Raw genomic sequence first — 49,211 nt, 5'->3', positions numbered from 1 at the left:
GCCTGGGCCCCCAAAACCGACAAAACCCCCCCCCCCCACCCCAACACCCAAACAACCCCGAACCACACCCCCCCCCCCCCCACCAACCACCACCTACCCCCCCCCCCCCCCACCCCCCGAGCGCCTTGGGTCGGGGGGGCTGTTTTTTTTTAATACCACCCCCCACCCGGCACCGGGGGTTCCACCCCCCCCCCGGCCGCTTTCCGCATGCCTGCATGCCCGCCTGCCCGAGGGAAACCCCTCCCGCCCCTGGTCCGTGCCCCTCAGGCCTTCCGTGCCACCACCAGTCGGCAGTTCGGGCTGCCGTCGTCGCGGGTGCCGAAGGTGGCGAGGGGCTGGTGGGTGACCTGGAAGCCGGCCTCCTCCAGGCGGGTGCGGACGTCCGCGAGGCGGAAGGTCCGGTAGTACATGACGAACGGGGGGCGCCAGACGGCGTTGCGGACGCGCATCGCGGTGTCGAAGCCCCAGAGGGCCCAGTAGACGCGGGAGCCCACCGGGGGCGGGGCCGGCAGGGGGAAGGCGAGGACGCCGCCGGGGCGGAGGGCGGCGTGGACGCCGGCGAAGAGGGTGCGCTGGGCGTCCGGGAGGAAGTGACCGAAGGCGCCGAAACTGACCGCCAGGTCGAAGGAGGCGGTGAAGGGGAGGGCGAGGGCGTCGGCGCGGACCAGGGTCGCGGCGGGGTGGCGGCGGCGCGCCTCGGCCAGCATGTTCGCGCTGAGGTCGACGCCCGTGATCCGGCCCGCGCAGACCGAGCGGAGGACGGGGAGGCCGGCGCCGGTGCCGCAGCAGACGTCCAGGCCCGAGCCGAAGGGGCCCAGGTCGTCCAGGGCGCGGGCCACCGCCGTGAGGATCCGGTCCGGGGTGCGGAAGGGCGTCGCCTCGAACTTCGGGGCGAGCAGGTCGTAACCGCGCTCGACCGAGGAGAGCGCCTGGACGGTCAGTTCGCGGAGGGTCGGGCCCTGCGGGGTGAACATGGGGCCGACTCTACGCAGCCGCCGGCCCGGAACGTCACAGGGCGCTGCGCACCTGCGACGCCGGCCAGGCCGGGGCGATGCCGGTGAGCTGGCAGGCCAGCAGGTAGAGGGGGATCGGCGGGGTGTAGGGCGAGGTGCCGTCGGGGTGGTGGATCAGGCGCGGTCCGCGGTCGGGGATCTCGGCGCCGCGGGCGTAGCAGGCGGGCAGTGGCCAGACCAGGTCGAGGTCGGAGCCGGCCGGTACGAGCCACCACCACCAGTCGGTGTCGGCGTACACGCAGCCCTTGGCGGGGAGCCGGGAGAGGATCTTGAAGCCGAAGCGGGCCGGGACGCCGACGGCGTCGCAGCCGAGTCCGGTGCTGAGACCGGTGGGCACCGCGAGGCGGGTGGCGGGGACGGCGGGGGCGCGGCCGGGGCCGTTCTCCGGGGACCGGCGGGCGCGGGGGACGAGCAGGCCGGCCATCGACTTCAGCATGGCTCCCCCAGGGCGTGCGGGAGTTCCGCCCAGACGATCTGTGCCGTGCCGTGGCCGGTGCGCTCGGCGCCCCAGGCCTCGCAGAGCGCGTCCACGATGAGGAGTCCGCGGCCGCGTTCGTCCGCGCCGCAGTCGCGTATCCGGGGGCCGGCGGGGCCGCCCTCGTCCCGTACGGCTATGCGGACGCTGTCGGCGCCCTGGCGGAGTTCGCAGACGATCCGGCTGCTCGCGGTGTGCAGCACCGCGTTGGTGACCAGCTCCGAGACGACCAGGGCGGCCGTGTCGCGTATCTCGGTGCCGCGGCCCCAGAGCAGCAGTCGTTCCTCGGTGAGGTGGCGGGCGCGGCTCACGGACTCGGTGCGGGCGGGCAGCTCGAAGGCGAAGCGGTGGGCCGGATCGTGGTGGGTCTTGGGGCGCTGGGCCATGACTCTGGGGCTCATGAGACCTGAGGGCTGCGCGTTACCAGAAGCCACGACCGGTTCCTCACAACAGTGGGCAGGGCTGCCGTACGTCACTGTCGCCGGGGCCCTGGGGCACACCGGCGGCAGTCCGTACTGGTTCACCGGAACACTGTCCTCCTGACTCGGACACTTGGCAAGTGGCACTCTGAAAAATGCAGAGTGCCTTGTTCTCTCTGGCCGAGCTTCGTGGCACACTCGTCGAACACAGCGCGTCGGGGAGGTCTGAGAGTGAGCGAGCCGCGGTCCGCCCCCACGGTGGGACAGGTCGTCCTCGGTCGGCGTCTGCAGGATCTGCGCGAGCGCGCGGGTCTCAAGCGGGAGGAGGCCGCCAAGGTCCTCCACGTCGCCCCGGCGACCATCCGCCGCATGGAGACCGCCGAGGTCGCGCTGAAGATCCCGTACGTCCAGCTGCTGCTGCGCGCGTACGGCATCAACGACCCCGAGGCGGAGGCCTTCGTCGCCCTCGCCGAGGAGGCCAACCTGCCCGGCTGGTGGCAGCGCTTCCACGACGTGCTGCCCGGCTGGTTCTCCATGTACGTCAGCCTGGAGGGGGCCGCGAGCCTCATCCGGGCCTACGAACCCCAATTCGTCCCCGGTCTGCTGCAGACCGAGGGGTACGCCCGCGCCATCCTGCGCAGCGGAGCGGTCGGCGGCGGCGGTGACGCCGCGCGGGAAGAGGACATCGATCGGCATGTGGCCCTGCGGATGGAGCGCCAGTCCCTGCTGACCAGGGAGGACGCCCCGAAGCTCTGGGTGATCATGGACGAGACGGTCTTCCGCCGGCCGGTCGGTGACGGGCCCGAGGTGATGCGCGACCAGCTCGACCGGCTGCTCGAAGCGTCCGAGCTGCCGAACGTCACCCTGCAGATCGCGGAGTTCGCGTCCGGCCACCACCCCGGCACGTACGGTCCGTTCGTCCTCTTCCGCTTCGCCATGCCCGAACTCCCGGACATGGTCTACAGCGAGTACCTGACCGGCGCCGTCTACCTCGACGCGCGCCCCGAGGTGGCGTCCCACCTGGAGGTCATGGACCGTATGGCGGCGCAGGCCGCGACTGCACAACGCACGAAGGAGATCCTCCGGGACCTCCGCAAGGAGCTGTGAATGGATCGCATATACAACGGCATGCCCGCCGCGGAGCTCGGTGCCGAGGGATGGCACAAGCCCTGGAGCGGCGGGAACGGGGGCAACTGCGTGGAGGCCATGAAGCTGGCCGACGGCAGGGTCGCCGTGCGACAGTCCGCAGACCCTGAAGGACCCGCCCTCATCTACACCCACGGCGAGATCGCCGCGTTCATCGCGGGGGCCAAATCCGGTCAGGCTGACTTCCTGCTCACCTGACCCTTCCGAACCACCCCTACCGTCACGTAACTCTTGTAGCAGCGCCACCCGTTCGTCCCTATCAGGAGAGCCGACGATGACCCAGGACCCCGCATCCGTCCGTGAGATTCGGATCGACACCAGCAAGCCGCATCCCGCGCGGATGTACGACTGGTTCCTGGGCGGCAAGGACAACTACCCCGTCGACGAGGAGATGGCCCGCCAGCTCCTCACCGTCGACGCCCGCGGCCGTGACATGGCCCGGGTCAACCGCGCCTTCATGCACCGCGCCATCCGCTGGCTCAGCGCCCACGGCGTGCGCCAGTACCTGGACGTCGGCACCGGGATCCCGACCGAGCCCAACCTGCACCAGATCGCGCAGGAGGCCGCGCCGGAGTCCCGGATCGTCTACTGCGACAACGACCCGATCGTGCTCGCGCACGCGGCCGCCCTGCTGCGCTCGACCCCCGAGGGGGCCACCGAGTACATCCAGGCGGACGCCCGCGACCCCGAGACCATCCTCGAAAGGGCCGGAAAGGTCCTTGACTTCGACAAGCCGATCGCGCTGTCGATGCTGGCCCTGCTCCACTTCCTGGGGGACGAGGACGGCGCGCAGGACATCGTCGGCAAGCTCGTCGACCAGCTCGCGCCCGGCTCCTACCTCGTCCTCTCGCACGTCACCGGGGACTTCGACCCGGAGGGCGCGGCGCAGGCCGCCGCCATGTACAAGGCCCGCGGCCTGACCCTGCGGCCCCGCTCCCGCGACGAGCTCGCCGCCTTCTTCGACGGCCTGGAGTTCGTCGAGCCCGGCGTGGCCCTCACCGCCGAGTGGCACCCCGAGCTGGGCGAGCCCGTGCCGGTCCGGGGCGACGACCCGATCCCGGGCTGGGCCGCGGTGGCCCGCAAGCCCTGACCCGTACGAGAACGCCGGCGGGGAGAGGGCCTCCGGGCCCTCCCCCCCGCTTCACCGGCGCAGGTACGCCAGCCCCGGGTGTACCGCCGTGTAGCCGTCGAGCAGCCGCCGGGCCACTCCCACCGAGTCCACCAGCGGGTGGAGCGCGAAGGCCTTCACCGCGACCGCCCGCGCACCGCCCTCCGCCGCCGCCAGCACCTCCCGCTCCACCGCCTTCACCGCCGACACCAGCCCCCTCGCGTGGTCCGGCAGCGGGTCCACCGCCACCGGACGGGCGCCGTTGGCGTCCACCAGGCACGGCACCTCGACCACCGCGTCCGCGTCGAGGCCCGGCAGCGTCGTGCCGTTGCGCACGTTGAGGATCAGGGTGGCCCGCTCGCCGCGCGCGATCGCCCGCATCAGCGCGAGCGCCACCTTCTCGTAGCCGCCCGACTCCAGGTCCTCCTCCGCCCGGTCACCCGCCCCGGCCGCCTCCCGGTTGTGCGCCATGTACGTCGCCTCGCGGTCGGCCAGCGTGCGGTGCCAGGCGTCCAGGGCCCGCGTCCGCGGCTCGGCCGCCTCCGCGTAGAAACCGGCCTGCTGGTCGAGGAGGTAGGCGCCCCGGGTCTTCTCCGCGCCCCGGTAGGAGGCGACCGCCTCCCGGTTGAAGTAGTAGTAGTGCAGGTACTCGTTGGGGACCGCGCCCAGCGACCGCAGCCACTCGGTGCCGAAGAGCCGCCCCTCCTCGAAGGAGCCGAGCAGCGCCTCGTCCGCGAGGAGCCGCGGCAGCTCGTCCCGCCCGTCGACCCGCAGCCCGCGCAGCCAGCCCAGGTGGTTGAGGCCCGCGTAGTCGATCCACACCCGGTCCGGGTCCGCGCCGAGGACCCGCGCGACCCGGCGGCCGAGGCCCACGGGGGAGTCGCAGATGCCGACGACCCGGTCGCCCAGGACCCGGGACATCGCCTCCGTCACCAACCCGGCCGGGTTGGTGAAGTTGATGACCCAGGCGTCCGGGGCGAGCGCGGCGATCCGCCGGGCGATGCCGACCGCGACCGGCACGGTCCGCAGGCCGTACGCGATCCCGCCCGCGCCCACCGTCTCCTGCCCGAGCACCCCCTCGGCCAGCGCGACCCGCTCGTCGGCGGCCCGCCCCTCCAGGCCGCCCACCCGGATCGCGGAGAAGACGAAGTCCGCCCCGCGCAGCGCCTCGTCGAGATCGGTGGTGGCCGTGACGGCCGGCGCGTCCGGCACCCCCTCGGCCTGCTCGGCGAGGACCCGCGCGATGGCCGTCAGCCGGTCCCCGTCGAGATCGTGCAGGGTGACGTGGGTGATCCGCCCCTCGGCGTGGTCGCCGAGCAGCGCGCCGTACACCAGCGGCACCCGGAACCCGCCGCCTCCGAGAATCGTCAGTCGCATGTCCCGTACGCTACTCGGCCGCCCCCGCCGGCCGCCCCGGACAGGCGGGGGAGGGGTGCCGGGGGAGAATGACCGCATGTCACGACGGAAGACCCGCACCCGCCCCCGTACGTCCGCGCCCGCCCCGGCCGTCACCGCCGAGTCGCCCTGCCCCTGCGGGCTCGACGCCGCGTACGGCTCCTGCTGCGGCCGCTTCCACAGTGGTACGGGGGGCACCGCGCCCACCCCCGAACTGCTGATGCGCTCCCGCTACACCGCCTTCGTCGTCCAGGACCCGGCCTACCTGCTGCGCACCTGGGCCCCCGAGACCCGCCCCGGCACCCTCGACCTCGACCCCGGCATGCGCTGGACGGGTCTGGAGATCGAGGCCACCACCGAGGGCACCGCCTTCCACCAGCAGGGCACCGTCACCTTCACCGCACGCTACGTCCACGGCGGCGAGCCCGGCTCCCTCCACGAGCACAGCCGCTTCGCGCGCCACGACGGCGCCTGGGTCTACGTCGACGGCGACTTCCCCGAGGCCTGACCCGCCGCGCGAGGGCTCACCGCCCCGCCGCGACCGCGGCCCGGTCGTCCGGGCGGTGGGCGGGGATGCCCGAGGCGAGGTCCTCGGCGACGGCCTTCTTCGCGATGGCGTCGGCGGCGGCGCGGAGTTCGGGGCCGCTGGGGCGGCCGCGTTCCCGCTCCAGGCGGTCGGCGAGCCAGTCGCCCCAGGCGTGGGTGATGACCTCGGCCTCGCGCGCGCCGGCGGGGGTGTGGGAGAGGAGGTTGCCGTCCCGGGTGAGGAAGCCCTCGTCGACCATCCGGTCGAAGACCGGGAGGATGACCTCCGGCGGCAGCCGCCGGCTCGCCGCGACGAGGCCGAGACTCGCGTGCCCGACCGTCCGCGTGTACAGCTCCACCTGCATGACCGCCCAGGCCCCGGCCGTGTCGAGACGGGTGTCGGAGCTGGCGACGATCCGGCGGGCGGTGTCCGTGTCGACGCGGTTCAGCAGCCGGCCGACGGCGAGCTCCAGGAGCTTGGCGGAGTCGCCGCTGCCGGTGGGGGAGGCGAAGCCCTCGCCCATGTCGGGGGCGGCGGCCCGGGCCGAGTCCCGCAGCTCGACCTGCTTGAGGAAGAGGGCGACGACGAAGCCGACGACGGCGACCGGCACGGTCCACAGGAAGACCGTGTGGAGGGTGTCGGCGTAGGCCTGGACGATCGGCGCGGCGACCCCGTCGGGCAGCCCGTGGAGCCCCTGCGGACTCTGCGCGGCCTGCGGCACCGTCGACGGGTCGAGCCCGGCCTGCCCGGCCAGGGCTGACGCCTCGGCGACACCGGCGGTGAGGTTGGGCGTGAGGGCGTTGGTGTAGATCGTGCCGAAGACGGCGGTGCCGAAGGAGCTGCCCAGGGTGCGGAAGAAGGTGACGCCCGAGGTGGCGGTGCCGAGGTCGGCGTAGTCGACGGTGTTCTGCACGGCGATCGTCAGGACCTGCATGCACAGGCCGATGCCGACGCCGAGCACGAACATGTACAGCGACTCCAGCCACGTGCCGGTGTTCTCGTCCATCAGCGAGAGCAGATAGAGCCCGAGGCCCATCACCGCGCAGCCGACGACGGGGAAGATCCGGTAGTGACCGGTCTTGCTGACCACGTTGCCGCTGTAGATCGAGGCGATGAGCAGGCCGACGACCATCGGCAGGGTCCGGATGCCGGAGACGGTCGCCGAGTCCCCGTCCACGTACTGGAGGTACGTCGGCAGGAAGGTCATCGCGCCGAGCATCGCGAAGCCGACGACGAAGCTCAGCACGGAGCAGACGGTGAAGACCGGATTGCGGAACAGCCGCATGGGCAGCATGGGTTCGGCCGCCCGGGCCTCCGCCCAGCAGAAGAGCCCGAGGGCGACGAGACCGCCGGCGAAGAGCCCGATGATGACGCCGGAGCCCCACGCGTACTCGTTCCCGCCCCAACTGGTCGCCAGGATCAGGGCGCTGGAGCCGATCGCGACCAGCGCGATGCCCAGGTAGTCGATGACCGGCCGGCTCGCCGAGCGGACCGACGGGATCGTCCGGGCGGCGGCGATGACGACGAGGATCGCGATCGGCACGTTGACGTAGAAGGCCCAGCGCCAGCTGGCGTGGTCGGTGAACAGACCTCCGAGCAGCGGCCCGATGACGGTCGAGACGCCGAACACGGCGCCGATCGCACCCTGGTACTTGCCGCGTTCGCGCAGCGGGATCACGTCGGCGATCAGCGCCATCGAGGTGACCATGAGACCGCCGGCGCCGATGCCCTGGAGGCCGCGCCAGACGATCAGCAGCGTCATGTTGGTGGCGAGGCCGCAGAGGAAGGATCCGGTGATGAAGACGATCGCCGAGATCTGGAAGATCAGCTTGCGCCCGAAGAGGTCGCCGAACTTGCCGACCAGGACCGTCGCCACGGTCTCCGCGAGGAGGTAGGAGGTGACGACCCACGACATGTGGGCGGCGCCCCCGAGGTCCGCGACGATCGTCGGCAGGGCGGTGCCCACGATGGTCTGGTCGAGCGCGGCCAGCAGCACGCCGAGCATGATCGTGCCGAAGACGATGTTGCGGCGGCGGCCGTCGAGCACGGGTGGTGCGGGTGCGGCCGGGGCGGCGGGTGCTGCGTCGCTGGTCGTGGTCACCCTCGCAGCGTCACACCGGGCCGCCGCCGCTGCCCGTGGGGTGCGCCCGAACGGGCGAGGCCCTCAGGGCCGTACCGGCAGCGTCGGGTGGTGCTTGGCCAGGATCTTGTTGGCGCGGGCGAGCGCGGCCAGCGCGTGCTCGCGGTCGGCCCGGTCCTCCGCGCAGAGCGGCCCGCGGAAGCGGTAGACCTCGCGCGCCGCGCAGTCCGCCTCGATCTCCGCCTGGAGGACGTGCGCGGGCAGACAGGAGCCGATGAGGGCGGCCACGCGGTCGGGGATCGGGACGGGGACGAGGGGGGAGGGCGAGGCGATCACGGGACAGTCCTAGCGGGTCGTGGGGGCGGTCGGGAAGGGCTCTCACCTTCATACGTACCGGATGGCGGGAGCGGTTCCGGTACGGCTCCGGCGCCGGCGTGCGACGGGGGCGCCCGCCGTGCGCGGTGTGCGCGGGCGCATCCGTCCCGGACCCCGCGGTCCCGGTGATCGCCCGTTCCGACGTTCCCGCAGGTACGGGGCGTGGCGCCGGACCGGCTTTGCGCACGGTCCCTGCGTATCGCGGGCGCGGAGGGTCGTCCCGGGACCCCGCCGCGGGGCGCGCAAGCCCCGGGACGACACCGCCGGTGTGAAGGAAATCACGTGGCGCGCGGACGCCAGGACCGGGATGATCATCGGCTCGTATCGCGGCGAGGCGCTCCGGGACTCCGGTCCGCCGAGGGCTCCGGTCCGTCCGGCTCGGGTCCGTCGGGCTCGGGTCCGTCGGGCCTCGGTCCGTCCGGCTCCGGTCCGTCCGGCCTCGGTCGTCCGGCGCCGCCCCGTCCGGCGCCGCCCCGTCCGGCCTCGGTCCGTCCAGCCCCCGGCCGGCCGGTGCGGCCGTCAGCTCAGCACGTCCGACAGGTCGTACGAGACGGGCTCGTCGAGCTGCGCGTAGCCGCAGGACTCCGGGGTCCGGTCCGGGCGCCAGCGCTTGAACTGCGCGGTGTGCCGGAAGCGGTCGCCCTCCATGTGCTCGTAGCCGACCTCGCAGACCCGCTCCGGCCGCAGCGCCACCCACGACAGGTCCTTCCCGCCGGACCAGCGGCTGGGCGCGCCCGGCAGCCGGGCCTCCGCGTGGGCGGCCTCCTCGGCCCAGGCCGCCCACGGGTGCCCGTCGGGCGGGTCCATCCGCAGTGGTTCCAGTTCCTCGACCAGTTCGGCCCGGCGCCGGGCGGTGAAGGCGGCGCAGACGCCGACGTGCTGGAGGGCGCCCCGGTCGTCGTGGAGGCCGAGGAGGAGCGAGCCGACGACGGGGCCGCTCTTGTGGAAGCGGTATCCGGCCACGACGACATCGGCGGTCCGCCCGTGCTTGATCTTGTACATCAGGCGGGCGTCCGGCCGGTAGGGCAGGTCGAGCGGCTTGGCGACCACCCCGTCGAGGCCGGCTCCCTCGTACTGCTCGAACCAGCGCGCGGCGAGCTCCGGGTCCCGGGTGGCGGGGGCGAGGTGGAGCGGGGCGGTGGCGCCGGCGAGCGTCCGCTCCAGGGCCTCGCGGCGTTCGGCGAGCGGGAGGTCGAGGAGGGCGTCGTCGCCGAGGGCGAGCAGGTCGAAGGCGACGAAGCGGGCGGGGGTGGTCTCGGCGAGCATCCGGACCCGGGAGTCGGCCGGGTGGATCCGCTCGGCGAGCCGGTCGAAGTCGAGCCGCCCGTCGTGCTCGACGACGATCTCGCCGTCCACCACGCACCGCTCCGGCAGCCGCTCCCGCAGCGCCTCGACGAGTTCGGGGAAGTAGCGGGTGAGGGGCTTGCCGGTGCGGCTGCCGATGACGAGCTCGGGGCCGTCGCGGTGGACGATCGCCCGGAAGCCGTCCCACTTCGCCTCGTACTGCATCCCGGGCGGGATCCGCTTCACCGCCTTGGCGAGCATCGGCTTCACGGGCGGCATCACCGGAAGATCCATGGGTCGATTGTCCGGTATGCGATAGATGTCGGCGAGCCCTAGGGTGGCGGTCATGGCAGGCAGGACGGCAGCGGTGGAACTGGAGGCGGGCGGGCGCACCGTCCGCGTCTCCAGTCCGGACAAGGTCTACTTCCCGGAACCCGGCTACACCAAGCTGGACGTGGTGAGCTACTACCTCGCCGTCGGCGAGGGCGTCACCCGCGCCCTGCGGGACCGGCCCACCACCCTGGAGCGCTACCCCGACGGGGTGGCGGGGGAGTCCTTCTTCCAGAAGCGGGCCCCGAAGCACCTGCCCGACTGGATCCCCACCGCGCGCATCACCTTCCCCAGCGGACGCTCGGCCGACGAGCTGTGCCCGACCGAGCCGGCCGCCGTGCTCTGGGCCGCCAACCTGGGCGCCGTCACCTTCCACCCCTGGCCGGTGCGGCGCGAGGACACCGACCACCCCGACGAGCTCCGCCTCGACCTCGATCCGCAGCCGGGCACCGACTACGCCGACGCCGTCCGCGCCGCCCACGAGCTGCGGGCCGTCCTCGACGAGTACGGGCTGCGCGGCTGGCCCAAGACCTCCGGCGGACGCGGCCTGCACGTCTTCGTCCCGATCCGCCCCGACTGGACCTTCGTCCAGGTCCGGCGGGCCGCCATCGCCTGTGGGCGGGAGCTGGAGCGGCGGGTGCCGGACCGGGTGACCATGAGGTGGTGGAAGGAGGAGCGCGGCGAGCGGATCTTCGTCGACTTCAATCAGGCGGCCCGCGACCGCACGATCGCCTCCGCCTACTCGGTGCGGCCGAAGCCGCGCGCCCCCGTCTCGGCCCCGCTGCGCTGGGAGGAGATCGACGACGCGGTGCCGGAGGACTTCGACATCCGCACCATGCCGGCCCGCTACGCCGAGCTGGGCGACGTCCACGCGGACATGGACGACGAGCGCTTCGACCTGGAGCCGCTGCTCGAACTGGCCCGGCGCGACGAGGCCGAGCGCGGCCTCGGGGACCTGCCCTATCCGCCGGAGTACCCGAAGATGCCCGGCGAGCCGAAGCGGGTCCAGCCGAGCCGGGCGAGGAAGCCGGCGGAGAATGGTTCCGACGCGTCCGACGAGCCGCATTGATCGGACGTTGACGGTGTGTTTAGCGAGCCCGGGCAGGGTGGAGCCATGCAGACCGAGACCGACGTCCTGACCTTCCCGGCCCCGCGCCCCGCCGCCGACCTCGCCTGGCGCGAGGACGCGCTGTGCGCCCAGGCCGGCCCCGAGTTCTTCTTCCCCGCCCCGGGCTCCTCGACCCGCGAGGCCAAGCAGCTGTGCGGCGCCTGCGAGGGGCGCGTCGCCTGCCTCGAGTACGCGCTCGCGCACGACGAGCGGTTCGGGGTGTGGGGCGGCCTCTCCGAGAAGGAGCGGCTGCGGCTGCGACGCAGCGGTGGCCGGGGCTGACGGCCCCGGCCACCGTGGCCGTACGCGAGGATCCGCCGGTGGCGGCGGGGGTCAGCCCGCGGCGCGGGCGGCCATCCGGGCCTTGCGGGCGGCGAGCTTCTCGTCGAACTTCGAGGCCTCCGCGTCGAGGCCGTTCATGAAGAGGCCGAGCTCCTCCTGGGCGCGCAGCCCGTCGGGGCCGAGGCCGGCGATGTCCAGGACCTTGAGGTGCCGGAGCACCGGCTCCAGGACGTCGTCGTGGTGGATGCGCATGTTGTAGATCTCGCCGATCGCCATCTGCGCGGCGGCCCGCTCGAAGCCGGGGATGCCGTGACCCGGCATCCGGAAGCCGACGACGACGTCCCGCACGGCCTGCATGGCAAGGTCGGGGGCGATCTCCAGCGCGGCCTTCAGCAGGTTGCGGTAGAAGATCATGTGCAGGTTCTCGTCCTGCGCGATGCGGGCGAGCATCCGGTCGCAGACGGGGTCGCCGGACTGGTGGCCGGTGTTGCGGTGCGAGATGCGGGTGGCGAGCTCCTGGAAGGAGACGTACGCCACCGAGTGCAGCATCGAGTGGCGGTTGTCCGACTCGAAGCCCTCGCTCATGTGCGCCATCCGGAACTGCTCCAGCTTGTCCGGGTCGACGGCGCGGGAGGCGAGCAGGTAGTCGCGCATGACGATGCCGTGGCGGCCCTCCTCCGCGGTCCAGCGGTGCACCCAGGTGCCCCAGGCGCCGTCGCGGCCGAAGAGGCTGGCGATCTCGTGGTGGTAGCTCGGGAGGTTGTCCTCGGTCAGGAGGTTGACCACGAGGGCGGTCTTCCCTATGTCGGTGACCTTCGACTGGGACGGGTCCCAGGCCTCGCCGTCCTCGAAGAAGCCGGGGAAGTTCCGGGCGTCCGACCACGGCACGTACTCGTGCGGCATCCAGTCCTTGGCGACCTTGAGGTGCCGGTTGAGCTCCTGCTCCACGACCTCTTCCAGCGCGTACAGCAAGCGGGCGTCGGTCCACCCTGCCGAGCTGCCGAGGGGGGGAGAGGTGAGCGTCACGGGGACTCCTGGGGACGGAGAAAGGGCAAACGGAACTACCTACGGACTCGTAGGTTACGAGACCGTAGGTTAAGGCCCTGTAAGGCGCCGACCAAGCCCCTCTCGGGCGATGTCCGGTTACGTTCCGTTATGTGCGCAGCTCGGGTCGGCAAAAGAGACGCAGGTCACCCCAGGGGTGGTCACCCGGGAACAAGTGATCGGCTACTCAGAGCAGATGGTCGGCGGCTCCGGACTTCACCGCGGAGATCAGTGCCCGCAGCGCCTCCACGGAGTCGCTGACGTACGTGTCCGGGGCGAGCGTCGAGCCGATGTAGGCGCGGCCGGCGTCGTCGAGGCCGAAGCGGAAGCAGTTGGCCCCCTCGCTACAGAAGGCGTCGCCCCAGGCGATGCGGGCGGAGGCGGGCGAGGGGGTGGAGGTGGACGAGGGGGCGGAGGTGGCGCTGGTGACGTTCATGGTGTGCGGGGTCCCTCACAGGTCCTGGGCCATCGAGCGGATGAACGCGCGGGAGTCGGCGGTGGGCAGGGCGAGCCCGCGCAGCCGTTCCAGCAGCCCCTGGTACCGGCGCAGCTTCATGTCGGCGTCGAGCAGGAGCGAGCCGTGCGAGGAGTCGAGCTGCACGGTGTCGAGCTGTGGCACGGGCGCGGACACATAGGTGAACGACTGTCCGGCCCCGGGGAAACCCCCGGCGGCGAAGGGGATGACCCGCACGGTGACGGTGGCCCGCTCGGACTGCTCCAGGATGTGCTCCAGCTGGGCGCGCGCCACCTTCGGGCCGCCGAACTGCATGCGCAGCGCCGCCTCGTGGATCACCGCCTCGTAGGGCACCGGCCGGTCCAGGGTCTCCTGGCGGCGCAGCCGCAGGGCGAGCCGGGCCTCCAGGTCGGGTTCGGGCAGGAGGGGGACGGCGGTGTCGAAGACCGCCCGGGCCTGTTCCTCGGTCTGCAGGAGTCCCGGCACGTGGGTGGTCACCGCGGTCGCCAACTCGGCCGCGTGGTACTCCAGTTCGGCGATGTCGAGCAGGGCGGGGGGCAGGAGTCCGCGGTGCTCCTCCCACCAGCCGCGGTCCCGCTCCTGCGCCATGGAGGCGAGCAGGTCGACCAGTCCCGTGTCGGGGCAGCCGTAGTTGAAGGCCAGGGTCCGCACCCGCTCGGGGCTGATGCCGAAGCGGCCGGACTCGATGTTGGGGATGCGGGTGCGGTCGACGCCCAGGAGGGCGGCGGCCTGCTGGGCCGACATCCCCGACTGTTCGCGCAGCTTGCGCAGTTCTGCCCCGAGCCGCTGCTGGCGCGCGGTGGGGCTGGTCCTGGGTGGCACGTCGTTCTCCCTCGTCTTGCCGGACGGCCCCCTGCCGCCCCGTTCCCGTGCCGCTGATCCGCTCTCTGTCCGGAAACAGCGCCACTACCAGCAAGTAGTAGCACTGTGCTCCATGTGTGCGCTACGGTCGGTAGCGCAAGTCTCACACGGGGCGACCAACGCCGTGTGCAGAGCACCCCCATGTACAGGAAATGTGAGCGATCCGATGAAGGGCGCCCTGCGTTGCCTTCCGGCCGCCGTCCCGGCGACCGAGCCCATACCCCCCGCCACGGAAAACCTCAGCTACTCGATGCTGCTCCCCGGCGGCGCCTACTGCGCGGGCCTCGCCCGCCAGGCCGTCGACGGCCTCCTGGCCCGACACGGCCTCGCCGACCTACGCGACACCGCCTCCCTCGCCGCCTCCGAACTCGTCGCCGCCGCCTATCGGTTCACCCCCGACCGGGAGATGGCGCTGCGCATCCGCTGGCAGTACGACGCCCTGCGGATCGTCCTCTACGACCAGCATCCGGCCCACCCCCTGCCGGACGAAGCCGAACGCTGCCGCGAGCGCCGCAGCCGCAGCATGTGGCTGCTGGCCGCGGCGGTCGGGGACCACGGCGGCGACTGGGGCCTGGCACCCGCCCTCACCTCGGAAGGCGGGACCAAGTCCTGGGCTTTACTCCACCGTTGACGTCGACATAGCCCGAAGCTCCTCCGCCGACGTCGGCCGCAGGCGGCCGTCGAGGAGCACTCGGCGCGTGATCCCCAGCGACTCCAAGAACGTCAGGTCGTGACTGGCCACGACCAGCGCCCCCTCGTACGCGTGGAGGGCCGCCGTCAGACTCCGCACCGAAGCCAGGTCCAGATGGTTCGTCGGCTCGTCGAGCAGCAACAGCTGCGGAGCCGGCTCCGCGAGCAGCAGCGCCGCCAGTGTCGCCCGGAACCGCTCGCCACCCGACAAGGTCCCCACGAGCCGATCCGCCCGGACACCCCGGAACAGGAACCGCGCGAGCCGGGCCCTGATCGCGTTCCCCGACGCCGTGGGCGCGAAGCGGGCCACGTTCTCCACGACGCTCAGCCCGTCGTCGAGGACGTCGAGCCGCTGCGGCAGGAAACGGAGCGGCACCAGCCTCTCCACCTCGCCCGACACCGGTTCCAGCTCCCCGGCGACCGTCCGCAGCAGCGTCGTCTTCCCGGCCCCGTTGCGGCCCACCAGCGCGACCCGCTCCGGACCCCTCAGCTCGAAACCGCCCTCGACCCGGGCGCCGTACCGCAGCTCCAGCTCCGTCAGCCGCAGCACCTCGCGCCCCGGCGGCACCGAGGTGCGCGGCAGCTCGACGCGGATCTCGTCCTCGTCCCGCACCGCCTCCACCGCCAGGCCGAGCCGCTCCCGCGCCTCCGCCAGCCGGTCCGCGTGCAGACCGCGGTGCTTGCCCGCCGACACCTGGGCCGAGCTCCGCCGGGCGTTGGCCACCACCTTCGGCACGACCTTGTTCTCGGAGCTCTTCTGCGCGTACCGCCTGCGGCGCGCCAACTTCATCTGGGCGTCGGACAGTTCCCGCTTCTGCCGCTGGACGTCCGCCTCGGCGACCCGCACCATCCGTTCCGCCGCGTCCTGTTCGGCGGCGAGCGCCTCCCGGTACGCGGAGTAGGGGCCGCCGTACCAGCTCACCCCGCCCTCGTGGAGGTCGGCGATCCGGTCGACCCGCTCCAGGAGTTCCCGGTCGTGGCTGACCACCACCATCACCCCGGACCAGCCCTCCACCGCCTCGTACAGGCGCGAACGGGCGTACAGGTCGAGGTTGTTGGTGGGCTCGTCGAGCAGCAGCACCTCCGGTCGGGCCAGCAGCAGCGCGGCGAGCCGCAGCAGCACCGACTCGCCCCCGGACACCTCGCCGACCGTGCGGTCCAGGCCGATCGCGCCGAGACCGAGCTGGTCGAGGGTGGCGCGGGCCCGCTCCTCGACGTCCCAGTCGTCGCCGATCGCGGCGAAGTGCTCCTCGGCGGGATCCCCGGCCTCGACGGCGTGCAGCGCCGCCCGCTTCCGGTCGATCCCGAGGATCGCGTCGACCCGCCGGCCGGTGTCGAGGACGAGGTTCTGCGGCAGGTGGCCGATCCCCCCGGACGCCGTCACGGCACCGGCGGTGGGGGCGAGCTCGCCGGCCAGGAGCTTGAGCAGGGTGGACTTCCCCGAACCGTTCGTACCGACCAGTCCGGTGCGGCCGGGACCGACCGTCATCCTGAGGTCGTCGAAGACCTCGGTGCCGTCGGGCCAGGAGAAGGAGAGCGAGGTGGCGGAGAGGAAGACAGGCTGGTGTGACACGAGGGCCTCCGGTGCGTGCCGCGAGCACGGGTGTGAGCGTGGGCGTGGTGCGACGCGTGGAGACACCGGGGCGCGGGCAGCAGGGGGAACGGCTCGTCCACCGAGGTCGAGAACGGCGCGCAGGGCACGGGGGCCACGCGCGGCACGGTGTCTCGGGACCTCAGATGAACAACGTTCCTTCTCCGATCGGGAGGCGATGCGACCCGTCGACCGTAGGACCCGCCCGCGAGGGAGGCAACCGGATTACGGCGGCCCGGGGGCCGCGGCACGGAGCCGGACTACGGCAGCCCGCCGAGGAGCTCGGCCAGGTCCCGGTCCCAGTCCAGGTACTGGTGCTCCCGCCCGGCCGGCACCAGGTGCTGCGAGCGCTCCAGGAAGAGCCGCAGCTCGGAGGTGCGGACATGGACCATCGCCACGCCCTCCGGAGCGTGGAACTCGACCACCGTGCGGTCGTAGCCGTACGGACGGAGCCGTACGTCGCCGTCGCCGGCGGGCCGCTCGACCCCCTGCGCCAGCAGCTCCCGGGCGAAGGCCCACGAGACCTCGACGCCCTCCAGGGTCGCCGGTGGAGGGAAGGCCATGCTGACCGCGTAGGGGTCCTCGCGGTCGTAGCGAAGGGTGGCGGGGACGGTCTCCATCCGGGGAGCGGAAGCGACCATACGGGCCTGGACGGGCTGCTCGATCACGGCGGACACGGCGGGCTCCTCTCGCGGGGATGCGATCCTGAGCGTCTCCCCGACACCAGGGCACCTGACACCCATGAAGACGAGCGGAACCACCGGAACGTGCACTCACCCCCCACGTGAGGTGCGTCACCGCGGGGCGGGGCGGAGGGGTCAGCGGTCCTCGGCCACGTCGTCGTCGGGCTCCGCGCAGGGCCCCGAGTGGTCGCAGTACGGCTGGTTCGCCGAGGCCCCGCAGCCGCAGAGCATCACCCGGGTCTCGTGCCGGACCCCCTGCCCGCCCGAGACCAGCAGGTCGCCGCGGACCACCAGCTGCCCGGACGGCGAGCGGCGCACGGTGGTGGGGACGTCTGCCTCCTCCTCCGCGCCGCCCGCCGCCGGCCGGTACCGGAGTGCCCCCGAGGGGCAGCGCCGGATTACCTCGGCGACCCGCTCCGCCGGGGCGGCATCCGGGAGGACCCAGGGGCGGCGGGAGAGGTCGAAGACCTCCGGCAGGCCGTGGACGCACTCGGCCGCGTGCAGACAGCGGCGCGGCTCGAACGTGACGGTGATGCCCTCGCCGTCGTACTCCTTCAGCCGCGGCTTCTCGGTGATCGGGGACTCCGCCCCGGGCTCCGCTGCTTCCTCGGTCATGCGCCCAGCCTAGGAACGCCCGGTGCGGCCCGCACCCCGGCGGGGCCGGGAGGCCCTCTGGACGGTACGGTCCGTCGCCGCTAGCTTCCGGCGCCATGACACCTGTGCGAAAGATGCGAACGACGCGACGCACGATGACGGCGGGACTGGCGGGACTGGTGGGGGCGGCGCTCGCGCTGACCCTGGCGGGCCCCGCGCGGGCCGGGGAGACCCCCGCGGCCCCCGCGCCCGGGGTCTCCTGGCAGCCCACCCCCACCGGGACCGACGTCCGCTTCCGGGGCCTGGCGGCGGTGGACCACCGCACCGCCTGGGCCGCGGGATCCCGGGGCACCGTCCTGCGCACCACCGACGCCGGCCGGAGCTGGCGAAACGTCTCGCCACCCGGCGCGGAGGGCCTGGAGCTCCGCGACGTCGAGGCCTTCGGCGCCCGCGGGGCCGTCGTCCTCGCCATCGGCGAGGGCGAGGCCTCCCGGCTGCTGCGCACCGAGGACGGCGGCGCCACCTGGACCGAGGCCTTCCGCAACACCGACCCGCGCGCCTTCTACGACTGCGTGACCTTCCTCGACCGCCGCCACGGCCTCGCCCTGAGCGACCCCGTCGACGGACGGTTCCGCGTCCTCTCCACCCGCGACGGGGGGCGCACCTGGACGGTCCTGCCGGACGCGGGGATGCCCGCCGCCCTCCCCGGCGAGGCCGGTTTCGCCGCGAGCGGGCAGTGCCTCGTCACCGCGGAGCGGGGGAACGGGAAGGACGTCTGGTTCGCGACCGGTGGCGGCGCCACCGCCCGGATCTTCCACTCCGGCGACCGGGGCCGCACCTGGACCGTCACCGACAGCCCGGTCCCGGCCGGCGACCCCGCCCGGGGCGTCTTCGCGCTCGCCTTCCGCGACCGCGGCCACGGTCTCGCCGTCGGCGGCGACTACCGCACCGGGCAGTCCTCGCCGCGGGCCGCCGCCGTCAGCTCCGACGGAGGCCGCACCTGGACCCCCGCCGGCACGCCCCCGCCCGCGTACCGCTCCGGCGTCGCCTGGCTCCCGCACGGCAGGACCGCCGCCCTCGCCGTCGGTCCCACCGGAACCGACCTCACCCGCGACGGCGGCCGCACCTGGCGGACCGTCGACACCGGCTCCTACGACACCGTGGACTGCGCCCCGGACGGCGGCTGCTGGGCCTCCGGCGAGAAGGGCCGGATCGCCCGGCTCGTCCGCGGCTGAGGGACCGGGGGTCAGGCCGGCGGCTGCTCGCGGTAGCCGGCCAGGCCCTCGACCGTCTTCGAGGCGTAGAACTCGGTGATCCGGTACGCGCACACGCCCTCGGAGCTGAAGGGGTCGGCCGCCGCGATCCGCTCGATCCCCGCCCGGTCGACCCCGGCCGCCAGGATCACCCCGCCGTCCCGCGGGTTCTTCCGCCCGGACGCCAGGAACACCCCGGCGGCGTACTGCTCGTCCAGCCAGGCGATGTGCGCGTCCATGAGGGCGTCCGCCCGCTCGACGGGCGCGGTGTAGGTCAATTCCAGTACGAACATGCGTGCAAGGCTACCGGCGGCGCCGGGCCGGGGCGTTCACTCCCCGAGGGCCGCGGCGACCGCCTCGAAGCGGTGCGCGGCGGGCTTCCGCACCTCGTACAGGCAGCCGAAGTACGCGGTGTCGGCCGTGCCCGTGAGCACCGCGTGCAGGAAGGCCGCGCATCCCGGGCCGTGGCGCTCCCAGAGCGGACCCCGCCCCTCGTTGTAGAGCACCGGCCACGTGTCGGGGTGGCTGCCGGGCCGCACCAGCCAGTAGAGGAACGCCCCCGAGCCCTCCTCGAAGGCCCAGGGCACCACCCGGGCGCCGGGCTCCTCCAGTTCCTCGGGCCGCTCCTCGCCGATGTCCCACAGCGACTCCAGGATCTCGTCCCGTTCCGCCCGCTGCGCGAGCAGGTCGTGGTCGGGACGGTCCGGGTCCGGGGCGAGCAGCCACACCGTCTCGTCGAAGACTCCGGAGCCGTACGCCTCGACCAGCCGCTTGTAGTCGTCGGGGAGCGGCACCCCGAGGGCGCGTTCGGTCTCCGCCCAGTCGACGGCGGGCGGTGCCTCGGAGGGCGGCGGGCAGAGGCGTACGAGCGCGTCGATCGAGGTCACGGCGGGACGGTACCCCACGCCGCCGTAGGGTGGCCCGCATGGGGATCATCGGGGTTCCGGCGGGATGGCCCGCCGACGAGGCGGCGGCGCTGGACGTCCAGCGCGGGCTGCGCGGACGGCTCGTGCTCGACGAGGACGGGCCGGCCGTGGGGGAGGGGCACGTCACCGGCCTCGACGTGGCCTACGACGACGAGCGGGACCTCGTCGCCGCGGCGGCCGTGGTCCTGGACGCCGGGTCGCTGGAGGTGGTCGAGGAGGCCACCGCGGTCGGGCGGGTCTCCTTCCCTTACGTACCGGGGCTGTTGGCCTTCCGGGAGATCCCCGCCGTGCTCGCCGCGCTGGACGCGCTCCAGGCCGACCCGGGACTGCTGGTGTGCGACGGGTACGGGCTCGCCCATCCGCGCCGCTTCGGGCTCGCCAGCCACCTCGGGGTGCTCACCGGACGGGCCGCGATCGGCGTCGCCAAGAACCCGTTCACCTTCTCGTACGAGCAACCCGGCGCCGCTCGGGGCGAGTCCGCTCCGCTCCTGGCCGAAGGGGAGGAGGTCGGGCGGGCGTTGCGCACCCGGCACGGGACCAAGCCCGTCTTCGTCTCCGTCGGGCACCGGATCTCCCTCGCCAACGCCTGCGCGCACACCCTCGCGCTCTCCCCGCGCTACCGGCTCCCCGAGACCACCCGGCACGCCGACGCGCTCTGCCGGCGCGCGCTCGGGGAGGCGCGGACGGCTGAGTAGCGGCTGAGTACCCGTACGGATGTCCGTTGTCAGTCCCGCACAGCACAGTGGGCCCCATGACAACCCCCGTCACCACGGGCGCCCGCCGTCGCTCCGGCGGCCGCGCGATGCCCGTCGTCCTCGCCGTCGCGGCGCTCTCCGCGCTCGCCTGGACCTGCGCCATCCTGTACGTGCTCGCCGACTGGACCACCGGATGAACGGGCGGCTGCGCTGCGTCGTGCTCGACTGCCCCGACGCCTTCGGACTCGCCCGGTTCTACCGGGAGTTGCTCGGCGGCGAGGTCGAGTCGCCCGATCCGGCGCTCGCCGTGGGGGCCGGCTCCGCCGTGCTGCGCGACGCGCTCGGACCGGTCCTCGCCTTCCAGGAGGTGGCCGACCACCGGCCGCCGGTCTGGGGCGCCCCGGAGCAGCAGTTCCTGCTCGACGTCCGGGTCCCGGACCCGGCCGCGGCCCACGAGGCCGTGCTCGCGCTCGGAGCCGTGCCCCTGAGCGACGCGGGCGAGGCCGGGGGCGCGCCGCCGTGGCGGGTCTACGCCGATCCGGCCGGGCATCCGTTCCGACTCATGGGGCCCTGAGGGCCCCCTTCCCGGCGGGGCTTCGAGCGGGCGCGGGGTGGGCATCATGAGCGGATGGACCTGTACGCCACATCCCGACGACTCGTCTCCTCCGGCTCCCCGCTCGAACCGGAGATCGGCTTCTCCCGTGCGGTACGGCACGGCCCGTACGTCTCCGTCGCCGGTACGGCCCCGATCGCGCCCGACGGCACCACCAGCTCGCCCGGCGACGTCTACGCCCAGACCGTCCGGTGCCTCGACATCGCCGAGGCGGCCCTGCGCGAGGCGGGCGCCCGGCTCGGCGACGTCGTCCGCACCCGCGTCATGCTCACCGACGCCACCACCTGGCGCGAGGCGGCCCGCGCCCACGGCGAGCGGTTCGCCGGGGTCCGTCCCGCCTGCACCTTCGTGGAGGTGTCCCGCTTCATCGACCCCGGGTGGCTGGTCGAGATCGAGATCGACGCGGTGGTCACCGACACCACCGCCCCGGACATGATCGGCTGGTGAGGCGTGCCCCCGGGTGGCCGCGCTACTCCGCGTGCGCCACCCGGAAGCGCAGCCCCGCCGCCCGCAGCCGCGCGATCAGGGCGTCGCCCATCGCCACCGCCGTCGTGACCTGGCCGGCCGTCTTCGGCAGCGGGTCCAGGGCGAGGCAGAGGGCGGACTCGGCGAGCATCTTCGCCGTCTCGTCGTAGCCGGGATCACCGCCCGACACCTCCGTGAAGACCCGGCGTCCGCCGCCCTCGCCGACGAAGCGGACCGTGAACCAGCTGCGGGCGCGCATCTCGGCCGAGGGGCCGGAGCCCGACGCGTAACGGCTCATCATCCACCGCCGTACGGGCGGCAGCTGGGCCGCCGCGACGGTCGCGCCGAGCACCGCCGTCCCGCCGAGCGCCATCGGCAGCGTCCGCACCGAGGCGTAGTGGCGGTAGCGGAAGTCGGGACCGTACCGTTCGAGCGCGGCGGCCGACCGGGCGACCACCTGCGGGTCCAGGGTGGGCAGCGGCAGCGCCCAGGTGCCGGTCTCGGTGCTGAACCGGGGCGCGCTGAGCGGTGCGCGGGCCCGCCGGCCCACCAACCGGGGTGCGTGCAGGCTCCGTTCGCGCGAGGCGCGGAGCATCTGCGGGCCGCGCCCGAAGGCGGTCAGGGCGGAGGCGAAGGTGCCGCCGGAGAAGACGGCGCCGGCCCGGACGAAGCCGTCGACGCGCAGCGGCACGCCCTCCGGGAGCTGCTCCACCGTGAAGAGCACGCCGAGGTCGTGCGGGACGGAGTCGAAGCCGCAGGCGTGCACGATCCGGGCGCCGGTCTCCCGGGCGCGGGCGTCGTGACGGACGTACATGAGGTTCACGAACTCGGTCTCGCCGGTCAGGTCGAGGTAGTCGGTGCCGGCGTCCGCGCAGGCGGCGACCAGACCCTCGCCGTACCAGACGTACGGCCCGACGGTGGAGGCCACCACCCGCGCCGACTCCGCCAGCGCCCGCAGCGAGGCCGGGTCGCCGGAGTCGGCGGTCAGCAGCGGCAGGCCGGCGAGGTGCGGCCGGCCGGCGGCGAGCCGGTCCCGCAGCGCCGCCAGCCTGGCGGTCGAGCGCCCGGCGAGGGCCCAGCGGCACCCGGCGGGGGCGTGCTCGGCCAGATACTCCGCGGTGAGCTCGCCCACGAACCCGGTCGCCCCGTAGAGGACCACGTCGTACGGCCGTGCCCCCGGCTCCCGGCCGGACTCCCGCACCGCGCCCGCCCCTGTCTCCATCGAGCCCACTCCCGTCCCTCGGCGATGTCGTCGGCGGAGGATAGCGGACCCGGCCGCCCCGCCGAATTTCCAAGCGCTTGCTCGGCCGGGGGGCTTGTGCCGAGTGGAACACGTTCCTAGCATCTTCGGTGTTACATCATTGGTGTCACACACTCTGGGGGCTCGATGAAGACGAGGCAGACCGAGCGGACCGGCCCGCTCGCCGGTGTCCGGGTCGTGGAGCTCGCCGGCATCGGCCCCGGCCCCTTCGCCGCCATGCTCCTCGCCGACCTCGGCGCCGACGTCGTCCGCGTCGACCGGCCCGGCGGCCCCGGCCTCGGCGTCGACCCGGCCAAGGACCTCACCAACCGCAACAAGCGCTCGGTCCTCGTCGACCTCAAGGCCCCGGACGGCGCCGCCACCGTCCTCGACCTCGTCGAGCGCGCCGACGTGCTGGTCGAGGGGTACCGCCCCGGGGTCGCCGAGCGCCTCGGCGTCGGCCCCGAGGAGTGCCTCGCCCGCAACCCCCGGCTCGTCTACGGCCGGATGACCGGCTGGGGCCAGGACGGTCCGCTCGCCCCCACCGCGGGCCACGACATCGGGTACATCGCCGTCACCGGCGCCCTCGGCCTCATCGGCCCCGACCCGGACGGCCCGCCGAGCATCCCGGCCAACCTGCTCGGCGACTACGCGGGCGGCTCCCTCTACCTCGTCATCGGCGTCCTCGCCGCCCTCCAGCACGCGCGGACGCACGGCGAGGGCCAGGTCGTCGACGCCGCCATCGTGGACGGCACCGCCCACCTCACCACCATGATCCACGCCATGCTCGTGGCCGGCGGCTGGCAGGACCGGCGCGGAGTGAACCTCCTCGACGGCGGCTGCCCCTTCTACGGCGTGTACGCGACCTCCGACGGCGGCCACATGGCGGTCGGCGCCCTGGAGGAACGGTTCTACGACGAGTTCGCCCGCCTCCTGGGCCTCGACGAAGCCACCGGCACCCCGGACGGTGCCGGTGTCGGTGCCACGACACCGGACGACGCCGGTGCCGGTGCCGGTGTAGGTGCCACCGCCACCGCGCTCCGCCGCGACCTCGCCCGCTGGCCCGAGCTGCGCGAGGCCGTCGCCGCGCGTTTCCGGAGCCGTACCCGCGCCGAGTGGACCGAGGTCTTCGAGGGCACCGACGCCTGTGTCGCCCCCGTCCTCTCGCTCCGCGAGGCCCCCGCCCACCCCCACCTCGCGGCCCGCGCCACCTTCGCCGAGCACGGCGGACTCGTCCAGCCCGCCCCCGCGCCCCGCTTCTCCGCCACCCCCGGCACGCTCCGGACCGGCCCCGCCCTGCCCGGCGCCGACACCGCCGAGGTCGCCCGCGACTGGGCCGTCCCCGCCCTGCACGCCCCGGACGCCCCGCCCACCCAGGAGTCGAAGACCGCATGAAGCGCACCCTCTACACCGACGACCACGAGGCCTTCCGCGCCACCGTCCGCACCTTCCTGGAGAAGGAGGTGCTGCCCCACTACGAGCAGTGGGAGAAGGACGGCATCGTCTCCCGCGAGGCCTGGCTCGCCGCCGGCCGCCAGGGCCTGCTCGGCCTGGCCGTCGAGGAGGAGCACGGCGGCGGCGGAAACCCCGACTTCCGGTACGCCTCCGTCCTCGCCGAGGAGTTCACCAGGGCCGCCGCCCCCGGCCTCGCCATCGGCCTCCACAACGACATCATCGGCCCCTACCTCACCAAGCTCGCCACCGACGAGCAGCGGCGGCGCTGGCTGCCCGGCTTCTGCTCCGGCGAGATCGTCACCGCCATCGCGATGACCGAGCCCGGCGCCGGCTCCGACCTCCAGGGCATCCGCACCACCGCCGAGGACCACGGCGACCACTGGGTCCTCAACGGCTCCAAGACCTTCATCTCCAACGGCATCCTCGCCGACCTGGTGATCGTCGTCGCCCGCACCACCCCCGAGGGCGGCGCCCACGGCCTCTCCCTCCTCGTCGTCGAGCGCGGCATGGAGGGCTTCGAGCGCGGCCGCAACCTCGACAAGATCGGCCAGAAGTCCCAGGACACCGCCGAGCTCTTCTTCACGGACGTCCGCGTCCCCAAGGAGAACCTGCTGGGCGAGCTCAACGGCGCCTTCGTCCACCTGATGACCAACCTGGCGCAGGAGCGCCTCGCCATCGCGGTCGCCGGGATCGCCGGAGCGGAGCACCTCCTGGAGCTCACCACCCGGTACGTCAAGGAGCGCGAGGCCTTCGGCCGGCCGCTCGCGAAGCTCCAGCACGTGCGGTTCGAGATCGCGGAGATGGCCACCGAGTGCGCCGTCACCCGCACCTTCGTCGACCGTTGTATCGCCGAGCACGCCGACCCGACCGGCCTTGGCCTCGACCCCGTCAACGCCTCCATGGCCAAGTGGTGGGCGACCGAACTCCAGAAGCGGGTCGCCGACCGCTGTCTGCAACTGCACGGCGGATACGGCTACATGAGCGAATTCCCGGTGGCCCGCGCCTTCACCGACGGCCGCATCCAGACCATCTACGGCGGCACGACGGAGATCATGAAGGAGATCATCGGCCGCTCCCTCCTCGGCTGACCTCAGACCTCCCGGCTTATCGAAAACCCTCACCGCGAAAGGCTTCCCGTGAGCACCGAAGCGTACGTGTACGACGCGATCCGCACCCCGCGCGGACGCGGCAAGGCCAACGGCTCCCTGCACGGCACCAAGCCCATCGACCTCGTCACCGGCCTGATCCGCGAGATCCAGACCCGCAACCCGGGACTCGACCCGGCGGCCATCGACGACATCGTCCTCGGCGTCGTCGGCCCGGTCGGCGACCAGGGCTCGGACATCGCCCGGATCGCCGGCATCGCCGCCGGTCTCCCCGACACCGTCGCCGGCGTCCAGGAGAACCGCTTCTGCGCCTCCGGCCTCGAAGCGGTCAACATGGCCGCGATGAAGGTCCGCTCCGGCTGGGAGGACCTGGTCCTCGCCGGCGGCGTCGAGTCCATGTCCCGGGTGCCGATGGCCTCCGACGGCGGCGCCTGGTTCGCCGACCCGATGACCAACCTGGAGACCAACTTCGTCCCCCAGGGCATCGGCGCCGACCTCATCGCCACCATCGAGGGCTTCACCCGTCGCGACGTCGACGAGTACGCCGCCCTCTCCCAGGAGCGCGCCGCCACCGCCTGGAAGGAGGGCCGCTTCGCCCGGTCGGTCGTGCCCGTCGTCGACCGGGCCGGACTCACCGTCCTCGACCACGACGAGTTCATGCGCCCCGGCACCACCGCCGACTCCCTCGCCAGGCTCAAGCCGTCCTTCAAGGACATCGGCGAGCTCGGCGGCTTCGACGCGGTCGCGCTCCAGAAGTACCACTGGGTCGAGGAGATCGACCACGTCCACCACGCCGGCAACTCCTCCGGCATCGTCGACGGCGCCTCCCTCCTCGCCGTCGGCTCCCGGGAGATCGGCGAGCGGTACGGGCTGGCGCCGCGCGCCCGGATCGTCGCGGCGGCCGTCTCCGGCTCCGAGCCCACCATCATGCTCACCGGTCCCGCCCCGGCCGCCCGCAAGGCGCTCGCCAAGGCCGGCCTCACCATCGACGACATCGACCTCATCGAGATCAACGAGGCCTTCGCCGCGGTCGTCCTGCGCTTCGTCAAGGACATGGGCGTCTCCCTGGACAAGGTCAACGTCAACGGCGGCGCCATCGCGCTCGGCCACCCGCTCGGCGCCACCGGAGGCATCATCCTCGGCACCCTCGTCGACGAGCTGGAGCGCCAGGACAAGCGCTACGGCCTCGCCACCCTCTGCGTCGGCGGCGGCATGGGCATCGCCACCATCGTCGAGCGCGTCTGACCTCCCCGTCCGCACCCTTCTACCGGAGAAGCATCAGTCATGAGCGAGAGCACCACCATCCGCTGGGAGCAGGACGACACGGGGATCGTCACCCTCGTCCTCGACGACCCGAACCAGTCCGCCAACACCATGAACCAGGCGTTCCGCGCGTCGATCACCGCCGTCGCCGACCGGCTGGAGGCCGAGAAGGACTCGATTCGCGGCGTCATCTACACCTCCGCGAAGAAGACCTTCTTCGCCGGCGGCGACCTCAAGGACATGATCCAGGCGGGCCCCGAGCACGCCCCGGACATCTTCGCCGCCGCGATGCAGATGAAGCGCGCCCTGCGCCGCATCGAGACCCTCGGCAAGCCGGTCGTCGCCGCCCTCAACGGCGCTGCCCTGGGCGGCGGTTACGAGATCGCGCTCGCCTCCCACCACCGGATCGCGCTCGACACGTCCGGATCCAAGATCGGTCTGCCCGAGGTCACCCTCGGCCTGCTGCCCGGCGGTGGCGGCGTCACCCGCACCGTACGCCTCATGGGCATCACCGACGCGCTCCTGAAGGTCCTCCTCCAGGGCACCCAGTACACCCCGAAGCGCGCCCTCGACAGCGGCCTGATCCACGAACTCGCGTCCACCCCCGAGGAGATGATGGCCAAGGCCATCGCCTTCATCGACACGCATCCGGAGTCCGCCCAGCCCTGGGACGTCCCCGGCCACCGCATCCCCGGCGGCACCCCGTCGAACCCCAAGTTCGCGGCCAACCTCCCGGCCTTCCCCGCCAACCTGCGCAAGCAGCTCAACGGCGCCCCCTACCCGGCCCCGCGCAACATCATGGCCGCGGCCGTCGAGGGCTCCCAGGTCGACTTCGAGACCGCGCAGGTCATCGAGTCCCGCTACTTCACCGAGCTGGTCACCGGCCAGACCGCGAAGAACATGATCCAGGCGTTCTTCTTCGACCTCCAGGCCGTCAACTCCGGCGCCAGCCGCCCGAAGGGCGTCGAGAGGACCCAGGTCCGCAAGGTCGCCGTGCTCGGCGCCGGCATGATGGGCGCCGGCATCGCCTACTCCTGCGCCCGCGCCGGCATCGAGGTCGTCCTCAAGGACGTCACCGACGAGGCCGCCGCCAAGGGCAAGGAGTACTCGGAGAAGCTCTGCGCCAAGGCCGTCTCCCGGGGCCGCACCACCCAGGAGAAGGCCGACGCCCTCCTCGCCCGGATCACCCCGACCGCCGACCCGCGGGACCTGGCCGGCTGCGACGCGGTCATCGAGGCCGTCTTCGAGGACACCGCGCTCAAGCACAAGGTCTTCCAGGAGATCCAGCACGTCGTCGGCCCCGACGCGCTGCTCTGCTCCAACACCTCCACCCTCCCGATCACGGTCCTCGCCGAAGGCGTCGAGCGCCAGGCCGACTTCATCGGCCTGCACTTCTTCTCCCCGGTCGACAAGATGCCGCTGGTCGAGATCATCAAGGGCGAGCGCACCGGCGACGAGGCCCTCGCCCGCGCCTTCGACCTGGTCCGCCAGATCAACAAGACGCCGATCGTCGTCAACGACTCGCGCGGCTTCTTCACCTCCCGCGTCATCGGCCACTTCATCAACGAGGGCGTCGCCATGGTCGGCGAGGGCATCGAGCCCGCCTCCGTCGAGCAGGCCGCCGCCCAGGCCGGCTACCCGGCGAAGGTCCTCTCCCTCATGGACGAGCTGACCCTCACCCTCCCGCGCAAGATCCGCAACGAGACGAAGAAGGCGATCGAGGAGGAGGGCGGCACCTGGGTCACCCACCCCGGCGAGATCGTCATCGACCGCATGGTCGACGAGTTCGACCGCCCCGGCCGCAGCGGCGGCGCCGGCTTCTACGACTACGACGAGTCGGGCAAGCGCGGCAAGCTGTGGCCGGGCCTGCGCGAGCACTTCACCAAGCCCGGGTACGAGATCCCCTTCCGCGACATGCAGGAGCGGATGCTCTTCTCCGAGGCCCTGGACACCGTCCGCCTCCTGGAGGAGGGCGTCCTGACCTCGGTCGCCGACGCCAACATCGGCTCCATCATGGGCATCGGCTTCCCGGCCTGGACCGGCGGCATCCTCCAGTACGTCAACGGCTACGAGGGCGGGGTGGCCGGCTTCGTCGCCCGCGCCCGCGAGCTGGCGGAGACGTACGGCGAGCGCTTCGCCCCGCCGGCCCTCCTGGTGGAGAAGGCCGAGCGCGGCGAGACCTTCACGGACTCCTGAACGCGGAGCGCAACTCCTCGCTGAGGGACCGCTGAAAGGCGGTGACGAGGGCCTGGACCACGATCGGCTGCATGTGCGCGGAGAGCGACTTCATGACGGTCAGGTGGTCCGGGTCCTCCCCGCTCTCCCGGTACGGGTTCCACACCTGCTCCTGGAAGAGCCGGGCCAGCTCCTGGGCGGCGGAACGGGCGTGGTCCAGCAGCACGGTCCGCGAGGCGAGGATGGTGTCGTGCTCGATGGGCACGTCGAGCATCTCGACCCCGAGCCGCAGCAACGACCCGTCGAGCCGGAACGCCTCGGGGTCCCCTCCGTCCTCCAACACGCCCATGACGGCGAGCCGTTCGATGTCGCGGTCGGCCAACTCCCGCCCGGCGCGCCGCTCCAGCTCCCGCCGGGTGATCGTCTCGGCGGACTCCGGCGCCCAGGACGCCACCAGCGCCCGGTGCACCGCGAGGTCCTGCGCGCTCAGGTCGGGCGGCAGCTGCTCCAGGTACCGTTCGATCGCGGCGAGCGTCATGCCCTGCCGTTGGAGCTCCTCGATGAGCGCCAGCCGCGCCAGGTGCCCGGTCCCGTACCGCCCGACCCGCCGGGGGCCGATCACCGGAGGGGGCAGCAGCCCCCGCGTCCCGTAGAACCGCACGGTCCGCACCGTGACCCCGGCCCGAGCCGCCAGCTCGTCGACGGTGTACCCGGGCGGCAGTTCCTCGTCGCTCTCGTCCTCCATGGTTCAACAGTATTGCTGTCTCACCAGGACTGTAAAAGGGTTCAGAGCGGAGAGGGCGCGGTGAGGGCGGCGTCGACGGCGCCGTACGTCACCCCGTGATCGGCCAGCGCCTCCGTGACGACCCCGCCGGTCGTGGTCAGCGCCAGGAGCAGGTGCTCGTCGCCGATCTCCCGGTCCTTGCGGGCCAGTGCCACCCGGAGCGACTTCTCCAGGACGGTCTTCGCCTCCCGGGAGAAGGTCCGGCGCCCGGAGCGCGCCCGGCCGGCGGAGAGCGCCCCGGCCCCGTGGGTCTCCTCGACCCGCGCGACGATCGCCCCGACGTCGATCCCGAGCTCCGCCAGCGCCTCGGAGTCCGCCCGGGACAGCCCGGCCCGCCGCCGCGCCTCCCCGAGTGCGGCGACCAGCGCCGGCCGCCGCTCCGCCGGGCACAGCCGCCCGAGCACCGCCGCCGCCCGGGTGTCCTCCCGGTCGAGCAGCGCCAGGAGCAGATGCTCGGCGGTGACGGCCTCGGCCCCGGACCGCTCCGCGTGCTCGGCCGCCCCCTTCACCACGCTCCGCGCCGCCTTCGTGAACCGCTCGAACATCACTGCCTCCCGTACTTCTTGTGAACGGCCTGCCGGCTGACCCCCAGCTCGGTGGCGATCTCCTGCCAGGACCACCCCTGGTTGCGCGCGCTGCGCACCTGGACGGCCTCCAGCTGTTCCAACAGCCGCCGCAGGGCGGACACGGCCCGCAATCCCACCCGGGGATCACGGTCACCGGCACGCGCGGCGAGATCGGTCGCATCGGTCATGCTGTCAATGTAGGTTGACAGCCGTCCCATGTCAACCATGGTTGACACCCCGCACTGTCGGTGCCGCCGCCTACGGTGCCCCCATGACCGTGATCGAGTACGTACGGGGCGACGCCACCGCGCCCCAGGGCAAGGGCGTCCGGATCGTCGCCCACGTCTGCAACGACCTGGGTGGCTGGGGCAAGGGCTTCGTGCTCGCCGTCTCGCGCCGCTGGCCGGAGCCCGAGGCGGCCTACCGCCGCTGGTACCGGGAGCGGGCGGGCAACGACTTCGGCCTCGGCGCGGCGCAGTTCGTCCGGGTCTCGCCGTACCTCTGGGTGGCGAACCTGGTGGGGCAGCGGGGGATCCGCACCGGGCGGAGCACCGGCGTCCCCGTGCGGTACGAGGCGATCGACCGGGCCCTCGGGCACCTGGGGGACAAGGCCGTCGAGCTGGGGGCCTCGGTGCACATGCCGCGGATCGGCTGCGGCCTCGCCGGCGGGAGGTGGGAGCGGGTGGAGCCGCTGGTGCGGGAGAGGCTGGTGGAGCGGGGGATACCGGTCACCGTGTACGACTTCGGCGCGTAAGGGGCGGGGCCCGGGGGCGGGCCGGGGGGACGGGGGCGTGGGGGTTAGAGTCGGCGGCCGGTCCGCGTCGGCGGGCGGGAACAGGGGAGTGGGATGTACGCGCAACTCAGGGAGACGGCGGCGGAATTGGCCGGGGTCCTGTGGCGGGAGCACACGGTGTACCGGGAGCGGGGCGGGGGCGTCGTCATCCGCGGCGAGCACGTGCGGCGGTGGATCAGCCTCGCCCCGACGGGCGGCAAGGACCGGGCGCTGCTGCGGGCCGGGCGGATCCTCGACGGGGGGACCACGGCCCCGGCCCGCACCGAGGTCGTCGTCGACCTGGCGGCGCCGGTCGCCGAGCTGGCCACCGTCTGCCGGCGGATGCTCGCCGAGGTCGCCGCGGCGGCCGACCCGAAGCCGGGACCCGGCCCGGGGCCTTCCCGGGCCGGGCGGCCGGGCAGGGGGCGGAAGGCGCGCGAGGAGCCCGGGGCGCGGACGGCCAGGAGCCGGCACACGGGCGCCGGCTCCTGGGTGGTGCTGGTACTGGTCGGCATCGCCGTGGCCGCCTGGGCGTACACCGTCTTCGGCGGCCCCGGCTACTGACGCCGAGGGTCAGAAGCCGGTCACCGGGTAGTGGTCCGACAGGTTGGTGTACGTGTACGCGGTGCCCCAGCTGGAGACCGTCCACGGCGCGCTCGACTCCAGGACCACGTGGTTCGTCCAGTTCGCCGGGCGGGCGTTGCCGGCCCGGTGGAGGACGTAGTCGAGGTCCTCGCGGGGGTCGTCCGGGTAGCGGTCCGCCGCGATCGAGTTCAGCTCGGTGTCGAAGGAGTACGGGTGTCCGGTGCGGGCGTCCGCCCCGGCGAGGCCCGCGTCGGCGAGCATCGTGGCGTACTCGGGCGTGTGGGAGTCGACGTTCATGTCGCCCGCGACGATCACCTGCTCGCCCGCCGGGATGTTCTTCGCGTCGAGGAAGGCGTCCATCGCCTTGAACTGGCGGCTGCGCATCTGCGCCGCCTCGCCCGCCGAGCAGCCCGGGTCGGTGGACTGGGCGTGGGTGCCGACGACGTGCACGCGGCTGCCGTTCACGTCGAGGACCGTGTAGGCGAAGCCCTTGTTCGAGTACCAGTCGGCGCCGCAGGCGTCCTTGTAGACGTACTGCTCCTTGCGGACGATCGGCCACTTGCTGAGGATCGTCACCCCGCCGTCCTCGGGGGTGGTCGCCGAGTAGGCGCCGCCGGTGGCGTCCCAGCCGCTCCTGGAGCGGCCGACGACGGGCGTCTGGTGCGGGTAGGCCGCCGCGGCGTTCGCCTTGAGCGCGTCGGAGGAGGAGTTGTCGAAGGCCTCCTGGATCACCACCACGTCCTGGCCCTGGAAGAACGGCGCCGCGGGGATCGCCCGGGCCCGGTGGTCCTGTCCCCAGTTCGGGTAGAGGGTCTTCGAGAAGAGGAAGGCGTTGTAGGTGAGCACCTTCAGGCGGGGCGTCGCGGCGGCCTCGGGGGTGGCGGAGGCCGCGGGCGCGGTCGCCGCCAGGGTGGCGGCGGCGAGCGCGAGGGACACGGCGGCACCGGGGATGCGGCGGAACGTGCTGAGGGACACGTGAACTCCCGTCGAGTGGTGGGGGGTTGGACTCGGCGCGGGCCATACAACCAGCCGTAGTTACCTTCCGGTAGCCTTTAGGTGCCGGGAATCTTGCCCGCGTCGTACGAGCGCGCCAACGATCGCGGGGGTGTACGATCCGCCGCCTCCGGGACCAGGTAGGATGCGCGCCATGACGACCCTCGCCTCCAACGCCAAGATCTTCAATATGGACCTCGGCCCGCTCAACCCCGTCTGGGCCGAGCTCATCCTCGGCTTCGCCGTGTTCTTCCTGACCTTCTTCTTCCTGGCGAAGGTGATCCTCCCGAAGATCAAGCGCACGCTCGAGCAGCGTGAGGACGCCACCGAGGGCGCCACCGGCCGCGCCGACGACCTGCGCGCCGAGGCCGCCGACATCCGCGCCCAGTACGAGGCCGAGCTGGCCGAGGCCCGCCACGAGGCCGCCCGCATCCGCTCCAAGGCCGTCGAGGAGGGCTCCGCCGCCATCGCCGCCGCCCGCGCCGAGGGCCAGGCCGAGCGCGACGCGATCCTCGCCGCCGGCACCGCGAAGATCACCGCCGAGCGCGACGCCGCCGAGCGCGAGCTCAACGCCGACGTCGACGCCTGGGCCCGCGCCCTCGCCGGCCGCATCGTCGGCGAGCCGGTCGGCGCCGACCGCGCCTGACCGCGCCCGCACCACACATCACCACGCCGGGGCCGTTCCTGGGGCGAGAGCCCTCGGGGACGGCCCCGCCGTCGTACGCCCCGAGGGTGCACCCTGGAGGGGCGGCCACCGAGGCGAGAGGCAGGGGGACCCCCGTATGACCACCAGCGGTGAGGCGACGAGGGGCCCGGCGGAGCCCGCCGGGCCCGCGCCCTCGGACACGCCCGGCACCACCGGACCCGAGTCCGGAGCCCGGCCCGGGACCGATGCGGACGCCCCGGCCGGGGCCGGCCGACGGGGTTCCGACCCCGCCCCGCCCCCCGTCGGCGGCGTGCTCTGGAGCGTCGCCGGGGATGTCCGCGCGCTGCTCATGCTGCCCGCCGCGCTCACCATGCAGGTCGCCCACCCGGCCATCGGCGCCGGGGTCGACGAGCACTCGGTCTTCCGCACCGACCCCTGGGGCCGGGGCGAGCGCTCGCTGCGGTCGGTGCAGCTCTGGGTGTACGGGGGTGAGGACGCCGCCGCCGAGGGGCGCCGGCTGCGCGCCCTGCACCGGGACATCCAGGGCACCGACGCCCACGGGCGCCGCTACCACGCCCTCACGCCCGCGTACTACGCCTGGGTCCACGCCACCGGCTACCCCGTCTACCGGCACGGCCTCGCCCTGCTCCACCGGCCGCTCACCGAGGCCCAGGACCGCCGGCTCTACGCCGAGTGGCTCCAGGTCGGGCGGATCCTCGGCATCCACGACCGGGACATGCCGCAGACCGTCGAGGAGTTCTGGCCCTTCTACCGCAAGGTCCTCGCCGAGGAGCTGGAGGCCACCGCCGTCGTCCGCGAGCTCCTCGACCCGGACGCCCCCGTCCCCGCCCCCGACCGGGGTCCGCTCCTCCTGCGGCTCGCGCTCCGTCCCCTCTGGCCGCTGCTCCGCCGTCCCTTCCAGCGGATCCGCGCCTTCCTCACCATCGGCCTGATGCCGCCGGACGCCCGCGCGGCGATCGGCCTGGAGTGGACGCCGGAGCAGGAGCGCCGGCTGCGCCGGATCGCCCGGGTCGTCCGTGCGGTCGTCCCCGTCCTCCCCGAGCGGCTGCGCTACCTGCCGCTCGCCCGGAGCGCCAGGGAGGCCGCCCGCCGCGCCGCGCGCTGACGGACGGCCTCCCGTGCGAGGCCTACCGGTGGTCGTGCACCCCGTTCGTCGCCGCGATCTTCTTCCACGACTTCGGCTGGACCGGCGCCGGGGCGGCCGCCCGCGCCCCGGAGGCCGGAGCGGAGGCGACGGGGGCGGAAGCGGCGGCGGAGGCGGTCGACGCGGGCCCGGCGGCCGGCTTGGCCGCCTCGTACAGCCAGGTGTCGAAGAGCGCCGCCAGCGGCTCGCCGGAGACCTGCTCGGCGTACCGCACGAAGTCCGCGACCCGTGCGTCGCCGTGCGCGAACCGCTGCGGCCAGCCCTTGAGGATCGCGAAGAAGTCCTCGTCGCCGATCTCGTTCCGCAGCGCCTGGAGCGCCAGCGCGCCCCGGTCGTACACGGCGATGTGGAACTGGTTCTCCGGCCCCGGGTCGCCCGGCTTCACGGTCCAGAACGGGTCCTCGGCGGTCCGCGTGGCGTACACGTACTCCGCCAGCTCCTGGGCCGTGCCCTCGCCCTCCTTCTCCGACCACAGCCACTGGGCGTAGCGGGCGAAGCCCTCGTTGATCCAGATGTCCTTCCAGTCGCGCACCGAGACGCTGTCGCCGTACCACTGGTGGGCCAGCTCGTGCACGACCACCGACACGTTCGCGCCGTTCGCGAACTGGCGCGGGCTGTAGAACGGCCTGGTCTGCGTCTCCAGCGCGTAGCCGCTGGTCACGTTGGGCACGTAGCCGCCGAGCGCGTTGAAGGGGTACGGGCCGAAGGCCTCCTCCAGCCACTCCGCGACCTCGGCGGTCCGCTCGATCGAGGCCCGGGCCGCGCCCGCGTTGTCGCCGAGGTCCTTGCTGTAGGCGTTGAGGACGGGCAGTCCGTTCGCGGTCGTGTTCGTCGTGATGTCGAACTTCCCGACCGCGAGGGTGGCCAGATAGGGCGCCTGCGGCTTGTTCGAGCGCCAGGCGAAGCGGGTCCAGCCCAGCCGGGAGGACTGCGACTGGAGGACGCCGTTGCTGATCGCCTGGGTGCCGTCCGGCACCTGGACCGACACGTCGAAGGTGGCCTTGTCGCGCGGGTGGTCGTTGGACGGGAACCACCAGGCGGCCGAATCCGGCTCCTGCGCGGCGACCCCGCCGTCCGGGGTGCGGTGCCACGCCGACCAGCCGTCGACCTTGAACTCGGAGGGCTTGCCCGCGTAGCGGACCACCACCGTGACCTGCTTGTTCCTGGGCAGCGGCACGGCCGGCACGATCTCCAGCTCGTGGTCTCCGGTGGCGGTGAAGGAGGCGCGCCGCCCGTCGACGCGCACCTCGCTCGCCTTCAGCCCCAGGTCCAGGTTGAAGCGGGAGAGGTTCTGGGTGGTCGTCGCCAGGATCGTCGCCGTCCCCTCCAGGAGGTCCGTCGCCGGCTGGTACTTCAGGCGCAGGTCGTAGTGGGAGACGTCGTAACCGCCGTTGCCGGCGGTGGGGTAGTAGGAGTCGCCGATGCCCGGCGCGCCCGGGACGTAGTCGGCCGCCGATGCCGGGATCGCCAGCAGCAGAGAGGCCGCGAGGGCGCTCGGAACGATGATTCTGCGGTGCACGGATGCTCCCCAAGTCGTAAGCGACGCAAGACGCGTGGGTGTGCGTCTGTCCTTGATCCGGACTTGTTCGGACTCTATGAAGCACGCGACGGAGCGTCACGTAAAGGGCGCCTTCCGTCACACGATCGCCATTCGGCCGACACGAAGCACCGGTTCACCCGTTTCCCGCACATGGTCTTCCGTCCCACCGGGGGCGGCGAGTACGTTCCCGCCCATGCCGATGCGTCTGCGTGCCGCGCGCCGCGCCCTGGTCCTCGTGGCCGGGGCGGCCGCGCTCGGGCTGCCCCTCGTCACCGCCCCGGCGAAGGCGGCGGTACCGGCCGGTCCGCCGGCCCCGCCCCGGACCGGGTTCGAGACGAGCGGAGGCGCCCGCTGGACCACCGACGCGGAGGAGCGGGACTTCCTCGCCGCCGTCGACCGGGGCGCCGAGCGGGTCACGGTCACCACGATCGGCACCACCGAGCAGGGCCGGCCGCTGCGGCTCGCCGCCCTCGGTCCCGCGCGCGGCGCCACCACGCTCCTGCTCGTCTGCAGCCAGCACGGGGACGAGCCCGCGGGGCGCGAGGCGTGCCTCACCGCCGTCCGCGACCTCGCCCTCGCCCGCGACCCCGAGACGCTGCGGCTGCTCGCCCGCACCACCGTCCTCGTCGTGCCCAACGCCAACCCCGACGGGCGCGAGGCCGACACCCGGGGCAACGCCGCCGGCATCGACGTCAACCGCGACCACCTCGCCCTGCGGACCGCCGAGGCGCGCGCCCTCGCCGCCGTGATCCGCGACCGCCGGCCCGACCTCGTCCACGACCTCCACGAGTACGGCGCCACTCCCGGGTACTACGACAGGGACCTCCTCGCCCTCTGGCCGCGCAGCCTCGACACCGACGCCCGCGTCCACGCCGAGTCCCGCGTCCTCTCGGAGGAGTACGTCCGCCCCGGCGCCGGCCGCGCCGGCCGCACCCACGGCGTCTACGGCATCTGGACCGACCCGCTCACCGGACTGCCGGTGAAGCAGGTCGCCGGGGACGGCCAGGAACGCATCCTGCGCAACACGGCCGGGATCAAGCACATGACCGCCCTCCTCGCCGAGACCCGCGAGGACCCGCAGGGCGAGGCCGAGGAACGCGACCCGGCACTGAACCAGCGGCGCAGGGTCGCCACCCATCTCACCGCGCTGCGGGACGTGTTCGCGTACGTGTCCGAGCGCCGCGGCCCGCTCGCCGCGGCCACCTCCGCGGCCCGGCTCGCCGGTCTCGCCGACCGGGGGCCCGTCTACCTCGGTGGCGCCGACAACGACCCGCCCGAGCCCGCCGAGATCATCGCCGACCCGCCCTGCGGCTACCGCCTCGACGCCGCCCAGTACGCCGAGGCGGGCGACGAACTGGCCCTGCACGGCGTGACGGTGCGCCGCGAGCCGGGCGGCGGCGCCTACGTACCGCTGCGCCAGTCGCAGCGACTCCTGGTGCCGCTGCTCCTCGACGGGCGCGCGACCTACCACCTCGTCAGTGGGCGTCCTGTGGAGGAGTGTTGGCGATCGGGTGGATAGGGAGGGTCGTGTCCGATCGGTCCCGTTGGGGCAGGTAAAGTTACCGACCGGTACTGACCATGCCTCACACGGGCCGTCACGGCCCTGACTTGGAGAACCCCATGTCCCACGCGACGCGTGCGCGCCGCATCCTGCCCGCCCTGTTCACCACGCTGCTGCTGGCCGGGGGCCTGCTGCTCGGCCAGACCGCCGCCGCCCCGTCGGCCGAGGCGGCCCGTGCCGGCACCTGCGACGTCAACCAGCTGAGGAGCCAGGCCCGCGACGAGCGCGACCGGGCCGCCCAGCTCAAGCGCCTCGGCGCCCGAGAGGAGTCCCGCCGCGCCTACGCCCGCGCCGACGCGCTGGACCGCCGCGCCAAGCAGTGCGCCCGCGCGGACGAGGTCGTGGCCCCGCCGTTCGGCAGGTGACCCGCGCGGGACGCACTCCGTCCCGCCACCCCGCCGAAGCCCCGCCCCACCCCCGGGGCGGGGCTTCGGCGCGCTCGCCCGCTCAGCCCGTCACCAGCTCCGCCGCCCGCCGCGCGCACCCCCACGCCACCGTGACCCCGGCGCCCCCGTGGCCGTAGTGGTGCACCAGCAGCCCGCCGCCCGGCAGGGGCTCCGACGCGATGCGCACCCCGCCGGCGCGGGACGGGCGCAGGCCCACCCGGTGGCCCAGGACCCGGGCGCCGGCGATCTCCGGCCGGACGCGGGCGCACCGCGCCACGATCGCCGCCGCCACCACCGGATCCGGCGCCGGCGCCTCCGCCCCCTCCTCGGCGGTTCCGCCCAGGACCAGCCGTCCCGGCTGCGGGAAGAAGTACGTCGTCTCCGCGGACCCGGCGTCCGCCGCCGTGAACCACTCCTCGATCCCCGGGTTCTCCACCAGCACCAACTGGCCCCGGACCGGGCGCACTCCGGCGTCCGGGACCAGCTCCCGCGCGGCGAGACCCGTGCAGTTCACGACCACGGGCGCCGCCGCGGCCGGCTCCTCCCAGCGCCGCACCGCACGCCGCTCGACGCTCCCGCCCGCCGCCTCCAGGCGGCCCCGCAGCCACGCCAGGTGGACCGGCATGTCGATCAGCGGCAGCCGGGCCGCCAGCCCCGTCGTGTACGGCCCCGGCACCTCCCCGGGCGGCAGCCGCCGCAGCCCCTCCACCCCGGCCGCCCACGCCCCGAGGCCCTCCAGGACCGTGTCCGCGTGGACCCCGGGCACCCACCGCACCCCGGTCTCCTCCGGCGCCGCGGCCAGTTCCCCGTAGACCCGGAGCGACTCCAGCGCCCAGCCGCCCGCCTCCTCCGCCGGCTCTATCCGGTACGGCCACCACAGGGCGCCCGCCACCGCCGAGGTCGTCGCCTCCGCGGGGTCCCGGGACCAGACCCGCACCCGCAGTCCCCGCTCCGCCAGCGTCACCGCCGTCGTCAGCCCGACGACCCCGCCACCCACCACGATCACGTCGCTGTCCATGCCCGGACCGTACCCGTGGCGCCTCCGCGGCCCACGTAGGATGCGTGGTCTGATGACTGCCACTCTCGTCGCCAAGGACCTCGCCGCCGGCCACGGCGAACGCACCCTCTTCGCCGGCCTCGACCTCGTCGTCGCCCCCGGCGACGTCATCGGCCTCGTCGGCGTCAACGGCGCCGGCAAGTCGAGCCTGCTGCGGCTGCTCGCCGGGCTCGACACCCCCGAGGAGGGCGAGGTCCGGCTCTCGCCGCCCACCGCCACCGTCGGCCACCTCCCGCAGGAGCCCGAGCGGCGCGCCGGCGAGACCGTACGGGAGTTCCTGGCCCGCCGCACCGGCGTCGCCGCCGCCCAGGCCGCCATGGACGAGGCCACCCAGGGCCTCGTCGACGGCACGCCCGGCGCCGACGACGCCTACGCCACCACCCTGGAGCGCTGGCTCGACCTCGGCGGCGCCGACCTCGACGAGCGCGCCGAGGAGGTCGCCGCCTCCCTCGGCCTCACCGTCGGCCTCGACCAGCCGATGACCGGCCTCTCCGGCGGCCAGGCGGCCCGCGCGGGCCTCGCCTCCCTCCTCCTCTCCCGCTACGACGTCTTCCTCCTCGACGAGCCGACCAACGACCTCGACCTCGACGGCCTGGAGCGCCTGGAGAACTTCGTGAAGGGGCTGCGGGCCGGCACCGTCGTCGTCAGCCACGACCGCGAGTTCCTCACCCGCACCGTCACCAAGGTCCTCGAACTCGACCTCGCCCAGCAGCAGATCACCCTCTACGGCGGCGGCTACGACGCCTACCTGGAGGAGCGGGCCACCGCCCGCCGGCACGCCCGCGAGGAGTACGAGGAGTACGCCGACAAGAAGTCGGCCCTGGAGGGCCGCGCGCTCATGCAGCGCAACTGGATGGACAAGGGCGTCCGCAACGCCCGCCGCAAGGCGACCGACAACGACAAGATCGGCCGCAAGCTCCGCGGCGAGTCCAGCGAGAAGCAGGCCGCGAAGGCCCGCCAGACCCAGCGCATGATCGAGCGCCTGGACGTGGTCGAGGAGCCCCGCAAGGAGTGGGAGCTGCGGATGGAGATCGCCGCCGCGCCCCGCTCCGGCGCCGTCGTCGCCACCCTCCGCGACGGCGAGGTCCGCCGCGGCGACTTCGCCTTCGGACCCGTCACCCTCCAGATCGACTGGGCCGACCGGGTCGCCGTCACCGGCGCGAACGGCGCCGGCAAGTCCACCCTGCTCGCCGCCCTCCTCGGCCGCCTCCCGCTCGACTCCGGCCACGCCGCCCTCGGCTCCGGCGTCGTCGTCGGCGAGGTGGACCAGGCCCGCCGGCTCTTCCACGGCACCGAGACGCTCCTCGAAGCCTTCTGCGCCGCCGTCCCCGACACCGAGCCGGCCGAGGTGCGCACCCTGCTCGCCAAGTTCGGCCTCAAGGCCGAGCACGTGCTGCGCCCCGCCACCACCCTCTCCCCGGGCGAGCGGACCCGCGCCGCCCTCGCCCTCCTCCAGGGCCGGGGCGTCAACCTGCTCGTCCTCGACGAGCCCACCAACCACCTCGACCTGCCCGCCATCGAACAGCTGGAGGCCGCCCTCGACAGCTACGAGGGCACGCTGCTCCTGGTGACCCACGACCGGCGCATGCTCGACGCGATCCGGGTCAACCGCCGGGTCGAGGTCGTCGACGGCAAGGTCACCGAGGTCTGATGGGCGTCGCCTTCGGCTGGGGACCCGTCGAGGCACGGGTCCTCGCCCCCGCCGCCGCGTGCGTGGTCGTCGTCGACGTGCTGTCGTTCACGACCTCCGTCGGCGTCGCGGTCGAGGGCGGCACGGCCGTCCACCCGTACCGGTGGAGGGACGCCACCGCCGTCGCGTACGCGCGGGAGCGGGACGCCGTCCTGGCCGTCGGCAGGAGCGAGACCACCGCGGCGCACCCGTGGTCGCTCTCGCCGGCCGCCCTGCGCGCCGCGCCCCCGCCCCGGTCCGGCCGGCTCGTCCTCCCGTCCCCGAACGGCTCCACGATCTGCGCGGAGGCCGTCTCGGGCGGCGCGACCGTGATCGCCGCCTCGCTCCGCAACCGCACGGCCGTCGCCGAACGGATCCTCCGGGGCGGATACGGCTCCGAGGAGCGTCCGCTCGCCGTGATCGCCTCCGGCGAGCGGTGGCCGGACGGCTCGCTCCGCCCCGCCCTGGAGGACCACCTCGGGGCCGGCGCGGTCCTCGACGCCCTGCGCGCCCTCGCGCCAGGGCTCCACCTGACCCCGGAGGCGACCGCGGCGGCCACGCTGTGGGCGGCCACGGAGGACCCGGTCGCCGCCTTGCACGGCTGCGACTCGGGCCGTGAACTGTACGAGTACGGCTATCCGCGGGACGTGGAGGTGGCCGCCGAGCTCGACGCGTCGACCGCCGTCCCCGTCCTCGTGGACGGCGCATTCCAGGAGGCACCATGACCGACGACAGCGTGACCCGGCTCCTCGCGATGCTGGACGACCTCGACGCCGACGTCGACGCCACGATCGACCTCGCCGACGAGATCGCCGCGGGCGGCGACCGGACCCTGCTGCCGCGGCTGGAGGCCGAGCTGGACCAGGCCGTCGCCGCGCGCAACGGCTACGCCCGCGAGCTCCTCGGCGGCGTCCTCGCCGCCCTCGGCGGCGCGGACACCCTCCCGGTCCTCGTCCGCGCCTCCGCGGTGGACCTCGGCGACGACCAGGACGGTCTGGCCGCCGAGATCGTCGACCTCGTCCAGGCCGACCCGAAGACCGCCGAGACCGTCCTGCGGCCGATGACCGGGGACGACGACCTCACCGTCGCCAACCGAGCCGACTGGGCCCTGCGCTTCCTGCCGTGACCCCGGTGCGGGCAGGCGTTCCGCCGGGGCGACCCGGCCGCCCTGCCCGAGCGCGCCCGAGAGTCCGGGGGGGAACACCGGGACGGCGCCCTCGCGGGCGCCTTCCCTCCCGGTGCCTCCCCCCCCGTCGCGCCTCAGCGCTTCTTGCGCCCGCCCTCCCCGAGCAGCCCCGCCTTCCGCAGCGCGTCCGCCATCGCGGAGTTCGAAGGCGCCGACGCCTGGCTCCGCGTCTGGCCCTGGCCGCGCCCCTGGCTCTGACCCTGGCCCTGACCGCGCCCCTGACCCTGGCCCTGACCCTGGCCACGCTGCTGACCCTGGCCCTGACCCTGGCCACGTCCCTGGCCGCCCTGTCGCTGCCGCGGCGGCCGGTCCCCCCGCTCCCGCTTCGGCGCGGAGCCGTCGGCGGTCGCCTCGTCGTCGAGCCGCAGCGTCAGCGAGATGCGCTTCCGGGGGATGTCGACCTCGAGCACCTTCACCTTCACCACGTCACCCGGCTTCACCACGTCCCGCGGGTCCTTGACGAAGGTCTTCGACATGGCCGAGACGTGCACCAGGCCGTCCTGGTGCACACCGACGTCCACGAACGCCCCGAACGCGGCGACGTTCGTCACCACGCCCTCCAGGACCATCCCCGACACCAGGTCGCCGATCTTCTCGACGCCCTCCTTGAAGGTGGCGGTCTTGAAGGCGGGCCGCGGGTCGCGGCCGGGCTTCTCCAGCTCGCGCAGGATGTCGGTGACCGTCGGCAGACCGAAGGACTCGTCCACGAAGTCGGCCGGCCGCAGCGACCGCAGCGTGCCCGTGTCGCCGATCAGCGCGGCGACCTCGCCACCGGTGGTCTTCGCCATCCGCCGCACCACCGGGTAGGCCTCCGGGTGCACCGCCGAGGCGTCCAGCGGGTCGTCGCCGCCCCGGATGCGCAGGAAGCCCGCGCACTGCTCGTACGCCTTCGGGCCGAGCCTGGACACGTCCTTGAGGGCCTTGCGGGAGCGGAAGGGGCCGTTGGTGTCGCGGTGCGCCACGATGTTCTCGGCGAGACCGGAGCTGATCCCGGAGACCCGCGAAAGCAGCGGAGCCGAGGCGGTGTTGACGTCGACGCCGACACCGTTCACACAGTCCTCGACGACCGCGTCGAGCGAGCGGGAGAGCTTCGTCTCGGCGAGGTCGTGCTGGTACTGGCCGACCCCGATCGACTTCGGGTCGATCTTCACCAGTTCGGCCAGCGGGTCCTGGAGCCGACGGGCGATCGACACCGCGCCGCGCAACGACACGTCCAGGCCCGGCAGTTCCTGCGAGGCGAAGGCCGAGGCGGAGTACACGGAAGCGCCGGCCTCCGAGACCATCACCTTCGTCAGGTTCAACTCGGGGTGCTTGGCGAGGAGTTCGACGGCCAGCTTGTCGGTCTCGCGGGAGGCGGTGCCGTTTCCGATGGCGACCAGCTCGACCGCGTGCTCCTTGGCGAGCCGCGCCAGCCTCGCCAGCGACTCGTCCCACCTGTTGGCCGGGACGTGCGGGTGGATCGTGTCGGTCGCGACGACCTTGCCGGTCGCGTCGACCACCGCCACCTTGACGCCGGTGCGGAAGCCGGGGTCGAGGCCCAGCGTCGCCCGGGTGCCGGCCGGGGCGGCGAGCAGCAGGTCCCGCAGGTTCGCCGCGAAGACCCGGACGGCCTCGTCCTCGGCGGCCGTCCGCAGCCGCACCCGCAGGTCGATGCCGAGGTGCGTCAGGATCCGGGTGCGCCAGGCCCAGCGGACCGTGTCCTGGAGCCACTTGTCGCCGGGGCGCCCCCGGTCGGCGATGCCGAAGCGGTGCGCCACGATCGGCTCGTACGACGAGGGGCCGTCCGTGGGCTCCTCCGGCTCCAGGTCCAGGCTGAGGACGTCCTCCTTCTCGCCGCGCAGCATGGCGAGGATCCGGTGCGAGGGGAGCGCGGTGAACGGCTCGGCGAAGTCGAAGTAGTCGGCGAACTTCGCGCCCGGCCCCTCCTTGGCGTCGCCCTTGCCCTCCCGCACCTTCGCGACCAGCCGGCCCCGGCCCCACATCCGCTCGCGCAGCTCGCCGATCAGGTCGGCGTCCTCGGAGAACCTCTCGGTGAGGATCGCCCGCGCGCCCTCCAGGGCGGCCGCGGCGTCGGCGACGCCCTTGTCCGCGTCGACGAAGGCCGCCGCCGCGGCGGCCGGCTCCACCGACGGATCGGCGAGCAGCCCCTCCGCCAGCGGCGCGAGACCGGCCTCGCGGGCGATCTGCGCCTTGGTGCGCCGCTTCGGCTTGAACGGCAGGTAGATGTCCTCCAGCCGCGCCTTGGTGTCGGCGGCCAGGATCCTCGCCTGGAGCTCCTCGGTCAGCTTGCCCTGCTCGCGCACGGAGTCCAGGACGGCGGACCGCCGGTCCTCCAGCTCCCGCAGGTAGCGCAGCCGCTCCTCCAGGGTGCGCAGCTGCGCGTCGTCGAGCATCTCGGTCGCTTCCTTGCGGTAGCGCGCGATGAACGGCACGGTGGAGCCGCCGTCGAGCAGCTCGACCGCCGCCCTGACCTGTCGCTCGCGTACGCCGAGTTCCTCGGCGATCCTTGCTTCGATGGACGTCGTCACCGTGTCCCGACCCGTCTGCTCGTACCACTGGCTTGCCCGTGCATTCTGCCGCGTCCGTCACCCGGACGCGGCAACCGACCCGGTTCCGCGCGCCGGAACCGGCCGGTCCGGGGTCCGGGGCGATGGCAGGAAAGGTGGGATGGCCGTCCTTGCGGCCGTCCCCGCCGGGCCCGAAGGATGGGTCCATGACCCAGCGCCCCGTCCTCGTCGTCCTCTTCGACGGCGTGCAGAGCCTCGACGTCACCGGACCCGTCGAGGTGTTCCACGCCGCCGCCTGGGCCTCGGGCGCCGCGGAGGACCCGTATCCGATCCGTACCGCCTCCCTGGGCGGCGGGCCGGTCCGCACCGGCAGCGGCCTGCGGATCCTGCCCGACACGGATCTCGCGGAGGCCGTCGCCGACGGGCCGCCGCACACCCTCGTCGTACCGGGCGGCGAGGGCACCCGAGGCGCCGATCCGGCCCTCGTCGACTGGCTGCGCGTCCACGGGCCGCGCGTCGAGCGGCTGGTCTCGGTCTGTACCGGGGCGCTGCGGCTGGCCGAGGCGGGGCTGCTCGACGGGCACCGGGCCACCACGCACTGGATGGTCTGCGAGCACCTGGCCCGCCGCCATCCCGCGGTGGACGTCGACCCGGACCCGATCTTCGTCAGGGACGGCCGGGTCGCGACCTCCGCGGGGGTCACCGCGGGCATCGACCTGGCCCTCGCCCTGGTGGAGGAGGACCTGGGCCGGGAGGCGGCCCTCGCCATCGCCAGGATGCTGGTGGTCTTCCTCCGCAGGCCGGGCAACCAGGCGCAGTTCAGCGCGCAGCTCGCCGCCCAGACCGCGCGCCGTGAACCGCTGCGCGACCTCCAGGCGTGGATCACCGAGCATCCGGACGGGGACCTGTCGGTGGACCGGCTCGCCGCCCGCGCCCGGCTCTCCCCCCGCCACTTCGCCCGCGCCTTCCGCGCCGAGACCGGGGTCACCCCGGGCCGTTACGTCGACCGGATCCGGCTCGAACACGCCCGCAGGCTCCTGGAGGAGACCGGCCGGGGGGTCGAGGAGGTCTCCCGCGCCGCCGGCTACGGCACGCCGGAGGCGATGCGCCGCGCCTTCGTGAAGGCGCTCGGCACGGCCCCCGCCGACTACCGCCGCCGTTTCCACGCACCCGTCACCGGACCCGTCAGCTGAGAGGGATCACACCCATGCAGATCGCCGTCCTGCTCTTCGAGGGCTTCACCACGCTCGACGCCGTCGGCCCGTACGAGATCCTGGCCCGGCTCCCCGGGGCGGAGACCGTCTTCGTCGCGAAGGAGCCCGGCCCGGTCCGCAACGACCAGGGCAGCCTCGCGCTGGTCGCCGACAAGTCCCTCGCCGACGTCCCGCACCCGGACGTCGTCCTCGTCCCCGGCGGCCCGGAGACCCGGACGGCCATGCGCGACCCGGAGATCCGGGAGTGGCTGCGCACCGCCGACTCCACCAGCGCCTGGACCACGTCGGTCTGCACCGGTTCCCTGCTCCTGGGCGCCGCGGGGCTGCTCGCGGGCCGCCGCGCGACCACCCACTGGTTGGCCTACGACGAGCTGCGCGCGCTGGGCGCCGAACCCACCGGGGAGCGGGTCGTCTTCGACGGCAAGTACGTGACGGCCGCCGGCGTCTCCTCCGGCATCGACATGGCCCTGCACCTGCTCGGCCGGATCGCCGGCGACGACGCCGCCATGACCGTCCAGCTGCTCACCGAGTACGACCCCCAGCCGCCGTACGACGCGGGTTCCCCGCTCAAGGCCCCCGCCCATCTGGTGGAGCGCTGGCGGGGCACCCGGGCCGAGGACCTTCCGCAGGGCTGAGCCTCAGAGGCCGTACGTGAAGCGGGGCGCCCGGCGCTCCAGGAAGGCGGCGACGCCCTCGGCGGTGTCGCCGCTGCCGTGTGCCTGCGCGGTCCAGTGCGCGTCCCGGTCGAGCCGTCCGTCGGTGAACTCCTTGGCCGCGGCCTGGGTGAGCAGCGAGCGGGAGGCGAGGATCCGGCAGAACTCCTCGACCCGCTTCGCCAGCTGCTCGGCCGGGTGCACCTCGTCCACGAAGCCGGTCCGCAGCGCCCGCTCGCTGTCGATGAGCTCGCCGGAGAAGAGCAGGTACTTGGCGGTGGCCGGGCCGACCAGGGCGGTCAGCCGCCGGGTGGAGGACGAGGGGTAGACGATGCCGAGCTTGGCCGGGGTGATCCCGAAGCGGGTGCCCTCCGCCGCGAAGCGCAGGTCGCAGGCGCCGGCGAGCTGGCTGCCGCCGCCGACGCAGTAGCCGCGGACGGCGGCGAGGGTCGGCTTGGGGAAGGCGGCGAGGGCCTCCTCGGCGCGGACCGCCAGCGTCTGCTGCTCGTCGCCCGGTTCGCGCAGCGTCGAGATGTCGGCGCCCGCGCAGAAGGTGTCGCCCGCGCCGGTCACCACCAGCACCCGGACGGCGGGGTCGGCGGCGAGGCGGTCGAGGACGGCGGGCAGCGACCGCCACATCCCCGCCGTCATGGCGTTGCGCTTGGCGGGGTTGCTGATGACGAGGGTCGCGACCCCGTCCGTGACGCTGTCGACGAGCTGCGGATCCACGGTCTCCATGGGCCGGATGCTATCGACCGGTACCGACCGTACGATCAGGAAGGGGTCGTCAGGCAGCCGCGAGGAGGCACGATGGCCAGGAAGACCCGGGACGAGGGCGTCGATCCCGTGCAGGAGATGGCCCGCGAGGGGAAGCGGCTCGGGCGGAGCTTCGGCTGGCTGGCCGCGCTCGGCGTGATCCTCGTGGTCTGCGGCGTGGTCGGCCTGGTCTACACCGGGCTCGCCACCCTGACGTCCATGTGGCTCTTCGGCTGGCTGCTGCTCGTCGGCGGTCTGGTGGGCCTCCTCCAGGCGTATGCGTCGCGGGGCACCAACTCCTTCTGGCTGGCGGTGGTGGTCGCGGCGGTGAACCTCGCGGCCGGCTGTGTGGTCCTCCGTCACCCGGAGGGCACCGCCGAGGCGCTGACGATGTTCGCCGCCCTGCTCTTCCTCACCGGCGGGGTCTTCCGGCTGGTCGGCAGCGTGGTGGTGCGCGGCCCGCAGTTCGGGTGGACGCTCTTCCAGGGGGCCTTCGGGGTGCTCCTGGGGGTCCTGGTGCTCTTCGACTGGCCGGACAGCAGCCGGTACGTCATCGGCTGCTTCTTCTCGCTCGCGCTGCTCTTCGACGGCCTGGGGCTGATCGCGATCGGCGTCGGCGGCCGGAGGATCGTCGGCCTGGTCACTCCGCGGCCGACTTCGCAGCCGGAACAGGACACCGGGCCGACTCCGACGAACCCCACGGAAAACGCACAGGATCAGTCGAACAACTGACGTCGACCTACTCCATCGATCAGAAGGCGGTCGATAGGTGTCGACTTCTGGTCAGTAGGTCGGGAGACCCCTCCGGATTGCCAAGACTCCCAGTGTGGCGAGAATCGAGCACGAGGGTGGGAACCGGACCATGGAGACCCGCGGAGGTGTCCCCGCCCGGCCACCGTCCTACGAAGGAGTCTGGCGCTTCACCGCTCCCGCGGTCGACGTCTCCGTCCCCCAGGCCCGGCACGCGGTACGCGACCTGCTGGCCCGTCAGGGGGTTCCGGTCCACGAGGACATCCGGCACGGGCTGCTGCTGATCGTTTCCGAGCTGGTCACCAACGCCGTGCGACACGCGGCGCTGCTCTCCCCGGAGATAGCGGTCGAGGTGGCCATCGGGCCGGAGTGGGTCCGGGTGTCCGTCGAGGACAACCACCCCTACCGGCCCAAGGCGCTGGAGGCGGACTACGGCCAGACCGGCGGCCGGGGACTGCTCCTGGTGAAGGAGATCGCCCTGGAGTCCGGCGGCTCCTGTGACGTCGAGCACACCGCGGGCGGCGGCAAGATCATCTGGGCGGCGCTGCCCCTGGCCCCGATGGCACCGGGGCCGGGGACGGCCGACGACCGGGTCACCAGCCCCCGGCAGGACCCGTCAGCTCCCTGATCGCCGGGCGCGCCGCGTCGAGCACCGTCATGAACCAGGCGGAGAACGGCGCGGCCGCGTGCCGCTCGGCCAGCTCGGCCGGGGTGACGAAGGCGTAGTCGCCGATCTCCTCCGGGTCCGGGCGCGGGGTGGCCTGCACCAGGCCGACGAAGAGGTGGTTGAACTCCTGCTCCACCAGGCCCGAGGCCGGGTCCGGGTGGTTGTAGCGGACGGTTCCGGCCTCGCCCATCAGGGTGGGCGAGACGCCGAGCTCCTCGAAGGTGCGCCGGGCGGCCGCCGCGAAGGGCGCCTCACCGGGGTAGGGGTGGCCGCAGCAGGTGTTGGACCAGACTCCGGGGGAGTGGTACTTGCCCAGCGCCCGGCGCTGGAGCAGCAGCCGGCCCTCCTCGTCGAAGAGGAAGACCGAGAAGGCGCGGTGCAGCTGCCCGGGGGCCTGGTGCGCGGCGAGCTTCTCCGCCGTACCGATGGTGTTCCCGTCCTCGTCGACCAGTTCCAGCATGATCGACGGGGGGGTGGCGGACGGCTCCGCGCCGTTCGACGAGAGCGGAGACGCAAGCCCCGGCGCGATCTCGGCCGCGGTGCCCTGTGTGGTCGGCATACCCATCCTTCGCTTCGGTCCTCGGCCCCTGGGGGCCACCACAGTCTGCCGTACAAAACCGGCTTGTCCGCACTTCGGCGGCCGGAGCCCGCCGCCGCCACCGCACCGGAGTACAGCGGCGCGGGGCGGCGGCGGGAACGACGACGGACCGTCAGGGGCAGGTCAGACGCCGAACGCCGCCGGATAGGCGATCGTGCCCGCCGGAACCGGACCGGAAGCGTCCAGGACGAGGGCCATCATCGCTTCGTCCGGAACCTCGAAACCTGGCTTGATTCCGTACTCGGACGCCCGTACGAAACCGAACCGGGGGTAGTACTCGGGATGGCCCAGCACCAGGACGAGCCGCTCGCCCGCGAGCCGCGCCGCGTCGAGCGCCGCCCGTGTGACGGCCTGCCCGGCGCCGGTCCGCTGGTGCTCCGGCGCCACCGAGACCGGCGCGAGCGCCGCCGCCGGCACCCCGCCCACCCGGCAGCGGGTGATCAGCGCGTGCGCGGCGACCGAACCGTCCGGAGCCTCGGCGACCAC

At 73.6% G+C, this 49,211-nt stretch carries 55 protein-coding genes; 29 read left to right on the top strand and 26 right to left on the bottom strand.

All coding sequences use genetic code 11. The features are described from left to right. Positions 1-263: 263 nt before the first annotated feature. The 3 genes from ACFQ8C_RS17500 to ACFQ8C_RS17490 are packed head-to-tail and all read right to left on the bottom strand — an operon-like array spanning position 264 to position 1,874. Positions 264-974, bottom strand: coding sequence for a class I SAM-dependent methyltransferase (locus tag ACFQ8C_RS17500; RefSeq protein ID WP_383457956.1), 711 nt, complete (start codon positions 972-974; stop codon positions 264-266). 34 nt (positions 975-1,008) lie between these two features. Next, positions 1,009-1,449 carry a hypothetical protein gene (locus ACFQ8C_RS17495; protein ID WP_383457953.1) on the bottom strand — a complete coding sequence of 147 codons (441 nt, stop codon included), beginning with the start codon at positions 1,447-1,449 and terminating at the stop codon, positions 1,009-1,011. Then, a complete protein-coding gene (locus ACFQ8C_RS17490) occupies positions 1,443-1,874 on the bottom strand; it encodes an ATP-binding protein (protein WP_383457962.1) in 432 nt (143 codons plus the stop codon). Before ACFQ8C_RS17490 ends, ACFQ8C_RS17495 begins: the two co-directional genes overlap by 7 nt. 264 nt (positions 1,875-2,138) lie before the next feature. Between ACFQ8C_RS17490 and ACFQ8C_RS17485 the strand changes: the two genes are divergently transcribed. The 3 genes from ACFQ8C_RS17485 to ACFQ8C_RS17475 all read left to right on the top strand — a co-directional run bounded on the left by ACFQ8C_RS17485 (position 2,139) and on the right by ACFQ8C_RS17475 (position 4,143). Beyond that, on the top strand, positions 2,139-3,014 hold the full coding sequence (locus ACFQ8C_RS17485) for a helix-turn-helix domain-containing protein (protein WP_383457950.1): 876 nt from the start codon (positions 2,139-2,141) through the stop codon (positions 3,012-3,014). Continuing rightward, positions 3,015-3,251 carry a DUF397 domain-containing protein gene (locus ACFQ8C_RS17480; protein WP_030495614.1) on the top strand — a complete coding sequence of 79 codons (237 nt, stop codon included), beginning with the start codon at positions 3,015-3,017 and terminating at the stop codon, positions 3,249-3,251. A 76-nt stretch (positions 3,252-3,327) separates the two neighbouring features. Next, complete coding sequence (locus tag ACFQ8C_RS17475; protein ID WP_383457948.1) at positions 3,328-4,143, top strand: SAM-dependent methyltransferase; 816 nt, start codon at positions 3,328-3,330, stop codon at positions 4,141-4,143. A gap of 51 nt (positions 4,144-4,194) precedes the next feature. On the opposite strand, the gene ACFQ8C_RS17470 is transcribed toward ACFQ8C_RS17475, so the two are convergent. Then, positions 4,195-5,538, bottom strand: coding sequence for a 6-phospho-beta-glucosidase (locus tag ACFQ8C_RS17470; protein WP_383457945.1), 1,344 nt, complete (start codon positions 5,536-5,538; stop codon positions 4,195-4,197). Between the two features lie 76 nt (positions 5,539-5,614). Between ACFQ8C_RS17470 and ACFQ8C_RS17465 the strand changes: the two genes are divergently transcribed. Next, positions 5,615-6,064 carry a YchJ family protein gene (locus ACFQ8C_RS17465; RefSeq protein WP_383457943.1) on the top strand — a complete coding sequence of 150 codons (450 nt, stop codon included), beginning with the start codon at positions 5,615-5,617 and terminating at the stop codon, positions 6,062-6,064. A gap of 16 nt (positions 6,065-6,080) precedes the next feature. Here ACFQ8C_RS17465 and ACFQ8C_RS17460 read toward each other — a convergent pair whose 3' ends face one another. The 3 genes from ACFQ8C_RS17460 to ACFQ8C_RS17450 form a co-directional block, all read right to left on the bottom strand. Next, complete coding sequence (locus tag ACFQ8C_RS17460) at positions 6,081-8,183, bottom strand: MDR family MFS transporter (RefSeq protein WP_383457940.1); 2,103 nt, start codon at positions 8,181-8,183, stop codon at positions 6,081-6,083. A gap of 63 nt (positions 8,184-8,246) precedes the next feature. After that, a complete protein-coding gene (locus tag ACFQ8C_RS17455; RefSeq protein WP_373307825.1) occupies positions 8,247-8,495 on the bottom strand; it encodes a hypothetical protein in 249 nt (82 codons plus the stop codon). 561 nt (positions 8,496-9,056) lie between these two features. Beyond that, complete coding sequence (locus tag ACFQ8C_RS17450; RefSeq protein WP_383457937.1) at positions 9,057-10,115, bottom strand: ATP-dependent DNA ligase; 1,059 nt, start codon at positions 10,113-10,115, stop codon at positions 9,057-9,059. Between the two features lie 52 nt (positions 10,116-10,167). Here ACFQ8C_RS17450 and ligD point away from each other — a divergent pair, with 52 nt between their 5' ends. Continuing rightward, positions 10,168-11,220 carry a non-homologous end-joining DNA ligase gene (gene ligD, locus ACFQ8C_RS17445; RefSeq protein ID WP_383457935.1) on the top strand — a complete coding sequence of 351 codons (1,053 nt, stop codon included), beginning with the start codon at positions 10,168-10,170 and terminating at the stop codon, positions 11,218-11,220. Positions 11,221-11,265: 45 nt separating this feature from the next. Further along, positions 11,266-11,541: a WhiB family transcriptional regulator gene (locus ACFQ8C_RS17440; protein ID WP_383457932.1), complete on the top strand. Its 276-nt coding sequence runs from the start codon at positions 11,266-11,268 to the stop codon at positions 11,539-11,541. A 51-nt stretch (positions 11,542-11,592) separates the two neighbouring features. On the opposite strand, the gene ACFQ8C_RS17435 is transcribed toward ACFQ8C_RS17440, so the two are convergent. From ACFQ8C_RS17435 to ACFQ8C_RS17425, 3 genes are all read right to left on the bottom strand, one after another. Continuing rightward, positions 11,593-12,567: an acyl-ACP desaturase gene (locus ACFQ8C_RS17435; RefSeq protein WP_383457929.1), complete on the bottom strand. Its 975-nt coding sequence runs from the start codon at positions 12,565-12,567 to the stop codon at positions 11,593-11,595. Positions 12,568-12,772: 205 nt separating this feature from the next. Then, the gene (locus ACFQ8C_RS17430; RefSeq protein ID WP_383457927.1) at positions 12,773-13,021 is read right to left on the bottom strand and encodes a hypothetical protein; all 249 of its coding nucleotides are present in this window, start codon (positions 13,019-13,021) and stop codon (positions 12,773-12,775) included. A 15-nt stretch (positions 13,022-13,036) separates the two neighbouring features. Then, complete coding sequence (locus tag ACFQ8C_RS17425) at positions 13,037-13,882, bottom strand: helix-turn-helix domain-containing protein (RefSeq protein WP_383457924.1); 846 nt, start codon at positions 13,880-13,882, stop codon at positions 13,037-13,039. 193 nt (positions 13,883-14,075) lie between these two features. Between ACFQ8C_RS17425 and ACFQ8C_RS17420 the strand changes: the two genes are divergently transcribed. Then, positions 14,076-14,552, top strand: a complete 477-nt coding sequence (locus tag ACFQ8C_RS17420) for an ATP-binding protein (RefSeq protein WP_383457922.1) — start codon at positions 14,076-14,078, stop codon at positions 14,550-14,552. Here the strand turns inward: ACFQ8C_RS17420 and ACFQ8C_RS17415 are convergent. The 3 genes from ACFQ8C_RS17415 to ACFQ8C_RS17405 form a co-directional block, all read right to left on the bottom strand. After that, the gene (locus ACFQ8C_RS17415; protein ID WP_383457920.1) at positions 14,538-16,184 is read right to left on the bottom strand and encodes an ABC-F family ATP-binding cassette domain-containing protein; all 1,647 of its coding nucleotides are present in this window, start codon (positions 16,182-16,184) and stop codon (positions 14,538-14,540) included. The two genes, ACFQ8C_RS17420 and ACFQ8C_RS17415, sit on opposite strands and share 15 nt — an antisense overlap. A gap of 278 nt (positions 16,185-16,462) precedes the next feature. Beyond that, a complete protein-coding gene (locus ACFQ8C_RS17410; RefSeq protein WP_383457918.1) occupies positions 16,463-16,879 on the bottom strand; it encodes an SsgA family sporulation/cell division regulator in 417 nt (138 codons plus the stop codon). Positions 16,880-17,020: 141 nt separating this feature from the next. Beyond that, positions 17,021-17,500, bottom strand: coding sequence for a (4Fe-4S)-binding protein (locus ACFQ8C_RS17405; protein WP_383457915.1), 480 nt, complete (start codon positions 17,498-17,500; stop codon positions 17,021-17,023). Positions 17,501-17,595: 95 nt separating this feature from the next. On the opposite strand from ACFQ8C_RS17405, the gene ACFQ8C_RS17400 reads away from it, so the two are divergent. After that, the gene (locus ACFQ8C_RS17400) at positions 17,596-18,714 is read left to right on the top strand and encodes a WD40/YVTN/BNR-like repeat-containing protein (protein ID WP_383457912.1); all 1,119 of its coding nucleotides are present in this window, start codon (positions 17,596-17,598) and stop codon (positions 18,712-18,714) included. Positions 18,715-18,725: 11 nt separating this feature from the next. Here ACFQ8C_RS17400 and ACFQ8C_RS17395 read toward each other — a convergent pair whose 3' ends face one another. Continuing rightward, on the bottom strand, positions 18,726-19,025 hold the full coding sequence (locus ACFQ8C_RS17395) for a YciI family protein (RefSeq protein WP_383457910.1): 300 nt from the start codon (positions 19,023-19,025) through the stop codon (positions 18,726-18,728). Positions 19,026-19,061: 36 nt separating this feature from the next. After that, complete coding sequence (locus ACFQ8C_RS17390) at positions 19,062-19,619, bottom strand: SMI1/KNR4 family protein (RefSeq protein ID WP_383457907.1); 558 nt, start codon at positions 19,617-19,619, stop codon at positions 19,062-19,064. A gap of 38 nt (positions 19,620-19,657) precedes the next feature. Here ACFQ8C_RS17390 and ACFQ8C_RS17385 point away from each other — a divergent pair, with 38 nt between their 5' ends. From ACFQ8C_RS17385 to ACFQ8C_RS17370, 4 genes are read left to right on the top strand one after another with little or no spacing between them, the layout of a single operon-like run. After that, a complete protein-coding gene (locus ACFQ8C_RS17385; protein WP_383457904.1) occupies positions 19,658-20,353 on the top strand; it encodes an endonuclease V in 696 nt (231 codons plus the stop codon). Positions 20,354-20,409: 56 nt separating this feature from the next. After that, positions 20,410-20,550 carry a morphogenic membrane protein MmpA gene (mmpA, locus tag ACFQ8C_RS17380; protein ID WP_383457901.1) on the top strand — a complete coding sequence of 47 codons (141 nt, stop codon included), beginning with the start codon at positions 20,410-20,412 and terminating at the stop codon, positions 20,548-20,550. Further along, positions 20,547-20,927, top strand: coding sequence for a VOC family protein (locus ACFQ8C_RS17375; RefSeq protein WP_383457898.1), 381 nt, complete (start codon positions 20,547-20,549; stop codon positions 20,925-20,927). Before mmpA ends, ACFQ8C_RS17375 begins: the two co-directional genes overlap by 4 nt. Before the next feature lie 54 nt (positions 20,928-20,981). Further along, the gene (locus ACFQ8C_RS17370; RefSeq protein WP_383457895.1) at positions 20,982-21,413 is read left to right on the top strand and encodes a RidA family protein; all 432 of its coding nucleotides are present in this window, start codon (positions 20,982-20,984) and stop codon (positions 21,411-21,413) included. Between the two features lie 22 nt (positions 21,414-21,435). On the opposite strand, the gene ACFQ8C_RS17365 is transcribed toward ACFQ8C_RS17370, so the two are convergent. Continuing rightward, entirely contained in the window at positions 21,436-22,653 is a 1,218-nt protein-coding gene (locus ACFQ8C_RS17365) for a saccharopine dehydrogenase family protein (protein ID WP_383457892.1), read from the bottom strand. A gap of 165 nt (positions 22,654-22,818) precedes the next feature. Here ACFQ8C_RS17365 and ACFQ8C_RS17360 point away from each other — a divergent pair, with 165 nt between their 5' ends. From ACFQ8C_RS17360 to ACFQ8C_RS17345, 4 genes are read left to right on the top strand one after another with little or no spacing between them, the layout of a single operon-like run. Then, positions 22,819-24,066: a CaiB/BaiF CoA transferase family protein gene (locus ACFQ8C_RS17360; RefSeq protein WP_383457889.1), complete on the top strand. Its 1,248-nt coding sequence runs from the start codon at positions 22,819-22,821 to the stop codon at positions 24,064-24,066. Continuing rightward, positions 24,063-25,214, top strand: a complete 1,152-nt coding sequence (locus ACFQ8C_RS17355; protein ID WP_383457886.1) for an acyl-CoA dehydrogenase family protein — start codon at positions 24,063-24,065, stop codon at positions 25,212-25,214. The genes ACFQ8C_RS17360 and ACFQ8C_RS17355 overlap by 4 nt, the downstream gene beginning before the upstream one ends. 48 nt (positions 25,215-25,262) lie before the next feature. After that, on the top strand, positions 25,263-26,477 hold the full coding sequence (locus ACFQ8C_RS17350; protein WP_383457883.1) for an acetyl-CoA C-acetyltransferase: 1,215 nt from the start codon (positions 25,263-25,265) through the stop codon (positions 26,475-26,477). 39 nt (positions 26,478-26,516) lie between these two features. Then, the gene (locus ACFQ8C_RS17345; RefSeq protein WP_383457880.1) at positions 26,517-28,691 is read left to right on the top strand and encodes a 3-hydroxyacyl-CoA dehydrogenase NAD-binding domain-containing protein; all 2,175 of its coding nucleotides are present in this window, start codon (positions 26,517-26,519) and stop codon (positions 28,689-28,691) included. Here the strand turns inward: ACFQ8C_RS17345 and ACFQ8C_RS17340 are convergent. From ACFQ8C_RS17340 to ACFQ8C_RS17330, 3 genes are read right to left on the bottom strand one after another with little or no spacing between them, the layout of a single operon-like run. Further along, positions 28,678-29,415 carry a MerR family transcriptional regulator gene (locus ACFQ8C_RS17340; protein ID WP_383457877.1) on the bottom strand — a complete coding sequence of 246 codons (738 nt, stop codon included), beginning with the start codon at positions 29,413-29,415 and terminating at the stop codon, positions 28,678-28,680. The two genes, ACFQ8C_RS17345 and ACFQ8C_RS17340, sit on opposite strands and share 14 nt — an antisense overlap. Before the next feature lie 41 nt (positions 29,416-29,456). Then, a complete protein-coding gene (locus ACFQ8C_RS17335) occupies positions 29,457-29,999 on the bottom strand; it encodes a Clp protease N-terminal domain-containing protein (protein WP_383457874.1) in 543 nt (180 codons plus the stop codon). Continuing rightward, positions 29,999-30,208 (bottom strand): helix-turn-helix domain-containing protein, encoded by a 210-nt coding sequence (locus ACFQ8C_RS17330; protein WP_030315760.1) that lies wholly within the window; start codon positions 30,206-30,208, stop codon positions 29,999-30,001. The genes ACFQ8C_RS17335 and ACFQ8C_RS17330 overlap by 1 nt, the downstream gene beginning before the upstream one ends. Positions 30,209-30,291: 83 nt before the next feature. Here ACFQ8C_RS17330 and ACFQ8C_RS17325 point away from each other — a divergent pair, with 83 nt between their 5' ends. Together ACFQ8C_RS17325 and ACFQ8C_RS17320 are read left to right on the top strand one after the other, a co-directional pair. Continuing rightward, positions 30,292-30,774 (top strand): macro domain-containing protein, encoded by a 483-nt coding sequence (locus tag ACFQ8C_RS17325; RefSeq protein WP_383457871.1) that lies wholly within the window; start codon positions 30,292-30,294, stop codon positions 30,772-30,774. A 93-nt stretch (positions 30,775-30,867) separates the two neighbouring features. After that, positions 30,868-31,356, top strand: coding sequence for a hypothetical protein (locus ACFQ8C_RS17320; RefSeq protein WP_383457869.1), 489 nt, complete (start codon positions 30,868-30,870; stop codon positions 31,354-31,356). 9 nt (positions 31,357-31,365) lie between these two features. Here the strand turns inward: ACFQ8C_RS17320 and sph are convergent, their stop codons facing one another. Then, entirely contained in the window at positions 31,366-32,352 is a 987-nt protein-coding gene (gene sph / locus ACFQ8C_RS17315) for a sphingomyelin phosphodiesterase (RefSeq protein WP_383457866.1), read from the bottom strand. Positions 32,353-32,524: 172 nt separating this feature from the next. Between sph and ACFQ8C_RS17310 the strand changes: the two genes are divergently transcribed. Both ACFQ8C_RS17310 and ACFQ8C_RS17305 read left to right on the top strand, forming a co-directional pair. After that, a complete protein-coding gene (locus ACFQ8C_RS17310; RefSeq protein WP_383457863.1) occupies positions 32,525-33,016 on the top strand; it encodes a hypothetical protein in 492 nt (163 codons plus the stop codon). 136 nt (positions 33,017-33,152) lie between these two features. Further along, entirely contained in the window at positions 33,153-34,142 is a 990-nt protein-coding gene (locus tag ACFQ8C_RS17305) for an oxygenase MpaB family protein (protein ID WP_383457861.1), read from the top strand. A gap of 22 nt (positions 34,143-34,164) precedes the next feature. On the opposite strand, the gene ACFQ8C_RS17300 is transcribed toward ACFQ8C_RS17305, so the two are convergent. Further along, a complete protein-coding gene (locus ACFQ8C_RS17300) occupies positions 34,165-35,700 on the bottom strand; it encodes a M1 family metallopeptidase (protein ID WP_383457858.1) in 1,536 nt (511 codons plus the stop codon). A 220-nt stretch (positions 35,701-35,920) separates the two neighbouring features. On the opposite strand from ACFQ8C_RS17300, the gene ACFQ8C_RS17295 reads away from it, so the two are divergent. Together ACFQ8C_RS17295 and ACFQ8C_RS17290 are read left to right on the top strand one after the other, a co-directional pair. Next, the gene (locus ACFQ8C_RS17295; RefSeq protein ID WP_383457959.1) at positions 35,921-37,240 is read left to right on the top strand and encodes a M14 family metallocarboxypeptidase; all 1,320 of its coding nucleotides are present in this window, start codon (positions 35,921-35,923) and stop codon (positions 37,238-37,240) included. Between the two features lie 101 nt (positions 37,241-37,341). Then, positions 37,342-37,647 (top strand): hypothetical protein, encoded by a 306-nt coding sequence (locus ACFQ8C_RS17290; protein ID WP_383457855.1) that lies wholly within the window; start codon positions 37,342-37,344, stop codon positions 37,645-37,647. Between the two features lie 82 nt (positions 37,648-37,729). On the opposite strand, the gene ACFQ8C_RS17285 is transcribed toward ACFQ8C_RS17290, so the two are convergent. Then, positions 37,730-38,686, bottom strand: coding sequence for an NAD(P)/FAD-dependent oxidoreductase (locus ACFQ8C_RS17285; RefSeq protein ID WP_383457852.1), 957 nt, complete (start codon positions 38,684-38,686; stop codon positions 37,730-37,732). Between the two features lie 52 nt (positions 38,687-38,738). Between ACFQ8C_RS17285 and ACFQ8C_RS17280 the strand changes: the two genes are divergently transcribed. The 3 genes from ACFQ8C_RS17280 to ACFQ8C_RS17270 are packed head-to-tail and all read left to right on the top strand — an operon-like array spanning position 38,739 to position 41,520. After that, positions 38,739-40,376: an ABC-F family ATP-binding cassette domain-containing protein gene (locus ACFQ8C_RS17280; RefSeq protein WP_383457849.1), complete on the top strand. Its 1,638-nt coding sequence runs from the start codon at positions 38,739-38,741 to the stop codon at positions 40,374-40,376. Then, positions 40,376-41,119, top strand: a complete 744-nt coding sequence (locus ACFQ8C_RS17275) for a 2-phosphosulfolactate phosphatase (RefSeq protein WP_383457846.1) — start codon at positions 40,376-40,378, stop codon at positions 41,117-41,119. The genes ACFQ8C_RS17280 and ACFQ8C_RS17275 overlap by 1 nt, the downstream gene beginning before the upstream one ends. After that, positions 41,116-41,520 carry a hypothetical protein gene (locus ACFQ8C_RS17270; protein WP_383457843.1) on the top strand — a complete coding sequence of 135 codons (405 nt, stop codon included), beginning with the start codon at positions 41,116-41,118 and terminating at the stop codon, positions 41,518-41,520. Before ACFQ8C_RS17275 ends, ACFQ8C_RS17270 begins: the two co-directional genes overlap by 4 nt. A 134-nt stretch (positions 41,521-41,654) precedes the next feature. Here the strand turns inward: ACFQ8C_RS17270 and ACFQ8C_RS17265 are convergent, their stop codons facing one another. Continuing rightward, complete coding sequence (locus ACFQ8C_RS17265) at positions 41,655-44,108, bottom strand: Tex family protein (protein ID WP_383457840.1); 2,454 nt, start codon at positions 44,106-44,108, stop codon at positions 41,655-41,657. A gap of 185 nt (positions 44,109-44,293) precedes the next feature. Between ACFQ8C_RS17265 and ACFQ8C_RS17260 the strand changes: the two genes are divergently transcribed. Further along, positions 44,294-45,280: a GlxA family transcriptional regulator gene (locus tag ACFQ8C_RS17260; protein ID WP_383457837.1), complete on the top strand. Its 987-nt coding sequence runs from the start codon at positions 44,294-44,296 to the stop codon at positions 45,278-45,280. Positions 45,281-45,294: 14 nt separating this feature from the next. Continuing rightward, positions 45,295-45,936, top strand: coding sequence for a DJ-1/PfpI family protein (locus tag ACFQ8C_RS17255; protein WP_383457835.1), 642 nt, complete (start codon positions 45,295-45,297; stop codon positions 45,934-45,936). Positions 45,937-45,939: 3 nt separating this feature from the next. Here ACFQ8C_RS17255 and ACFQ8C_RS17250 read toward each other — a convergent pair whose 3' ends face one another. After that, on the bottom strand, positions 45,940-46,692 hold the full coding sequence (locus tag ACFQ8C_RS17250; RefSeq protein WP_383457833.1) for an enoyl-CoA hydratase/isomerase family protein: 753 nt from the start codon (positions 46,690-46,692) through the stop codon (positions 45,940-45,942). Between the two features lie 72 nt (positions 46,693-46,764). Here ACFQ8C_RS17250 and ACFQ8C_RS17245 point away from each other — a divergent pair, with 72 nt between their 5' ends. Both ACFQ8C_RS17245 and ACFQ8C_RS17240 read left to right on the top strand, forming a co-directional pair. Then, complete coding sequence (locus ACFQ8C_RS17245) at positions 46,765-47,442, top strand: HdeD family acid-resistance protein (RefSeq protein WP_383457830.1); 678 nt, start codon at positions 46,765-46,767, stop codon at positions 47,440-47,442. A 130-nt stretch (positions 47,443-47,572) separates the two neighbouring features. Then, positions 47,573-48,088: an ATP-binding protein gene (locus ACFQ8C_RS17240; RefSeq protein ID WP_383457827.1), complete on the top strand. Its 516-nt coding sequence runs from the start codon at positions 47,573-47,575 to the stop codon at positions 48,086-48,088. Here the strand turns inward: ACFQ8C_RS17240 and idi are convergent. Together idi and ACFQ8C_RS17230 are read right to left on the bottom strand one after the other, a co-directional pair. Continuing rightward, the gene (idi, locus tag ACFQ8C_RS17235; protein WP_383457824.1) at positions 48,054-48,686 is read right to left on the bottom strand and encodes an isopentenyl-diphosphate Delta-isomerase; all 633 of its coding nucleotides are present in this window, start codon (positions 48,684-48,686) and stop codon (positions 48,054-48,056) included. The genes ACFQ8C_RS17240 and idi overlap by 35 nt on opposite strands. Positions 48,687-48,848: 162 nt before the next feature. Then, the coding region (locus ACFQ8C_RS17230; RefSeq protein WP_383457821.1) for a GNAT family N-acetyltransferase at positions 48,849-49,211 on the bottom strand (363 nt) is incomplete at its 5' end.

It is taken from the genome of Streptomyces sp. NPDC056503, from assembly GCF_042794995.1.
Classification (GTDB): Bacteria; Actinomycetota; Actinomycetes; order Streptomycetales; family Streptomycetaceae; genus Streptomyces.
Note: the sequence above shows the minus strand (reverse complement) of the source record. Positions and strands in the feature narration are given on the sequence as shown.

Coding starts and splice junctions, on each gene's coding strand:
- ACFQ8C_RS17500 (WP_383457956.1), bottom strand. CDS start 974: ATGTTCACCCCGCAGGGCCCGACCCTCCGCGAACTGACCGTCCAGGCG.
- ACFQ8C_RS17495 (WP_383457953.1), bottom strand. CDS start 1,449: ATGCTGAAGTCGATGGCCGGCCTGCTCGTCCCCCGCGCCCGCCGGTCC.
- ACFQ8C_RS17490 (WP_383457962.1), bottom strand. CDS start 1,874: ATGGCCCAGCGCCCCAAGACCCACCACGATCCGGCCCACCGCTTCGCC.
- ACFQ8C_RS17480 (WP_030495614.1), top strand. CDS start 3,015: ATGGATCGCATATACAACGGCATGCCCGCCGCGGAGCTCGGTGCCGAG.
- ACFQ8C_RS17475 (WP_383457948.1), top strand. CDS start 3,328: ATGACCCAGGACCCCGCATCCGTCCGTGAGATTCGGATCGACACCAGC.
- ACFQ8C_RS17470 (WP_383457945.1), bottom strand. CDS start 5,538: ATGCGACTGACGATTCTCGGAGGCGGCGGGTTCCGGGTGCCGCTGGTG.
- ACFQ8C_RS17465 (WP_383457943.1), top strand. CDS start 5,615: ATGTCACGACGGAAGACCCGCACCCGCCCCCGTACGTCCGCGCCCGCC.
- ACFQ8C_RS17450 (WP_383457937.1), bottom strand. CDS start 10,115: ATGGATCTTCCGGTGATGCCGCCCGTGAAGCCGATGCTCGCCAAGGCG.
- ligD (WP_383457935.1), top strand. CDS start 10,168: ATGGCAGGCAGGACGGCAGCGGTGGAACTGGAGGCGGGCGGGCGCACC.
- ACFQ8C_RS17440 (WP_383457932.1), top strand. CDS start 11,266: ATGCAGACCGAGACCGACGTCCTGACCTTCCCGGCCCCGCGCCCCGCC.
- ACFQ8C_RS17430 (WP_383457927.1), bottom strand. CDS start 13,021: ATGAACGTCACCAGCGCCACCTCCGCCCCCTCGTCCACCTCCACCCCC.
- ACFQ8C_RS17405 (WP_383457915.1), bottom strand. CDS start 17,500: ATGACCGAGGAAGCAGCGGAGCCCGGGGCGGAGTCCCCGATCACCGAG.
- ACFQ8C_RS17400 (WP_383457912.1), top strand. CDS start 17,596: ATGACACCTGTGCGAAAGATGCGAACGACGCGACGCACGATGACGGCG.
- ACFQ8C_RS17395 (WP_383457910.1), bottom strand. CDS start 19,025: ATGTTCGTACTGGAATTGACCTACACCGCGCCCGTCGAGCGGGCGGAC.
- ACFQ8C_RS17385 (WP_383457904.1), top strand. CDS start 19,658: ATGGGGATCATCGGGGTTCCGGCGGGATGGCCCGCCGACGAGGCGGCG.
- mmpA (WP_383457901.1), top strand. CDS start 20,410: ATGACAACCCCCGTCACCACGGGCGCCCGCCGTCGCTCCGGCGGCCGC.
- ACFQ8C_RS17375 (WP_383457898.1), top strand. CDS start 20,547: ATGAACGGGCGGCTGCGCTGCGTCGTGCTCGACTGCCCCGACGCCTTC.
- ACFQ8C_RS17370 (WP_383457895.1), top strand. CDS start 20,982: ATGGACCTGTACGCCACATCCCGACGACTCGTCTCCTCCGGCTCCCCG.
- ACFQ8C_RS17365 (WP_383457892.1), bottom strand. CDS start 22,653: ATGGAGACAGGGGCGGGCGCGGTGCGGGAGTCCGGCCGGGAGCCGGGG.
- ACFQ8C_RS17360 (WP_383457889.1), top strand. CDS start 22,819: ATGAAGACGAGGCAGACCGAGCGGACCGGCCCGCTCGCCGGTGTCCGG.
- ACFQ8C_RS17355 (WP_383457886.1), top strand. CDS start 24,063: ATGAAGCGCACCCTCTACACCGACGACCACGAGGCCTTCCGCGCCACC.
- ACFQ8C_RS17345 (WP_383457880.1), top strand. CDS start 26,517: ATGAGCGAGAGCACCACCATCCGCTGGGAGCAGGACGACACGGGGATC.
- ACFQ8C_RS17340 (WP_383457877.1), bottom strand. CDS start 29,415: ATGGAGGACGAGAGCGACGAGGAACTGCCGCCCGGGTACACCGTCGAC.
- ACFQ8C_RS17335 (WP_383457874.1), bottom strand. CDS start 29,999: ATGTTCGAGCGGTTCACGAAGGCGGCGCGGAGCGTGGTGAAGGGGGCG.
- ACFQ8C_RS17330 (WP_030315760.1), bottom strand. CDS start 30,208: ATGACCGATGCGACCGATCTCGCCGCGCGTGCCGGTGACCGTGATCCC.
- ACFQ8C_RS17325 (WP_383457871.1), top strand. CDS start 30,292: ATGACCGTGATCGAGTACGTACGGGGCGACGCCACCGCGCCCCAGGGC.
- ACFQ8C_RS17320 (WP_383457869.1), top strand. CDS start 30,868: ATGTACGCGCAACTCAGGGAGACGGCGGCGGAATTGGCCGGGGTCCTG.
- ACFQ8C_RS17310 (WP_383457863.1), top strand. CDS start 32,525: ATGACGACCCTCGCCTCCAACGCCAAGATCTTCAATATGGACCTCGGC.
- ACFQ8C_RS17305 (WP_383457861.1), top strand. CDS start 33,153: ATGACCACCAGCGGTGAGGCGACGAGGGGCCCGGCGGAGCCCGCCGGG.
- ACFQ8C_RS17295 (WP_383457959.1), top strand. CDS start 35,921: ATGCGTCTGCGTGCCGCGCGCCGCGCCCTGGTCCTCGTGGCCGGGGCG.
- ACFQ8C_RS17290 (WP_383457855.1), top strand. CDS start 37,342: ATGTCCCACGCGACGCGTGCGCGCCGCATCCTGCCCGCCCTGTTCACC.
- ACFQ8C_RS17285 (WP_383457852.1), bottom strand. CDS start 38,686: ATGGACAGCGACGTGATCGTGGTGGGTGGCGGGGTCGTCGGGCTGACG.
- ACFQ8C_RS17280 (WP_383457849.1), top strand. CDS start 38,739: ATGACTGCCACTCTCGTCGCCAAGGACCTCGCCGCCGGCCACGGCGAA.
- ACFQ8C_RS17275 (WP_383457846.1), top strand. CDS start 40,376: ATGGGCGTCGCCTTCGGCTGGGGACCCGTCGAGGCACGGGTCCTCGCC.
- ACFQ8C_RS17270 (WP_383457843.1), top strand. CDS start 41,116: ATGACCGACGACAGCGTGACCCGGCTCCTCGCGATGCTGGACGACCTC.
- ACFQ8C_RS17260 (WP_383457837.1), top strand. CDS start 44,294: ATGACCCAGCGCCCCGTCCTCGTCGTCCTCTTCGACGGCGTGCAGAGC.
- ACFQ8C_RS17255 (WP_383457835.1), top strand. CDS start 45,295: ATGCAGATCGCCGTCCTGCTCTTCGAGGGCTTCACCACGCTCGACGCC.
- ACFQ8C_RS17250 (WP_383457833.1), bottom strand. CDS start 46,692: ATGGAGACCGTGGATCCGCAGCTCGTCGACAGCGTCACGGACGGGGTC.
- ACFQ8C_RS17245 (WP_383457830.1), top strand. CDS start 46,765: ATGGCCAGGAAGACCCGGGACGAGGGCGTCGATCCCGTGCAGGAGATG.
- ACFQ8C_RS17240 (WP_383457827.1), top strand. CDS start 47,573: ATGGAGACCCGCGGAGGTGTCCCCGCCCGGCCACCGTCCTACGAAGGA.
- idi (WP_383457824.1), bottom strand. CDS start 48,686: ATGCCGACCACACAGGGCACCGCGGCCGAGATCGCGCCGGGGCTTGCG.